We start from the raw sequence: 56,823 nt of genomic DNA, 5'->3' as shown, positions 1-56,823 counted from the left end.
CGTCACAGGTTGGGCGACAGACTTTTGCGTCGACGCGACTGTCCGCTCGACGATTTCCCACGATTACCATGTGGTAGCAGTCAGTGACGCTCATACGCTCAGTGACCGACCTCATCTACCTGCGACGGCCGTCATTGCACATCACAACTGGGTTTGGAGCGGCTTAATTGCCAATAATTCTGTTCGTGTTCTGACAACCGGCGAAATACTTGCCGAGCGAATGTCTGCACCGGTGGTGTGAAGTCGCCTTTGGACCGATTCCGTTGAAAAAGTCGGCAGTAGTTTCGTCGTGAACGTCCGCTGTTCGCGGACGAATTGGCTTGGTGGGGTCACGCGGGCGTTGATGCGGGCATCGGGATCAGCTTGGCCATCTTACGAAGGTTCTGAGCAGTGGCTGCGAGGGTGAACTCGTCACGTGCGCCGTTCGGCCCTCTTAGTCTCAACCGATCCAGCTTGAGAATGCGCTTGAGATGCGCGAACAGCATCTCGATCTTCTTGCGGAGCCGGCGTGAAGTGCGGCCTTCCCATGAGCTTGCGATCTCGCGCGCCATGTCGCGAGCGCCCTCGTAGATCGAGCGTGGTACTTTCCGGGCCGGGGTGTTGGGACAACACCTGCTTTTCAGAGAGCATGCTTGACAATCGTGCTTGCTCGCGCGGTAGAGGATCGTCCTATCGTCGTTCACCGGCCTCCCTGTGGTGGTGAGGGTTTTGCCATCGGGGCAGCGATAGACGTCCGCAGCATAGTCGTAGGTGAAGGCCTCGCGCGAGAAAGTCCCGTCGGTGCGGGCCGACTTGTCGAAGACGGTCACGTGCGGCTCGATCCCGTGCTGGTAGACCAACCACCCGAGCATCTCAGCGGAGCCATAGGCACTGTCGCCGAGAAGCCGGCTTGGATAAAGATCGAACCTTTCGAGTGAACGCTCAATCATGCGCTTGGCGGCCAACACTTCTGCTTGGCGGATCGCCGTGGTCGCCTCGACATCGACGATGATCGCATTCTCGACATCGACCAGATAGTTCGTCGAGTAGGCGAAGAAGGCTTGGCCGCCGTGCGCTCCCGTCCAGCGTGCCGCTGGGTCGGAGGGCGACACAAACTTGGGCGTGACCTCCGTCGCGGCGCCGAACGCGACATCATCAAGAACAGCAAGATATTCATCGATCGCTCGGCTGGCAGCCTCCGGTGGAAGCCCCTTGTCGCCTTCGATGCCCTTCTGCCGATTGGCATCCGCCTTGATCAGGCTCGCGTCGACCGCGAATCCTTCGCCGCCGACCAGGCGCTCCCGGATGCACCGGCGCAAGACGGCCTCGAACACGCGGCGGAAGAGATCGCTCTCACGGAAGCGGCCGTGCCTGTTCTTCGAGAACGTCGAGTGATCAGGGACAGTCCCGTCCAGACCCAGACGGCAAAACCAGCGGTATGCCAGATTGAGGTGGACTTCGTCACAGAGCCGCCGTTCCGATCGGATGCCGAAGCAATAGCCGATCAGGAGCATCCTGATCATCAGCTCCGGATCGATCGAGGGCCGCCCGATGTTGCTGTAGAACGGTGCCAACTCCCGTCGCAGGTCCTCCAGGTCGACGAACCTATCGATCGACCGCAGGAGGTGGTCGGCTGGGATGTGCCTTTCTAGCGAGAACTCATAGAACAACGCAGCCTGTTCGACTTGCCGATGCCCCATCATGATCTTCAGTCCTGCCAACTAGACAGACTGAATCATCGATATCTCTGCGTCGCAACTGCCGACTTTTTCAACGGAATCGACCCCAAACGGACATTGACCAATCCTAACAACTCTCTCCCCACGGGTGTGCTCTTTAGTCGCGTTACAGGAACAGCGGAAGGTCCTATGGTGACCGTGACATGATCCACGTCCTCGACATCGATCCGCGCATTGCGCGGCGTTGCTTGCACGCCGGACGGCTCCAAACAGGAGCTTAGCCGGACGGTAGTTGGTGCCGTCCGGATTACCCCCTTCGTTCATCAAACGGACTTGGTGTGTGGCTCTCCCGCGAGGAGGAGCCCAAACAAGGAGGCATGTCGTGAACAACCGCTTTTTCCCGAACGTCACTCTTCCGGCGTCCGACCTTCGCCGCTTGGAACAGCTCGCGCGGGCGGGCGCAGATCAAGGCGACGTGGACGCACGTTTTCTGTTGAGCGAGATCAACCGTGCGGAAGTAGTCCCTGATCGCGCAGCCAGACTGGACTGCATCGTCACCATGGGTTCGTGGGTGACGTTCTGGATCACCTGGGGCTTCCCCCGTGAGACAAGGCAACTGGTGTACCCCGAAGACTACACGTCCGAGAGCACTCAAATCCCCGTGATGTCGTCGTTGGGCGCAGCGTTGGTCGGGCTGAGGGTCGGAAGCGAAATCCCCTTCTTCACCGCTGGGCGCACCAACGTCGTCAAGGTCGAACGTGTCAGCCGAGGTGGTCCGAACGATGTTGTCGGGGTTCTGTTTCGCAATCCGGAGGTCAAGGGCAAGAAGCTCTTTGATGACGGTGATCCGGGACCAACAGCCGCTTAGGAAAGGAGAGAAGGTAATGAGCAAGACCAATCGCAAAGGCAAACCTGAAATCGTGTTGCCACCCATCACTGTGATAGAGGATGAGGCGCGGCGTCTCAACGCTCTGGCCAGTTCGAGCGCGGTGCTCTTCCCGCGCGTGGCCCATTTCCTTGCACAGGAGATAGAGCGTGCAAGCGTGGTGGCGAACAATTCCGATCTCCGCGGCGTAGTCCGCATGGGCTCGCGGGTCCGGTATTGCGATGACAAGACGGGTGAGGTCCGGGACGTGGTATTGGTTTATCCACACGAAGCGGACATAACGCTAAAGCGCGTCTCGGTTCTTACGCCGGTGGGAGCTGCGTTGATCGGCCTCTCGGTTGGCCAAACCATTGAGTTTCAAACCCCGGGCCACAACAAGCGGTCGTTGACGGTGCTAGGCGTGTCCAACTGAAGGAGGCGTTGACGTGCGCGACGTTTCAACCAGACAGGCCGCCTTAACAGTCATCGGTATCACCATCGTTTTGGCTGCCGTGTTCTATCTTGCGACCTTCTTCAAGGCTTGAAGGTCCAACCTCTGGGGGGCGGCCCCTCTCGGCCTATGATCGAGCTGGGGCACCCCCAACCGCGGGGTACTGCGACACGATTGCGTCGATGACGCACCTGTTGTGTCGGCGCTGCTCAGCCACGCGGATCGGATTATCGAGATGAACCAGCGCGACCTCCCCATCGCAGTCCGCGATGTGTGCTGACCATTCGCCGACGAGGTCGATCAAATGGTGGTTCTCGCTGCACTGCATGAGTCCGGTTGTGGCCGATTCCGTTGAAAAACTCGGCAGTAGTTTCGTCGTGAACGTCCGCTGTTCGCGGACGAATTTGGTTTGGTGGGGTTCACGCGGGCGTCGGTGGGGACATCGGGATCAGCTTGGCCATCTTACGAAGATTTTGAGCAGCTGCAGCGAGGGTGAACTCGTCACGTGCGCCGTTCGGTCCTCTCAGTCGCAGCCTATCCAGCTTGAGAATTCGCTTGAGATGCGCGAATAGCATCTCGATCTTCTTGCGGAGCCGGCGTGAAGTGCGGCCTTCCCATGAGTTCGCGATCTCGCGTGCCATGTCGCGTGCGCCCTCGTAGATCGAGCGCGGCACTCTTCGTGCCGGGGTGTTGGGGCAACACCTGCTTCTTAGAGAGCAAGCTTGACAATCGTGCTTGCTCGCACGGTAGAGGACCGTCGTATCGTTGTTCACCAGCGTCCCCGTAGTGGTGAGGGTTTTGCCAGCGGGGCAGCGATAGATGTCCCCAGTATGGTCATAGGTGAAGGCCTCACGCGAGAATGTCCCGTCGGTGCGGGCCGACTTGTCGAAGACGGTCACGTGTGGCTCGATCCCGTGCTCGTAGACCAACCACCCGAGCATCTCAGCGGAGCCATAGGCGCTGTCGCCGAGAAGCCGGCTTGGATAAAGATCGAACCTTTCGAGTGAACGCTCGATCATGCGCTTGGCGGCCAACACTTCCGCCTGGCGGATCGCTGTGGTTGCCTCGGCATCGACGATGATCGCGTTCTCGACGTCGACCAGATAGTTCGTCGAGTAGGCGAAGAAGGCTTGGCCGCCGTGCGCTCCCGTCCAGCGCGCCGCCGGGTCAGAGGGCGACACAAACTTGGGCGTAACCTCGGTCGCGGCACCGAACGCGACATCATCAAGAACGGCCAGATACTCGTCGATCGCTCGGCCCGCAGCCTCTGGTGGAAGCCCCTTGTCGCCTTCGATCCCCTTCTGCCGATTGGCATCCGCCTTGATCAGGCTCGCATCGACTGCGAACCCTTCGCCGCCGACCAGGCGCTCCCGGATGCAGCGGCGCAAGACGGTCTCGAACACGCGACGGAAGAGATCGCTCTCACGGAAACGGCCGTGCCTGTTCTTCGAGAACGTCGAGTGATCGGGAACAACTCCATCCAGACCCAGTCGGCAAAACCAGCGGTATGCCAGATTGAGGTGGACTTCATTACAGAGCCGCCGTTCCGATCGTATGCCGAAGCAATAGCCGACCAGGAGCATCCTGATCATCAGCTCCGGATCGATCGAGGGCCGCCCGATGTTGCTGTAGAACGGTGCCAATTCCCGTCGCAGGTCCTCGAGGTCGACGAACCTATCGATCGACCGCAGGAGATGGTCGGCTGGGATGTGCCTTTCTAGCGAGAACTCATAGAACAACGCAGCCTGTTCGACTTGTCGATGCCCCATCATGACCTTCAGTCCTGCCAACTAGACAGACTGAATCATCGATATCTCTGCGTCGCAACTGCCGACTTTTTCAACGGAATCGGTCAAAATGCGAAACACTCGACCCGAGCAATTCGCGGCCGCTGACCTCCCCAGAGCGGACCTCAAAGCCGAGGGCACGCTACTTCGCAAATGGGCCAACAGCCGACTTACCTTGCTCTCAGCAATGGGCTTATTTCGCTAGCGTCTGTGATGCCGAGCATCCGTCCAAGTTCCAACGCGCGGGGCAAGACCCAAAACGGAGAGTCTGGATCGAAAGGCGCCGACTCGCCCGTCAAATTGTAGAGTGTCTTGGCGCAAATCTCTTCGAAGGCATATTGAGCCAGAGCCAGCTGATCGTCGCGTTTTCCTGCCGCGAGAGTCTTCTTCCTGATCTCGGTAAATAGGGCGTGCGCCTGCTTGCGGCGGGACTTATCGTTCGCCAACGCGATCAGCTTTCGGAGTGTTTCCTTGTCCTCGCACCGCCCCTCAAAGAGCGTAAGCGGTGCTAATATGGCCGCGATTATGTCCCCATTCATGCAGAGACCTTAGCGCACTTCAAAGATGGCTCAAATGGGTCAAAAGCCACCTTCCGTCCCGCCGTGGGTCACTTCCGGCCCCGGGTGCGGATATCGGCCGCGCCGGTCGAAAGGTCCGGGTGGGCCCAATAGGCGACATTGTGCGAACCCCACCTGATCCCAAGAACGTGCTTTTCGACACTAGCGATTGGAACTGGAAACCTTGTGAAGTTCGCGCGTTTAGCGAACCGGAGCAGGCGGTGGAGGAGAAGCATGCGAAAAGCAATTCTCGCGTTGACCGTAGTTGCCGGAAGCGCAATTACCTTCCAAGCAACGGCCCAACAGGCCGCACCCAGTCCGCAAACCAAGGAGGAGATGCACCGTGATGTAGACAAAGGGCTCAAGTCTGAGCAGCCCAACGAGCAGATGCAGCGTGATGCGGACAAAGGGATCAAGACCCGCAACTCCGGACAGTCCGGATACGTCGCCGACCAAGAAAAGCCGGGCGCTTCTGCGCATCCTCCGGGCCAACCGGGAAGTGAGCAGACCACCGGTTCGGGTAGCCAGACCGGCACTCCGAAATAGAACGCTTGGCGATGCGCCTTGCGTCGGTGGCGCGCACAGAGTGGCCGCCGCACACTTCGCGTTCCGGTCTGTTTAAGCCTGTCAAACCTAGCCGCCGACCAAATGCCCGTTCCGGGTTAAAACGGTCTTGCAGCTCTTCGATTGCCCGCTTCCGGTTGAGCCCCAACCACCGCCGAGGCTGACCGGGAGGTCCGAGATGGGTCAAAATGCGAAACACTCGACCTGAGCAATTCCGGTCCGCTGACCACCCCAGAGCAGACCTCAAAGCGAAGGCGCAGCACTTCGCAAATGGGCCACTGCCGGACTCATGCATTGCAACAAATTGCGGCGTGTTCGATCAGTCATCGGGCACAAGCCGCGCCGGGCTCATTCGGGCAGTCTCACTTTTCGAAGGCCCTCAATCGCAACTTCGAGTGTGATTGCCCGCCACGAGCGATGAACGCAGATATCGGCTGTTGTCGCTCGAAAGCGCAATTCTACTGAACCGCGCCGCCAAGAGCGTCGCGCCGGTCGAGCAGGCTGCAAGATTCGCCTTGCAGACGTCAGGGCCAAGGGACCGAATCCTTGACGGGCGGCTCCGGGTCCGATGCGGCCGGTCAGCGCTTCCTGGTTACCCAGGCCATGAACGCACCGGTCGCATCCGCCCCGATGGCAATGCGCCCGAAATCGGGTACGTCGAACGGCTGCCGGACGATCCTGCCGCTATTTCTCTCGATCTCGGCAACGCGCCGGTCGACGTCGTCGACTTCGAGATAGCTCAGCCAGTGCGGCGGATCGCCATCGGGAACTATTCCGCGCATTCAAGGATGCCGGCCACCGGCTTGCCCTCCGCCTTGGCGATCCAGTAGGTGCGGTCCCGGTCCGGCATCGGCATGCCCTCGAACGCCCAGCCGACGGTCGCGGCATAGAACGCCTTGGCCGCCTCGACATCCTGCGTGTAGAGCTCATTCCAGACGAAGATTCCGTGAGTCATGGCGTCCTCCGTGGCATTGGGCTTGACCAGCGCCGCCGGCGAAACCCGATCCGGAGCCAACTCGGCAGCGCGCATCCAGAGGACGAACGAAACCTCGCAAGCCCGACAGCGGGCGTCAAATGTTGCCCTTCGCCCAGACTCCATCTCATCGCGCAGGCGAGCACGGCAATAGGCGCCACGTCAGCTCAGGGTCAAGATGCGAAACGCTCGACCGGAGCAATTCCGGTCCGCTGACCACCTCAGAGCGGACCTTAAAGCGGCGGCTCGCCACTTCGCCGATCGGGAAGGTCGAAACGAAACTATCGCTGTACGGTTCTATTAAGCCGCCGCATGCAAAAAGCGGTACGCTATGAGCTGCGGGCTATGACAAACGGCTGGCTTAGATGAAGTATGCACAGAGGGTAGTACTCCACGCACCGCCTTGGGATTCATCGAAACTTACGGCCTTCGTTGAACACTGCATCCAAGGCGGAGTTGTATTGGTCTGCGTTACTGGACCAGACTGCCGCAGAGTGGAGGATGTTATTGATGAGTTGGTTGTCGGTATCGGTGATGATCCGAGCCGATTCATAAACACGACTTCGCATCCAGGCGCGTCGATTGACGAAGTGAGATCGTTTGCGGAAGCTTGGACTGTGAACGTCGATACAACTCTGCCGGTACAGGTAGTCACGCTGTAGCGGCTCTGTGGCCGCAACCATCTCGATGCTATCGATACATGTCTGCTTCGGGTCCAAAAGCTGCCCTCCGGCCCCGGCCACTTTCGTTGGCTTCATTGCGCTCAGCTGGCGAGTGCTTGTTTGAGATCGTCGATGAGATCCTCTGTCTTCTCCAAACCGATGTTCAGCCGTACCAGACGTGCTCCATAGGATCTCGCATTCGAGCCGTTTGCCGGGTAGGCCATGACCAGACTGGTCGTTCCGCCCCAACTATACCCAATACGAAAGAGCCGAAGCGCATCAACGAAGCGGGCAACGCGCGTCGCATTCCATTCTTCTGCGAACACGATCGAGAACACGCTCGCGGAGCCGGTAAACTGGCTTGCCCATATCTCGTGACCCGGGCAGTCTGGAAAAGCCGGATGCAGAACCCGGGCGACTTCCGGCTGTTCCTTCAGCCATCGGGCGATAACCAGGGTGGAGCGCTCGAGGGCGTCAAGGCGGACGGCCAGCGTTTCGAGACCGCGCAACGCTAAGGCGCAGTCGTCGGGGGAAACCGCAAGCCCGAGCAGCCTGTGCACGGGACCTACCCGTTCGTAAGCTGCCGCGTCCCGGACCGAGACCGCGCCGAGCAGCAGGTCGCTATGGCCGCCGACATACCTGGTGAGCGCCTGGACCGACACGTCCACTCCGGCGGCGAAGGCATCGAACAGGATGCCGGCGGCGTAAGTGTTGTCGAGCGCGACGGGCACGCCGCGGGCATGAGCGGCTGCGACGATGGCCGGCACGTCCTGGACCTCCATCGTGATGGAGCCCGGGCTCTCGCACCAGACAAGACGGGTCTCGGGCCGGATCAGGCGCGCCAGGTCGCCGCCGATCATCGGTGGATATGTTTCGACGGAGATGCCCAAGCCTTCAAGAAGCCCAGGGCCTAACTCCTTGTTCGGCCCGTAGGCGCTCTCGGGCACGAGAACATGCGATCCAGCGGTGCAGAACGCGAGATAGACAAGGACGAGGGCCGCCTGTCCGCCCGGGACAACAAAACTATGCTGGGCGCCTTCGATATCCGCGATCCGAGCGCCGAGTTCGAGCACAGTCGGCGTTCCATAGAGGCCGTAGGTGTATCGTCCAGATCGCCAGTCGTCCTGCGCGTCCGCCAGGCGCTCGAACACCACTGTCGACCCGCGGTGAACGGCAGGCACCAATGAGACAAAACCGCCCGGCGCCTCGACGTCTGGCTGGATAAGGCGCGTGCGCCAGTCTCGTCTGTTCCGTGATCGCCCGCGATTTTCCATCGGCTCCCCTTGGTCGAGACTATCTCGGCGTCATCCTGAGGGCCGCATCAGATCAGGTATCGGCTGGCCATATATGGGGTATCGGCTAGCACACATTGCGGTGGAGCAGGTCGACATCAGAACTGATAGTGCAAGCTCGGAACGGCACCGATGTTCGAAGCGCGGTACGAGGCCGCACGCCGCTCTCCCAGTTTAAAGATATGGCCCGCAAGCCACTTGCTTCAAGTCCCCGGACACACTGTAGAACCGGCCCCTGTCGATTTCCGAGGTGGCAATGACGGTACAAGGACATGAAGTGATCATCGCCGGCGCCGGGCCGACCGGGATGATGCTGGCCGGTGAGTTGGCCCTGGCGGGTTTGGATGTTGCGATCATCGAACGTCGGCGCAATCAGGATGTCGAGGGCTCCCGAGCCAGCGGCCTGCACCCGCGCGCCATAGAGATTTTGGACCAGCGAGGCATCGCGGACAGGTTCCTTGCGCAAGGGAAGAAGCACTACGCTGTCGCGATCGCCGGCATGATCGTCGATGCCAGCGACCGTTCGACCCGCCACAATTACACGCTCGGTATTTGGCAGGAGAAGATCGAGCGCGGGCTCGCCGACTGGATCTCCGAGCTTGCCGTCACGCTCTACCGCGGATGCGAACTGGCGACCTTCGTCGATAGCGGAGAATACGTCGAGATCAACATGACGGACGGGCGGACGCTCCGCTGCAGCTACCTGGTTGGCTGCGATGGTGGACGCAGCCGCGTGCGCAAGACGGCGGGCATCCGATTTCCCGGATCCGAACCCCAGACAAGTTATCTGATTTTCGAAGCCGCCATGGCCGACGATCCTCCCCTTGGTATCAGATATGGCGAGCGCGGCCTGTATGCCCTTGGACGGTTCGACGACGGCCCCCGGGTGCGCGGTGTCGCAACAGAAACGCGACTGGAGCGGGGGGAAAGCCCTAATGAGGACGACCTCAAGGTTGCGCTCGCGGCTGGCTACGGATCGGATCTGGGTGTCAATGAGGTTACGTGGGTGTCGCGGTTCACCGATGCGGCGCGGCAGGCAGCGGTCTATCGAAAGGGACGCATCCTGCTGGCAGGCGATGCCGCACATGTCCATTCGCCTGTCGGAGGGCAGGGCTTGAATGTTGGCATGCAGGACGCCGTCAATCTCGGGTGGAAGCTGGCGCAGGTCGTAAAGGGGATATCATCCGAGGCCCTCCTCGCCACCTATCACGAGGAGCGACACCCGATCGGAGCGGCGCTGCTCGAGCAGACGCTGGCGCTTACCGCACTGAACCGTGGCGATGATCGCACGACCGCGCTCCGTGGGCTTGTAGCCAAGCTCATGCAGATGGATGAACCAAGGAAATGGCACACCGCGACCATGTCGGGCCTGGACGTCCGATATGGTGAAGAGGGGACCCATCCTCTGCTTGGTCGCCGCATGCCCGATTTGGACATCAGCACCGGCGAGGGGCCCACTCGCATATTCGAGCTCCTGCACGAAGCGCGACCGGTGCTGGTCAACTTCGGGACGCCAGGCTCGCTCTCAGTTGATCGATGGGGCCGCCACGTCCGGCTGGTCGATGCGCGTTTTGAGGGTGTGTGCGAACTGCCGGTGATCGGCGCGGTACCATCCCCGCCCGCCGTGCTCATCCGTCCTGACGGGCATGTCGCGTGGGTCGGAGACGGAACTGATACTGGTTTGATAGACGCGCTAGGAACGTGGTGTGGAGACTAGAGGCAAGCCGGACTAGCTCCGAACGAACTCAGTCAGGAGATAAAAATACTGGGGAACGCAAGGGGTAGCAATTCGCCTTCCCGCCAAGGATCTGGATCGGGCGCGGGCATTTTATTCCGAGAAACTCGGCCTCGATCCGGTCGAACGGCGCGAAGGTGGACTGCGCTACGTGTGCCCAAAGGGCGAGTTCGCAATATACGTCTCGGCCGGAGCGCGATCCGGCGCCGCCCCTATTGACGCGATCGACCGATATCCGACTCCAACAAGCTTAAGATACGCTGGGACTTCCGTATTGCCCGGCGCCGCAATAGTCTCTTGCGCCATCACATTCTCCATACAGCGCGGATAGGCATCGAGCGTCGCCTAGTCCATTACAGCCTTCTCGTCTGCAGTCCACGATGACTACAATGGGTCACAAGCGGCCTATCGGTCCTCGGATTGCAGACTGCCGGTGATGCCCGAGAGCGGACATCCTCAGCGTCCGCGGGGAAGGTCAGGAACGAGCCACAAACGGACGTGATCTCTTTCATTTTTCTTTACCAGCTTTCGACTGTGACACTGTGCATATCGTAACTGTTCGGCATTCTAGGGCTAGAGAACGGCGTCATTCGAGAAGAGGGAGGCCCCGCTGTGGCTGCCTCGATGCTTCATATCGTGTTCAATCCGTCCGCGGCGGCTAGCCTGCGCGATGCACTACAACAGGCAGGCCGCGACGAACGTGTGATCAGCCTATTCGACTGCCTCAGCTTCGGTCCGATCAACCCGCCTGATCCCGAGGTGCGCTGGAAGTGGGTGGAAGAGGAACTGGGCTATTCAGGCTGGGAAAAGGTCGTCGGCGAAGCAACCTCCTTTTGGCACGAGGCGCTTTCAATCAGCAATCGAAGGATCGCGTGGCTGTCGCGGCGGTCCGCCCAAGAGTATGCTGGTTTCCTCGAATGGTTGTGGCGGCTTGGTGAAGAACCAATCGAGGTTGTCGATCTCACCGATGTCGTGGTCGCGGGAAGCAGGAATGGGTCGACCAAGCCACACTTGGCCATTAGCCTCGGATTGTTGCCTCCACACGAAATTCTCGAAAACGACCTGCTCGACCGCATTGAAATACTCACGTCGGCCTTACACGCTCAGTATCGAGAGTTGTGGGGACGCCTTAGAGCCGAAGATGCGCCATTGCGTATCCTCAGTGAAGGTGAACTTGTATCCGCGCCGCTTTCATTTTTTGATCCGCTCCTGTTGTCGTGCGCGACACTCGAATGGCAAAAGGCCGCGAGGGTTATCGGAGGAGCTCTCCTGGAGAGCTCGACCGCGTCGCTGCTACAAATCGGCGATTTGGTCCTGTTGACCTGCCCCTGAGAATTTCCTCCAGGAGGAGTTAGAGTCCGGCCTGACGAGGACGGACAGATGAAGCGAGCACGGTTCACGGAAGAGCAGATCATCGCGGTGCTGAAGGAGCACGAGGCCGGCGCCAAGACGGCCGATCTGGCTCGGAAGCATGGGATCTCGGAAGCGACGTTTTACAACTGGAAGGCTAAATACGGCGGCATGGACGTCTCCGAGGCCAAGCGGCTGAAGGCGCTGGAGGAGGAGAACACGAAGCTGAAGAAGCTTCTGGCCGAGCAGATGCTTGATGCGGCGGCGCTCCGTGAGTTGTTGTCAAAAAAATGGTAGGGCCCGCCGCCAAGCGCGCCGGCGTCGCGCACCTGAAGGCCAAGATGGGCCTGTCGGAACGGCGGGCCTGTTCGATCGTGGGAGCGGACCGGACGATGATCCGCTACTGCTCTTGCCGGCCACCGGATACTGAGCTTCGTGCCCGGCTGCGTGAGCTTGCCAATGAACGCCGCCGGTTCGGCTATCGGCGACTGTTCATTTTGCTGCGGCGGGAAGGCGAGCCATCGGGGATCAACCGTGTCCACCGGCTCTATCGGGAAGAAGGGCTCGCCGTGCGTAAGCGTCGGACCCGTCGCAAGGCAGTTGGCGTCCGGGTGCCGATCCTTCTGGAAACGAGGCCGAACGCGCGCTGGTCCCTGGACTTCGTCTACGACCAGTTCGCCAACGGTCGGCGCTTCCGTGTCCTCAACATTGTCGACGACGTCACCAAGGAATGCCTGGGTGCGATCCCGGACACGTCGATCTCCGGACGGCGGGTGGCCCGGGAATTGACGGCGATCATCGCGCGGCGTGGCAAGCCGGGCTCGATTGTTTCCGACAACGGCACCGAGTTCACCTGCAACGCCATGCTGGCCTGGTGCAAAGAAACCAGCATCGACTGGCACTTCATTGCGCCGGGTAAGCCGATCCAGAACGCCTTCGTCGAGAGCTTCAACGGACGCATGCGCGATGAGTTCTTGAACGAGACGCTGTTCTTCGACCTCAATGATGCCAGGACCAAGATCGCGGCATGGATCGCCGACTACAATGGCGATCGCCCGCACTCGTCGCTGAGATACCTCACGCCGGCGGCCTACGCCGCCACATTCACCGCAACGGACGATCGGCTGCGCAATCCCGGCCAGCTCCGCCGATCGCCCGTTGCTCCACCCGCGCCAATCGGCGTACAAAACCCTGAGACTCTAACTGCTACTGGATGAAAGTTCGGTGGCAGGTCACTGTGCGCGCGTGCCCGCGCGCTCGCCGGCGCTGGCGATCTGGATTCTCGGGGAGACCTGTTTGACATTCACAATAGTGAACTGCGGTTGCCGAACACCCAGCTTCACCCTGGCAGCTGAGGCGGGCTGACGTCTGCGGTGGGTCAAAGGCGACCTTGGGGTCCGCCCGTAGCCAGCTTCCGGATGATCCCAAGAGCGGACATCCTCGGCGCGCGGAGGGTCCGGAACGGGCCAACAGCGAACGTTGTCATCGACATCGTCAGCTGCCCGGCGAGGGTCAGGTCATTGTAGGATAGCCGAAATGCGATGAGCGACCGGGTACGGCGAGGTCACGGCATCACCCGTGTGCATTTCCAAAAAGGGATACCTCGATGAGCGAATTTCGGGCTGCGTTGCCAAATTGTGATCTCGACGGAATCCGGCGCATTCCTAAGAGCGATCTCCACAATCATTCTTTCTCGGGGGTAATCGCGCCCTCGTTTCTAAATGGGCGGGCAAAGACATCGCCCCGCTCGACCGCCGATTGATCTCCATGTCTGAGATGCACGAATGGGTGCAGGCCCGGTTCGGTGCGCTGTTTGAGGGCGCAGATGGACGGCTGAAGGCATTTGAGGCGACACTCGTCCAGGCCAAGCTCGACGGGGTCACGCGTCTGGAGACTGGAGAAACTCCGTGGGCCATCACCCTGCACAACGGCTCGGCGTTGGCCCTGACGGATGCGCTGAGAGGTGTGCACAACCGCGTGGCGCCCGACGTCGAATGGATACCCCAGCTCGATCTCGCGAGAGAGGTGTCTGCCGATGTTCAAGCTCGCCGACTAGCGCCGTTTCTCGAGCTGGGATTCTGGCGTTCAATTGATATATCCGGCGACGAACTTGCCCAACCGACATCAGTCTTCAAACCGCTATTTCGAGCGGCCAAACAAGCAGGTCTCAGATTGAAAGCTCATGTTGGCGAATGGGGCGACGCCGAGTCGGTTCAGCGCGCCGTTGAGGAGCTGGAGCTCGACGAGGTGCAACACGGTATCGCAGCAGCTCAATCACCATCGGTGATGAGGTTTTTGGCGGACAATAGAGTTCAGCTCAACATCTGCCCGACTTCCAATGTGCTCCTCGGACGGGTCTCATCCCTCTTGGGGCATCCGATCCGCAAATTCTACGATGCCGGGATCAAGGTTACGATCAACACCGACGACGTATTGGTGTTCGGCCAAAGCGTCTCCGATGAGTTCCTCAATCTATATAGGGTGGGTCTTTTCAGCACGGCAGAACTCGATCAGATCAGGCAGAATGGCTTGACACCATCGGCGTGTCAGCGGACATCGAAATCATCAGAAGTGCCAAGGTCATAGTCGGCTATGGGGCACAAGCGGCCCTTACACTCCTCAAATATGATTTCCGGTGTGGCCCGGTAAGCGGACGTCCTCAGCCCCCGGCTGGGCGGTCCGGAGCGAGCCAATCCGGACGAATTATTGAGCTCCGGCGCGGAGACGGGTTGGCCAACCGACGCGGACCAAGGTTTCATCTGGATCAGATATGGCGAATTCGTACATCCCCCACGGCTTGTCTTCGGGTGATTGCTGAAATTCGCGCGCCGCAGCGTCAACACTCTCAAGGTAAAGATAAAGCCCAAAAGGGTTTCTGCCCCGTGTTAGCCATCCCTCGACCGCGTCCGTCAGATGTAGATATCCGCCCTTCGAGTTCGACAGCATGCGATAGGTGTCGGGTTCTCCCGGAGCGGGCCGTTGGCTTTCCGGCCGCGCGAACCCTAATCGATTGTAGAACCGCTCCGACGCATCAAGGTCATTACATGGCAGGATCGCGATCAAAGATCCGGAAGGACTCATTCGTGCACCCCGAGTTAATGCAACAATTCTCGTCTACTCTTCTCAAGGTCCGAAATTTGTCACCTTCAAGGTGGGAGTTCGAATTGGGGCTGCCAGATGACCGCTCCGGGTCTTGGGCGTGTAAAAACGGCCTTATGGGTGTCCGTCCTGACCACGAGCACGCGGGCGTTTCTCAGGCTACGATCGCCGCGATCAGCGGCTTGATCCCCATGATGTTCATGACCCGCGTCAGATTGTAGGCCAGGACAGAGAGCGCCATTTCGGCGGCTACTTTCGGAAGCGTTTTGGTTAGGAAGTGCGTCGCCCCCATGCGGGCCTTCATCGTGCCGAACGGATGCTCGACTGTCTCTCGGCGCAGGCGCATGGCTTGTGGATTCGCATCGAGGCGCTGCTGCACAGCTTCGAGCAGATGCTCATGCTCCCATCGCGGAATCCGCCGCTCTGGCCCCGTCGTGCACTGGGATTTGAGTGAACAATTCTGGCAGGCAGTGGTCCAATAGCGCCTAATCCGCTTACCGTCTTCTTCGCCCGTAAAGCGATATGGCAGTTGCTCTCCAGCTGGACAGCGATAGGCGTCCGCCTCTGGTAGATAGACAAAGTCCTGCTTGCCGAAGCGGCCATCTGATTTGGCTCCCGACGTCTGCGGCTTGGGCAGAGTTACCATGATGCCGGCCTCGTGGCAGGCGAGGATCTCGGGGCTGTTGAAGTAACCGCGATCGGCAACGGCGGTGAGCGCATCGGCCTTTAGAACAGCCTTCGCCTGCTTGGCCATGCTGGCAAGTTGCGCCCGATCCGAGCCGCTGTTCGTCACCTCGTGCGCCACAATCAGATGATGCTCGGTATCGACGGCGACCTGCACGTTGTAGCCGACAACGCCGGAGCCACGGCCGCTCGTCGCCATCGAGCGGCTGTCAGGATCGGTCAGCGAGATTTGCTGGTCGGGCGAAGCAAGCATTCGTGTCTCGTAGACAGCGAGCTTGCCCATTTCCTCCTTCAGCTTTGTCAGCTTCTCGCTAAGTCTCGTCACCTTCGTCGCCAGCGCCTCCGTCGGCTCCTGCCGGTCCGCCGTATCAAGTTGGCTTAGATAACGCGCGACACTCTCCTCCAGCTGATCACGGCGTCGTTGCACCTTCGCCCGCGTGAAGTTCTTGTCCCGGTTGTTCACGGCCTTGAACTTGCTGCCATCAATGGCAACACTCGCCGTTGCGAGAAGACCCATCTCACGACAGAGTTCGACAAAGCGCGCACAGACCCTGCGAAGCGCCAGGCCATTGTCCTTGCGGAAATCCGCGATCGTCTTGTGATCAGGAGCGAGTCGACCCAGCAGCCACATGACCTCAACATTACGTCCGGCTTCCCGTTCGAGCCGACGGCTCGACTGCACTCGGTTCAGGTAGCCGTAAATGTACAGCTTCAGGAGAACCGAGGGGTGATACGAGGGCCGTCCCGTTGCCGCTGCCCCGTCGAACCCAATCTCGGCCAGATCGAGTGCGTCGACAAACACGTCGATCACGCGAACGGGGTTACTCTCGTCAATGAAATCATCGAGGCATTCGGGCAATAGCATCCATTGCCCACGATCCGCCTCTTCAACGAAGCGCTTCATCGACTCCCCCAAGAATCACAGGAGAATCTTAACAGAAGCACAGCGTTTTCACACAGCCAGGGTCAAAAGCGGCGCTTCGCTTCCATGAATGCTTGCTTCCAGTTGAACGCGAGCAGCCGACATCGGCCGGGCCAACCGAACGGTCCGAGATGGGCCAACAGGTGAGATAGGAGGATGACGAGCAGCGCAGTGCCGAAGATCGCAACACCAAGGCAGATACGTGCATTGGATTGAAATGAGGCTGATCGATCATGGCACGTCTCTGGCGGCAGCGCGATTGGTCTCTCAGAGGGGACCTTTCGGCTCCCTAACCGCAAATCGAAATCGTGTCCCCGCGCTCAATCGCAGTCCTGCCCCACCTTTGCTGGGACGGTGCTTGCTGGGCCTCACCGGCCGTCATTTTCTTCGAATGTTCAGTGGGCGCGGGACGGGTCTGCTCGACAGTGCCTGCCGTTCGATCCGGTGCTTGCGAGGAGGGTGCGGGCTCGATCTTCTTATTGCTCGGCAGCGGTAGGCTCGTTCTGCATCTGGCGCTGCGCGTCTTGCGACGACGTTGCGATATTCTCCGAGGCTTTGTTCATCGAAGATGTCGGCGGATGCTGCTTGGAATAGCTTGCTGCGGAACCGGTGGTTTGTCCAGTATAGCCCGGTACGTTCCCTGATCCCGCATCGCGGCTCGCCATATTGCAGGGACCAGCATACACGGAGCTGGCGCTGAAGGCTAACGCCGCGCCGAAGATCATAAGCCTGTTAGCAATCATAGTCGTTCTCCTTTGAATTAGAACGCTAAACGAATTGAACAAGACTTCTGGTCCGGTGTTTCGGAGCAAGGCAACAGCGCGTTTGGCGTCGCAGACCTGATGTCCGCAGCGGGTCCAAATGCGAACTCAACCTGAGGAATTCCGGTTCGCTAACCTCGCCGGAGCGGACCTTTGAGCCGCGAGTCGCCACGGGGCCGGAAGGCGACATTGCTGGTCGAGCGTGATAATGAAGGGGCGTTACTCGGTGCTCAAATAGCCTTTGCGCAATTCTACGATGTTCTCCCGGTTCGCATCTCTCCTCAGGTGGCCGGCGGGACCGATAGCGGACCATCGTCCGATTTGCCCCGACAATCGAACAGGCCCGCCGTTCCGAAAGGCCCAGCTGGGCCTGCAGGTGCGCCGCCGCGGCGCGCTTGGCGGCAGGCCCTACCATCTTTGAGAGCAGCTCCCGCAGCGCGGCTACATCGAGCATCTGTTCGGCCAGCAGCTTCTTCAGTTTGGCGTTCTCGTCCTCAAGCGGCTTGAGCCGCTTGGCTTCGGACACGTCCATGCCGCCGAACTTGGCCTTCCGCTTGTAGAATGTCGCGTCCGAGATCCGATGCTTGCGGGCCAGATCAGCCGTCTTCGCGCCGGCCTCATGCTCCTTCAGCACCGCAATGATCTGCTCTTCCGTAAACCGCTTCCGCTTCATCTGTCCGTCCTTCGTCAGGGCGGACTCTAAATCGTTCTGGAGGAAATTCGTAGGGGCAGGGCAGTGGCGCGATCTTCGCGACTACCCTGAACGGCAGTAGGAGTGGTCTATGCCAGCTCCTCGATCAGTCTCGCTCGTACTCCCGGTAGCGAAGCTTGACCGTGACGCCAGACATTCCAGTCCGCTGATCCATGCCGCGGAGGACACGGCCGAGCCGGGAGCCGAGTTGGGCCGCGCTCCGGTGTTCGCTTGCTGTGGCTGCTGCAGAGCCTGTCGGCGCTGATGCCTGCGGGACCAGGGAGTGCGCTTGACCAAGCCCAACCGATACCGCCGCGTGAGAACGTCGGCTGGAGATCATGCGCATGTGATCGCGGCTTCGGCTCAGCTCGAATCCCAGCGCCTTGGCCTCGGCTTGCCAATGGTTGATGAGCTCGCCGAGCTTTGCATCTCGCTTCGGGCGGCGCGTGCGCAAAGTTGCAAGCTCCATTTCCTTTGGTGTGCTGTAGCCGTGGACCTGTGCTGCCTTCTCGATAGCTTGGCGCCGCTTGGAGAAGGCGCGCTCAACATGGCGAGGAATGGCCGCAACCCGGAGCGTATTCTTCTGCCGCTCGAGCCGAATGCCGTGTCCTTCCAGCTCCGCGGCAAGGTTTTGGCGGTAGGTCGCGCCCGCCCGCTTCTGAGCCTTGTAGAGCTCGCGGCTCACGATCGCGCCCCAACTCCCGTCACGCCGTGGGGCGAGGTTGAAGATGAAACTGTGAGTGTGCAGCTGCGGATCGCACTCGCGGCTGGTGTGGTGATCGAACTGCGCCATCAGTAGCCCCGCGGTTTGCTCCCGCGCAGCTCCCGCACGGCCACGCCTGGCCCAGCCGACGGTTGCTTCCAAATAAGCGGTCGCCGCCAGCACCGCCGATCGATGCGCCTGCGCGATCATCGGACGCTCAGTAGCCTCGGAGAGTGCCCAGAGCACCGAGACCGATTTGGGTGCGCTGAAGGTCATATCCCAGCCGGCCGAGTGCTCGCGGCCACGCCCGCCGAGTTGTGCCAGCCGCTCACCGGTTTTCGGATCGATCCCGCCCAACGCAGCATCGAAATCTGCCCGGGTGACCGGCCCCTCAAGGCTCAGCCGCGCGGCCCCTTTCCCGGCCCAGCGGCCGGGCGGCTCCCCCTCAGGGCTATAGTAATCGTCGCGCTGCAGATGGCCATAGTAGCGCGAGGCTGAGGCGGCATTGCCGCGGGCTGAGATCGAGGCCACCATTGCTCACCCCCGCCGCTTGAGGATTTGCGCCGCCGTGTCCTTCGTGAGGCGGGCAGGTGGTGGCGATGGATTTGGCTTGGCTTTTCCAACCGCGGTTTCGGAAAGCCTCTTCTTCCCGCAGAGAGGGCGGGTCCAATCGGCCGGCACGACCGGCTCCCGCAGGTTCGGCATGCTGAGATAGGGCAGCTCCAGTTCGTAGACGTCTTCGCCAAGGCCAATGAGGAGGACCCGAACGTCGTCCTTAGTGGGCCCGAGACGGGAGCCAAGCTCGGACGCAGTGATGACGCGGCGCATCTCGCGTTGAATGCTTTCGGTGATGCTGGTCTTGCTGCCGGCGTGGGTGGAGCTCTTCACGCGTCGTTCGACCTCCTGCTCGCCGATCAGCCGGCTGATATCCTCGGCCGCTTCGCTGGCGTTGATGCGCGTAATGATCTTGGTGCCGGTCATGCCGAACCAGGACTTGGCCTGGTCCTGACCATAGACGGAGCGGATCTGGGCCGTGTCCTGCGCCCCGATCACGACGGCCAAACCCTTTGATCGCCCGAGCTCGAGGAAAGTTGGAAACAGCTTGATCGGCGGCAGCTGCGGAAATTCGTCGAGGAACAGCCAGACCCGCCGCTCGCGGCTTTCGGTCAGAGTCGGGCTTCCGACAGCCGAGGCGAGCAGGCCCAGCATGCTGCCGATCCAGATCCGCGACAGCTCGGGATAGCCGGGGTCATGCTGCAGGATCAGCGGGCGATAGCGCGTCGGATGATGCAGCCAGTTGCGGATCGAGAAGCGCCGCGCCGATGAATCAGACCAGGCCTCCGCCAGGACCGAGACGATCCGCATGTGGGTCTGGAAGGTGGTCAGGATGCTGAGCGTGGTCTTGCTCTCGGGCTGGTCGAGCAGCCGCAACGCATTCGGATTGTGCTTCCTCGCGAAGGCCGCAAGCTTGTCCACATCGGCGGTCACCGTCCGCTCCAGATCGCCCCAGCTCCAGTCCTTGCCCTTGGTCGCCTGCAGATGGACCAGGCAGGCCACGAAGATCTCCTGCGCCGCCTGCGACCACATCGGATCGGAGCTTGGCGGAATGAAGCGGGCGGCGAGCTCACGGGCGTCCTGCTTGATGCTGCAGTCGGCGGCCACATCCCAGACCAGCGATCTCCTGTCATGGGGCGCGACGAGGAGGGGGGCTCCATCCGCGGCAAGCCCACCCATCATGTCGCCCTTCGTGTCGAGCACCAGGAGGCCATCGCCGCGGGCGAGTGCTTCATTGATCAGGCGCAGCATGGTCTGGGTCTTGCCGCCGCCGACGCTGCCTACGATCAGGAAATGCCGTGCCTCCCGCTCGCGCCCAAGCGGGACCGACGGTAACAACGCAACGCCCTTGCCATGGACATGGCACTCTGCGGCCGCGGCCCGGGCGAACGCCCTCAGGCCTTGGTGGCCTGCCTGTAGCCGTGCGCCGCGAAGGATCTGGAGCGAAACGGAATCCGGTCGAAGAGCGAGCGCAAAGCAGAACAGCGCAAGCAATCCCACGAGACTGGCGCCGATCACGCTCCAGAACCGAAACTCAAAGCCAGTCAGCGACTGATATTGCGACAGCCGGTCCCGGCATGATTGCCAGTGTGCATCGCCGTAGTGATCACCTAACCAGGCCAGCCCGCGCGCTTTGATACAGGTTTTGATTTCTGCCGGCTTGAACGGAACGCTCCTGCCGTCGGTCATCGTGGCGCTTGGTGGCCAGACCTCGAAGCCGAGATAGGAAGCCCCGGCCATGGCCGCAAAGCAGGCCACAGCCGCCAGGAAGCTGATGATTCGCAATTGCCGGGTCATGCGGCCCTCCCGGAACTCTCGTCCGTAAGGGCCTTCAACAGCGCCTCGAACATCGCAAGCAGGTCGCGCGCCGCCTTGTCGATGGACTGCATCTGTGTGTGCGTCTCCTGGCCTTGCTGTTCGAGGGCAACGAGCCGCCTCTCGATCCCCATCAACCGATCCGCCAGAGCCTTGCTGTCGCCGCCAGCAAGCCCTGTACGGATCAGGTCCCGGGCCACGCCGGTGATGCTTGCGGAAAGCGTGTACGCACGCGCGTGAAGCTGCTCGATCTCGCCACTGGTCAAGCGGATCGAAACTGGTCTTGTCCTGCCACTCATCAAAAGCCCCAACAGAATTGCCGAGGAGATCGATCACTAGATCAAAAGGAACATCTCGCTCAGGATGCAGCCGCTCTTGCCGCTCGGCGCTTGGGCATCGTTCGGACGAATCGCCGGACGCACTGACCGTCAGATAACGCGACCCGCGACCAGCTGACTCGGATATCCCCCTGGGCCGGATGTCGATCGAGCAATGTGGTCCTTTTGTATACTTGCACTGCTGATCGTAGAATCGGCGGGCAAATAGAAAGCACGGCCGAAATCGGATGGTGTTCACAGAAGTATGCAGCAAGAATCTCGAAAGCCGCCGCGGCCGGCGTCTAGCGAGGCCTTATTCATAAGCTCGCCGCGAGCGGCGTTGGTCAAAACGCAATCGGCCGTATCCTTGTTCAAGCACGCAGATCGCCAGTCCAGGAGGGATCATCCGCTTACGCAAGTGGCTGCTGATCGCCTGCATAGCGGAACCCGATTTCGTCGAGCGCCGCGCATGAAAGCGAGTGCACACTCAAAATCCTGACCGACGGACGCGCAGCGTCGGGACAGGGCGCTACATGCTGGTTCGGCTAACGGCAACGATGAGAGGGTCGGGTAGCGCGCTTTACTTGTCGCCCTCCCGCAGATTGCGGTCCTTGAGCCGCAGTTTCGACCAGCATCCGATGAAGGCTGAATGAGAAGTGGCCGCCATTCCCAAGCACGACGATCTTCGTCATCGGCAAAATGGCCAGCGTTTCGGCTCACCGTTGATCGTTCTGAAGGAAGGAGGGACCCAACAGCGTGATGCTAAGTCCACCAGCAACCGCAGTCTGAATAGCTATCAAGGAGGGCATAGCGGACTAATGCTCCGAGGTGAGATGCTGACTCCAATTGGCCGTTTGCGGAATTGCCCAACAGCTGCCGAGATCGATTGGACAGCGCTAGAGCGTGCGTTTCCGAGTCGTTAATTGTTGGTAAATTACTGGAAAAATTTGGCGCGCCGCTGATTTTGCGACTCAGGCTATGTCTAAGGCCGTTCACGAGAGGCCAAGTCGAATGTCAGCCCCTGATGTCCGTTCTGCCGAACGAGGCTTCGTTGCATATGTCGTCATTGCCGGCGCGACGCTCGCGAGCATGACAGCCCTGCTTGTCTCGGCACTGCCCAGTTTGTTTCAGAGCTGCGACTGAAGGATGCAGGAGGCGAGGCGATCCTTTGCTTGTCTTATCCGTAGACTTCAGTCTGAACGCTAACGCACCAAACCCACGCAACGTCCCCTTGTTTGAGATCTGGTCCGATATGCAAAAGTCATCCCGAGATCTGCCGACAACTGGCTATGCCATCCTTGTGGATGGCTGTGTGAAGACTGAATTCGCCACGAAAGACGGCGTTGAGAGCGGAGCACGAGATTTAAAGCGGCGCTTTCCAATGCTGAAGATAACGATCTACGACGCTCAGGCAAAGGCCGATCAAGAGCCGGGCGCTTTCTGACGCATCGGTCCGGATGTGACGCGGCTCATATCGTGTGCGGCGCACGAATTTTTGCGGTTTGATCTGACCAGTCCACACCGACATATCATCGATAGCAGAGCATGTGATGTTTCGAAGGCCCAATACCAAATCCCGCGCAAGTGATATCGGCCTGGTACCGCAATGGTACGAGTCCGATGGCGAAGCCAGCAAAAAGATTCAAGCCGGTATCGCCAGGCTGAAACGTGTGCCGCGGGAACAACTCGCGGAGGCGGTGTTCCTGCTCTCGATGGCTGCAAAACGGCATCGTGAAGGGATACAGCAGTCGATCAAGGAAAGCGCGGGAGCCGAATTCGATCTTGGTTCTATGCCAAGCGGAGACCTTGCCAATTATCTTGCCGAGCACGCGGTCTCGGCATTGCGCTCTCATGAGGCGAATGCGCCGACGCTTTTGGATCTCTTGTTTGAACGCTCTCCCGAGGCGCGCTTCGCTGTCGACCAGAGAGATGCGGTTGCAATGCTGGCCGCGATTGTCCGGGAACAGCGGATCGAGGGCATTTTGGAAGGTCTCAGGCTCTCTGGGTTACTGAATGAGCCCTCGAAAGGTCGGCATGCCATGTTTGGTTCCTAATGCTCTGAAGAATAACAGAATTATACTGTCTGCAGTTTTGGTGTAGTCCTCCTCTTCGCAGGAAGCTGGTCCGGAAGGTGTTGTCGCCTTCGCCGTTGACCACGAATACACCGTGAGGGTGGGTGGTTCTGTTGAAGTCTCCCGTTGGTTTTTCCGGTTACGTCCTTCGTGGACGGTCGGGAGTTCAAGAGCCTGGCAGATCGAGGCAGGTGCACAACCGAGAGCCGGCCGAGCGCCCCTGCGGCAGACGGCTGTATACTCGCGCGCCCACGCAGCGGGATTATTCACGACGACAAAGTGGCATGTTCGTAGAATCTTCTAATCAACATGTGCGGAGAACAATGCCACCGCTGCCAAGCCACCCGAGCGCGCGATTGTCCCGTAAGCTCGTTCTCGGCTCTCGGGTGATGCATTGGCACGCACCTCTCGCAGGTGCTCGGCGAACTTTTCTTTTTCTACGCTAGTCTGCGAACTCCCCCTGCTGTTTGTTGCGCGAATCCAGCCCGTGGATTTGTGATCATCCGCATCCGAGGGCGTTGGAGCCCTCATCTTCTGCGGGGCATTGGTGACAGCCGTTTCGTTTCATTCGGAGAGCGCTTTGCGAGGGGCGCGCATGCTCCGTACCGCGATGGGGCCTGCCATTGCAAGCTTCTTGGAAGATCCGTCTGTCGTCGAAGTGCTGCTCAATCCGGACGGCCGGCTATGGATTGATCGGCTGTCGAATGGCTTGGTGGACACCGGCGAAGCCCTAGCCGCGTCGGACGGCGAGCGGATCATCCGGCTGGTCGCTCACCATGTCAGCGCCGAGGTCCATCCCGGTGCGCCGCGCGTTTCAGCCGAACTACCAGAGACCGGCGAACGCTTCGAGGGTCTGCTGCCGCCGGTTGTTGCTGCGCCGGCGTTCGCAATCCGCAAGCCGGCCGTCGCCGTGTTCACTCTGGAGGATTACGTCACTGCGGGAATCATGGCGCCGGACCAGGCCAGCGCATTGCGCAAAGCGGTGACCATACGCAAGAACATCCTGGTCGCAGGCGGTACTTCAACCGGCAAGACCACGCTGACGAACGCACTGCTTGCGGAAGTCGCCAAGACCACCGATCGCGTCGTTCTCATCGAAGACACGCGCGAGCTTCAGTGCAAGGCGCGCAACCTCGTCGCGCTGCGTACCAAGGACGGTGTGGTGTCGCTTTCCGATCTTGTCCGCTCCTCGCTCCGCCTGCGGCCCGATCGCATCCCGATCGGTGAGGTTCGCGGCCCTGAAGCGCTAGACCTGCTCAAGGCCTGGGGCACAGGTCACGCCGGTGGCATCGGGACCATCCACGCCGGCACCGCGCTTGGCGCCCTGCGCCGGCTTGAGCAGCTCATCCAGGAGGCTGTGATAACGGTCCCTCGTGCGCTGATCGCCGAGACCATCAATGTGATCGCCGTGCTTGCCGGCCGCGGTGCCGAGCGCCGGCTCACCGAGCTCGCCTTTGTGCAGGGACTTGGAGCTTCCGCCGATTACAGCCTTTCAGCATTGGGAGATCAGTCATGAGCGCGCCACTGTCTCTCGGAAGAGGCATTGCTGCGAGTGCAGTACTCGCGGCTTCGTGCCTGAGCAGTATTCCGGCCTTTGCAGCCGGCTCCAACATGCCGTGGGAACAGCCGCTCAACCAGATCCTGCAATCGGTCGAAGGCCCGGTCGCCAAGATCGTCGCGGTCATCATCATCATCGTCACCGGGCTGTCGCTCGCATTCGGCGAAACGTCAGGTGGCTTCCGGCGGCTGATTCAGATCGTGTTCGGTCTGTCCATCGCCTTTGCCGCCTCGAGCTTCTTCCTCTCGTTCTTCTCGTTCGGCGGTGGAGTGATGATCTGATGGATGAACCCGTTCCAGGTTTTGTTGCGCCGGTGCATCGCTCCCTCGCAGAGCCGATCCTGATGGGTGGTGCACCGCGCTCCGTCGCCATCATCAACGGCACATTAGCCGCAGCGCTTGGCCTCGGGCTGCGGCTTTGGCTGGCCGGCCTTCTGCTCTGGTTCATCGGTCACACGGTCGCCGTCTGGGCTGCCAAGCGCGATCCCGATTTCGTCGCGGTCGTACGCCGGCACATTCGCTTTCCCGCTCACCTGAGTAGGTGAATTGCCATGATGAATCTCGCCGAATACCGCCAGTCGAATACCTGTCTTGCCGATTTCCTGCCCTGGGCTGCGCTCGTCGATGAGGGGATCGTCCTCAACAAGGATGGCTCGTTTCAGCGGACTGCTAGGTTTCGGGGACCGGATCTCGACAGCGCGGTGCCTGCTGAGCTCGTTGCCGTCGCCGGTCGTCTGAACAATGCCCTGCGCCGCCTCGGTTCGGGGTGGGCGGTTTTCGTTGAAGCGCAGCGCCACTCCGCGGGCGCTTATCCTCCGGACACGTTTCCGGATATCGCATCCGCGCTGGTCGATGCCGAGCGCAGGGCGCAGTTCGAGGACGCCGGCGCGCACTATGAATCGAGCTATTATTTGACCTTCCTTTATCTGACTCCGGAGGAGACCGCCGCCATGGCGGAGCGGCTCTTGTACGAGGGCAGCCATCGCACAATTGGCGCGGATGCGCGCGAGGTGCTCAGCGGCTTTATCGATCGCACAAATCGCGTCCTGCAGCTCACTGAAGGCTTCATGCCGGAATGCAGCTGGCTGGATGATGAGGCAACGCTGACCTACCTGCACTCCACCATTTCGACCAGGCGGCATCGCGTCAGGGTGCCCGAGATCCCGATGTATCTCGACGCACTGCTGGCTGATCAGCCGCTGACCGGCGGGTTGGAGCCGATGCTGGGCGATGCGCATCTGCGGGTCCTGACGATAGTGGGTTTTCCGACAGCGACCACGCCCGGAATTCTTGACGACCTCAATCGCCTCGCCTTCCCGTATCGCTGGTCGACCCGGGCGATCATGCTCGACAAGACGGACGCCACAAGGCTCCTGACCAAGATCCGCCGCCAGTGGTTCGCGAAGCGCAAGTCCATTGCCGCCATCCTGAAGGAGGTCATGACAAACGAGACCGCGAACCTTGTGGACACCGATGCTCACAACAAGGCGATCGATGCGGATGCAGCGCTCCAGGAGCTGGGCTCGGATCAGATCGGCCAGGCCTTTGTCACGGCGACAGTCTCGGTCTGGGACAGGGATCCGCGCGCCGCCGACGAAAAGTTGCGGCTGGTCGAGAAGGTGATCCAGGGCCGAGATTTCACCTGCATGATCGAGACGGTCAACGCCATCGAGGCTTGGCTCGGGAGCCTGCCCGGACACGGCTATGCCAATGTTCGCCAGCCGCCGCTCTCGACACTGAACCTCGCCCACATGATCCCGCTTTCAGCGGTGTGGGCCGGAGAGGCAAGGGACTATCATCTCAAGGCGCCGCCACTGTTCTTTGCCAGGACGGAAGGATCGACCCCGTTCCGGTTTTCTCTGCATATCGGGGACGTCGGACACACGCTGATCGTCGGGCCGACCGGCGCCGGCAAATCGGTGCTCCTGGCGCTAATGGCGCTACAATTCCGCCGCTATCCCAAGGCGCAGATCTTTGCCTTCGATTTCGGCGGATCGATCCGTGCTGCTGCAATGGCCATGGCCGGCGACTGGCATGATCTCGGCGGTGCGGTCTCTGGCGAAGCCGCCGAGTTCATCGCCCTACAGCCGCTCGCGCGCATTGATGGGGTTGCGGAGCGGGGGTGGGCAGCCGAATGGATCGCATCGATCTTGGCGCGCGAGCGGATCGAAGTCACGCCCGAGACCAAGGACCACGTCTGGTCGGCGCTGACCTCGCTGGCATCAGCCCCTCCCGGGGAGCGGACCCTCACCGGCCTCTCGGTTCTCCTGCAATCCAATGTCCTGAAACGAGCGCTCCAGCCTTATTGCCTGGGTGGTCCATATGATCGGCTGCTGGACGGAGAACAAGAGAGGCTGGGGGAGTCCTCGATCCAGGTGTTCGAAACCGATGGATTGATCGGGACTTCTGTCGCGCCGGCTGTTCTCTCCTACCTGTTTCATCGGATCGAGGATCGTTTTGACGGTCGACCAACACTGCTTGTCATTGATGAGGGCTGGCTTGCGCTCGACGACGCCGATTTTGCCGGCAAGCTCCGCGAGTGGCTGAAGACGCTGCGCAAGAAGAACGCGTCCGTCGTCTTCGCCACCCAATCGCTGGCTGATATCGATGGCTCCGTCATCGCCCCGGCCATTATCGAGAGCTGTCCGACCCGAATTCTGCTGCCCAACGACCGCGCGATCGAGCCGCAGATCACGGCGATTTACCGCCGCTTTGGGCTGAACGATCGGCAGATCGAGATCCTCGCCCATGCAGCGCCCAAGCGAGACTACTACTGCCATTCGCGCCGCGGCAATCGGCTGTTCGAACTGGGCCTCGGTGAGGTCGCGCTTGCCTTTACGGCCGCTTCCTCAAAAGCTGACCAGGCTCTGATCGAGCGGGTATTGGCCGAAGGTGGCCGCGAGACGTTTGTGACCGGATGGCTCAAGGCCCGCGGCATTGGCTGGGCCTGTGATCTCATTCCGCAGCTCGCCAGGGAAATCGCCAAGCAAGGAGGCAGTTCATGAGTCGTCTGCTTCCCCACATGGCAGCGAGTTTGATTGCCATCGCCATCCTCCAAGCGCCTGGGCCAGCGAGCGCGCAGTCGATCGTCTTCGATCCCAACAACTACGCGCAAAACGTGCTGACGGCGGCCCGCGAGCTGCAGCAGATCAACAACCAGATCACATCGCTGCAAAACCAGGCACAGATGTTGATCAATCAGGCAAAGAATCTGACCAGCCTGCCTTATTCGTCGTTGCTGCAGATCGAGCAATCGAGCCTGCGAACACAGCAGCTGCTCGGGCAGGCGCAGCGCATCGCCTATGACGTGACACAGATCGATCGCGCGTTCTCGATGGCCTATGCGCCGGCGTCGGCCGACACGTCGGATCAGATCCTCGTCACGGGCGCACGAACACGCTGGCAGAACGCGGTTGCTAGCCTGCAGGACGCGATGCGCGTGCAGGCCAGCGTGGTTGGCAGTCTGGATACCCATCGGACCCAGATGTCGGCATTGGTCACGGCAAGCCAGGGTGCGACCGGGGCGCTGCAGGTGACCCAGGCCGGCAACCAGCTGCTCGCGCTTCAGTCGCAGCAGCTTGCCGACCTGACTGCCGCCGTCGCCGCTCAGGGGCGCGCGCAAAACCTGGAAGCCGCGCAACGAGCGGCGGCCCAGGACCAGGGCAGGGAGCAGCTCCGGCGCTTCCTGACGCAAGGCCAAGGCTATCAACCGACAACCGTGCGGATGTTTCATCAATGAGCGACGCCAGGAGATTCAAAGTGCTGTGTCTGTGTGCGACAGCCTGTGTTGCGGCACTTGTGGTCACCAGCTGCGAGATCCGCCTGCGCGGCGATGACCGCCAGGTCGGCTCTCCAACCTCGCTCGCTCAGCACTTTGAACCGATGGCAGCAAAACTCGAGCAATGCCGCACGGTCAAGTACGAGCAGAAAGACGCTCTTCTCGCATGCCAGGAGCTCTGGGCAGAGAAGCGCCGTCGGTTCTTGGAGCAGATGCGGGGGCCTTCGCTCAGTCCGGGAGACGGGACACCAAGCGCCGGTTCACCTCCCGTGCCGCGCAAGGACGAGAGCCGCTTGCCTTCGGACTATGCCGCGATTCCGGCAGAAGGTGAGTAAGCGATGGGCAGTACCTCTGTCATCGACCAGTTCCTGGAGAATTTCACACGCTATATCGATTCCGGGTTTGGACTGCTCGGAGGAGAAGTCGGATATCTCGCCACCACGCTGGCTGCGATCGACATCACGCTAGCAGGGCTGTTCTGGTCCTTTGGGGCTGACGATGACATCATCGCCCGTCTCGTCAAGAAGACGCTGTTTGTCGGCGTCTTTGCCTACCTGATCGGCAATTGGAACAGTCTTGCCCGGATCGTCTTCGAGAGCTTTGCCGGGCTCGGCCTCAAGGCGTCTGGGTCAACCCTGTCATCGGCCGATTTCCTTCGTCCGGGACGTATCGCTCAGGTCGGCCTGGATGCGGGACGCCCAATTCTCGCGTCGATCTCGGATCTCATGGGCTACGTCAGCTTCTTTGAAAATTTTGTCCAGATCGCGGTTCTGCTGTTTGCGTGGACTGTGGTGCTCTTGGCCTTCTTCATTCTTGCCATCCAGCTGTTCGTCACCCTGATCGAGTTCAAGCTGACGACGCTTGCCGGATTTGTGCTGATCCCGTTCGGCTTGTTCGGAAAGACCGCCTTTGCCGCCGAACGCGTGCTCGGCAACGTCATCGCCTCAGGCATCAAGGTTCTGGTCCTTGCCGTGATCGTCGGCATTGGCTCGACACTCTTTTCCCAATTCACCGGCGGCTTTGGCGGTAATCCGCCGACGATCGAGAACGCGATGGCGCTGGTGCTCGGCGCGCTCTCCTTGTTGGGCCTTGGCATCTTCGGACCTGGTATCGCCAATGGGATCGTCTCCGGCGGCCCGCAGCTTGGCGCCGGCTCAGCCGTGGGCACAACCCTGGCAGCCGGTGGGATCGTTGCGGCCGGAGCCGGGCTGGCAGCTGGCGGCGCCGCATTGGTGGGCGGTGCGGCCGCCGGTAGCGCAAGGGGAGTGAGGGCACTCGCGAGCGGCGTATCCAGCGCGTTGAGAGCAGGCGGACTTTCCGGCGCTGTGGATCAGGAAGGCGCTGCTGGGGCGAGTCCCTTGCGCTCGCTCGCCGAACGCATGGGCGTTGGCGATGGCCGCGCCGGTGACGTCGACAACGTCTCCTCCGCATCCGACAACCCGCCCGCATGGGCCCGCCGCATGAAGCGGGCGAACGTGATCAGTCGCGGCGCTTCGGCCGCTACGCAAGCGGTCCGCTCGGGCGATCACGCCGGGGGCGGGGGATCTGTCGATCTGTCGCAAGAGAATCCCTGATGCTCGCCAACTCAGATGTCGTTCTCAGCCACCGCCTTGAGGTCAGACCATGTTTAGACGATCGGCCGTTCATTACGGCCGCACGCCACAGCCGGTCACTCCCTATCAACGCGCAGCTCAGGTCTGGGACGACCGCATTGGCTCGGCGCGCGTGCAGGCCCGGAATTGGCGACTGATGGCCTTTGGTTGTCTCTTCCTGTCCACGGGCTTTGCCGCAGCCCTGGTCTGGCAGTCCGCACAAGGAACCGTAACGCCATGGGTGGTGGAGATTGATCAATTCGGCGAGGCAAGGACGGTCGCTCCCGCAAATTCCGGCTATCAACCTACCGATCCGCAGATCGCTTTTCACCTCGCCCGGTTCATCGAGGACGTGCGAGGCGTGCCAATGGATGCGATCGTTCTGCGCCAGGATTGGCTTCGGGCTTACGACTTCACCACGGACCGCGGCGCCGCAGCGCTCAACGATTACGCCCGCAACAACAATCCATTCGAGAAGCTCGGCAAGACGCAGGTCGCAGTCGAAATCTCAACGGTCATTCGGGCTTCGCCCGAGAGTTTTCGCCTGGCCTGGATCGAACGTCGCTACGAAAACGGCCAGCTCGCCGCGACCGAGCGGTGGAGTGCGATCCTCACAGTTGTTACGCAGATGCCGCGACATTGATCGGCTGCGCAAGAATCCGCTCGGCATCTACGTCAACGCGATCAACTGGTCGAAGGAGCTTTCTTAGCAATGCCGCCGGATTTCATCGTTGCGTGGCAAGGAAATCGGCCAAGCTTGGCGTTGGCTCTTCTGATCTGCGCGTCCGCTCTCGGCGGCTGCGCCGCGTTCAAGCCTCCAGAGATCAGCTATGACACCAAACTTCCGCCGCCACCAGATCTGCCGTCGCCAGGTGATGACGATCGCCGCCCGCAGCATATTCCGCCGGCCTGGGAGCCGGCGCGGGGCGGCAGGAGCGCGGAAGCCAAGGAACCGGTCGAGCGGATCGAAAGCGCAAATGATGCCGCGCGTGTGCAGCCTCGCAAGGCGGGTTATTTCAATGCGATGCAGGTGTTTTCCTATAGTCCGGGCGCGCTCTACCAGATCTATGCCGCGCCGGGCCAGATCACGGACATTGCGCTGGAGATGGGCGAACAGCTGATCGGCTCTGGTCCGGTCGCCGCCGGCGATACGGTGCGCTGGGTCGTCGGCGATACCGAGAGCGGCAGCGGCGATACGCGACGTGTGCATATCATGGTCAAGCCGACACGGCCGGCGATCGAGACCAATCTCGTCATCAACACCGATCGGCGCACTTACCTGATCGAGCTGCGCTCGCGCGAACAGCCCTACATGCCGTCAGTCGCGTGGTTCTATCCCGAGGATCGGGCTGCGCGCGGACGAGGAGTAGCGCCAAGGCCTCTCATTCCGGATCAAGCGCTGCGTCACTATCGCTATGTCATCGATGGGGACACTCCGCCGTGGCGTCCCGTGGGCGCCTATGACGACGGCCGGAAGGTCTACATCGAATTCTCTGCTGGTATCAGTCAAGGCGAGATGCCACCACTGTTCGTGATCGGACCTGATGGCAAGACCGAGCTCGTCAACTACCGCGTTTACGGCAATGTGCTGATCGTCGATCGCCTGTTCGCAGCCGCCGAACTGAGGCTGGGCGGAGAGAACCAGCAGAAGGTACGGATCATCCGGAGCGACGGGAGGTCCATGTGACCGGCACGGAGCGGGCGAATGACGATCGCGAGCATGCTTCGAGCGCCTTCCACCGCGAAAAGACCGCCGAACCGCTCCGGCTGCATCCGAACCGGCTGCAAATCGTGCGGCTCTCGCGGAAAGTGCTTGCGGGCGGCACCGCGCTCGCCCTTGCGATGGTCTGCGGCGCGGTGCTGTGGGCTCTGCAGGACACGTCCAAGCGTCTACCGGTTCAGGAACAGTCGTACTCGACCGACCATCACGAGGTTGCCGATGAACTCGCGAGCCTACCTAAAGATTATGCTGGAATCCCCCGCGACGTCCCGCGCCTCGGGCCGCCTCTGCCGGGCGATCTCGGCCCCACGGTTGCGGCACAGGGCTCATCGCAGCCCACTTCGCTCGCCATCGATGCCGAACAGCAGCGCGCAAATCAGGAAACAGAGGCAGCCCGCACCAGCAAGGTGTTTGCCAATGCGAATGTGCGTCCCTTGGCCGCGGCTGCGACAGCCGCGAGTGAGACAGCCGCAAGCGGGGCGGGGTACTCCGATGAGACATTCGCTCAAAATGGGCAGGACCGAAAAGCAGCCTTCGTCAATGCACCCGCCGATCGGCGGAGAACGAGCCCTGATCGCCTGGCAAGGCCTGCATCGCCATTCGTTGTCCAGGCCGGAACAGTCATTCCCGCGGCCTTGATCACGGGAATTCAGTCTGATCTGCCAGGGCAGATCACAGCGCAAGTGACAGAAAACGTGTACGACACGCCAACCGGCCGAGCCCTGCTGATCCCGCAGGGCGCGCGATTGATCGGAACGTACGACAGCCAGGTCGCATTCGGACAATCCCGCGTGCTGCTCGTCTGGACCCGGCTCATCATGCCGAACGGACGCTCGATCGTGTTGGAGCGCCAGCTTGGGGTGGATGCTGCCGGATATTCCGGACTCGAGGACGAGATTGACAATCATTGGAAAGAGCTTGTCGGAGCAGCTGCGCTCTCGACGCTCCTGTCCATGGGAACTGAGGTGAATTCAGGGGCAGACACGACCAATACCAACGGCGCCATCCTGCAGGCGCTACGTCGTGGAGCGGGCGATTCCCTCAGTCAGACCGGGCAACAGGTGGTTCGACGCAATCTCAATATCCAGCCGACGTTGACCATCCGTCCGGGATTCCCGGTGCGGGTCATGGTCAGTCGTGATCTGATACTCGAGCCCTTCAGGGGATAGGAGGATGGGTAAGCTCAAGCTCGGCGCAATTGCAGACGATAAGCCTGCGAAGCTCACCCTCGAATTGCCAGCCAGTGTCCACCAGGACCTCGTTGCGTATGCGGAGATCCTCGCCCGGGAGACCGGGCAGCCGATCAAGGACCCCGCCAGGCTCATCGCACCGATGTTGGCTCGGTTCATGGCGACTGATCGAGGTTTCTTGAGGGCCCGCCGTGCGCGTCAGCTCGCCAGACGAGGCGATGGGTAGCGCTCCGAGAGTATCTTGAGGAATACCCTCAAGGCCGGATTCCTGTTCTCGGATCGCCAATAGGCCGAATAGTCGAACCGGCTGGGGCCGCTGCCACCCCGTCGGTGCGCGAACTCGCCCGGAAAGGTTTTGATGCGGTCTATTCGGAGCTCAATCTCGACAGTCCCGAAGTCGTCGAGGTGCCGCGCGTTCTGGCCAATACCTGTCAACTCATTACCGGTATCGACAACGAGCAGTGGCGCATCCAGGGCATCCCGGAGGATCTCGCCGAGCAGCAGAAGCAGGGCGAAAGGTTCTTTGGCAGCCGCGGCATCAACATGTTCGCGACCTGCACGCCTTACCAGGTTGGCAACGTGCCGGTAAAAGGCGGACACTGCGCATGGATGGAATCGTCAGCGGTGGTCTACTGCAACGCCGTGCTGGGTGCGCGCACCAATACCGAAGGCAAGGAGAGCACCGGTGCGGCGGCGCTGACTGGACGTATTCCGTACTGGGGCTATCACATTCCCGACTATCGCCGCGGCACTCATCTCGTGGATATCGCAATCGATGTCGATGACATCATGGATTGGGGGCTGCTCGGTTATCATCTTGGCGGGGTCATCGATGACGAGATTCCGGTGCTGACCGGGCGCTGTCGTCAACCCAGTCTGATCAAGCTCAAGCATTTCGGCGCAGCCGCCGCGTCGTCCGGCGGCATCGAAATGTATCATATTCCCGACGTGACGCCGGAAGCGCGGTCGGTCGAGGAAGCCTTCGGTGGCAACCGCGTTCGCGGGACCGTGCGCTATGGTGAAGCCGAACGTGTTGCCTTTGAAAACCTGAACTGTGCCACCGATCGCGACGTCGATTTTGTAATGCTCGGCTGTCCGCATAACTCGATCGATCAGGTCTGGTTGATCGCGTCGCTGCTGGAAGGGCGAAAGATCAGTCCTAACACCCAGCTCTGGGTGCACACCCCGCGCGCGCTGCGTGAGGTCGCCGATCGCAACGGGTACACGAAGATGATCTCCGAGGCTGGTGGTTTCGTCATGAGCGACACCTGCCCGGCGATTTCGCGGCAGATGCCGCAGGGCACCAAGGTGGTCGCAACCGACTCGGCCAAGCAAGCGCATTATCTGCCGGCGATAACCGGCGTGCAGGCATGGTTTGGCTCGGTCAAGGATTGCGTCGAGGCCGCGATTACGGGCCGCTGGAGCGGAGGTCTGCGATGAGCACGGATGCGATCGATGCGGTCGCTCCGCAAACCAAGATCGTGCTGCGCGGGCGCAAGGTGGTCGGCGGCTGCGCGGAGGGTGAGGCGATCGTCACGCGTGATACGATTTCAGGATGGGGCGGCATCAACGAGCGAGAGGGCACCATCATTGAGCGGCGCCACGAACTGCGCGGTCAGAGCTTCAAGGACAAGATCCTGGTCTTTCCCGGCGCCAAGGGCTCCTCGGGCTGGTCGGCCTATTTTCATATGGCACGTCTCAACGGTGCTGCGCCGCGCGCGATGATCTTCAACAAGATGACGACTAAGATCGCGCTCGGCGCAGTCGTCACTCACGCACCTGCCATGACCGAACTGGAGCAGGATCCGCTCACCATCATCGAGACCGGTGACTGGGTGAAGGTCGACGCCGACAATGGCATTGTCGAGATTACCAAACGGACGAAATCGTCTCGCATGTGAGCGGAGGATCGTCGCAATGCCCTGTCAATTGGGCTTGGCCGCGGCGGCCGCACTGCCTTGCGCTCATTCAGCCGAGAAACTTTTCCCAGGGATGCACGCCGATTCTTGTCTCGAACTGCCGATCGAGCTTATCGAGAAGTTGTCGCAGCATCGCGGTTTCCGCCTCGTCGAACTCGCCAGTCAACTCTTGCTCAAGGCGCATCGTAAACGTCTCAACGTCTTTGTAGACCCTGCGGCCCTCCGCCGTGAGGCTGAGGCTTGCACGGCGCCTATCCTTTTTGTCGACGTCGCGTCGGATCAGCTTGCGGCGCACCAACAGCTCGATGGCGCGGGTGACCTTGAAGGCGTCAGTCGATGTCAGTGCTGCCAGCTCCTTCGCCGTCAATGGCTGATAACGCGCGATGACAGCAAGACACCGCCACGCCGGCATGGTCAGGTCGTGGCGGGCCACATACATCTGTGCAACGTAGTTGCCCACGCGCGTGGCGATACGACTGAACCGATAGCCAATCCAATGCTCGAGCGGAATGACAGGGGCTTTGCTCTTCATGGGCTGGCTGCATTCCTTTGTCTTCGTGGAGGTTTGTCGCGGGAACTATAACAACGCCCTGTCTGCGTCTCAATGAGCGCCACGTCTGCGAGGCGGCGATGTCGTTGACGTGGATCAAAATAATTGCATAATGCAATTAATTTGAAATCGTGCAGTGCACGCAAGAAAATCCGGAGGAATGCATGTCCAAGGCGACGGATGGCCATGATTTGACGCGCGTCGGGCCGGGCACGGTCATGGGCGAGATGATGCGGCAGTACTGGATTCCGGCCGCGCTTTCCTCAGAACTGAAAGCCGATGGCGACCCGATGCGGCTGATGCTGCTTGGCGAGCCTTTGATTGCGTTCCGTGACAGTTCGGGCCGGGTCGGTGTGCTCGACCACCAATGTCCGCACCGCTGCGCCTCGTTGTTCCTTGGCCGAAACGAGGATAACGGAATCCGCTGCGTCTATCATGGCTGGAAGTTTGACGTCGATGGCCGCTGCCTGGAGATGCCGAATGTGCCTCCGCCGCAGGATTTCAAGGAGAAGGTGCGCGCCAAGAGCTACCGCGTGAGGGAGCAGGCCGGGCTGATCTGGGTCTACATGGGCTCACGGGCGGAAGCGCCGGCGCTGCCGAAACATGAAGCCTTGTTTGTCCCCGAGCAGGACCTGACCATCACCATGCTGCAGCGCGAAGCCAACTGGCTGCAGGGACTTGAGGGGGATATCGACACCTCGCATTTCGGTTTCCTCCATGCCGGACATATCAAGGCCGAGGATTTCGAGGAGGGGCATCCGGCTCGCCATACCGTCGCCAACCGCGCCCCGGAATACAAGATCGCCGACACCGAATGGGGCACGATGTATGGGGCCTACCGGCCCGACGCAGGCGGCAGAATGCACTGGCGGATGGCGCACTTCTCGCTGCCGTTCTGGACTCAGACGCCGAACGCCGATTTCGCCGATCACGTCGTGGCGAAGGCATGGGTGCCCATGGACGACACGCATACGATGCTGATCTCGATCTATGGCGGCCGAGCCAAGGGAGCCACCTATTCGTCCTCGAAGCTGAAGTCGGGCGGGGGAATTGGCGGTGCCGATCCGCTGGAATATCTGCCCAACAGCACGGATTGGTTCGGGCGCTGGCGGCCGGTGCAGAACGCGGGCAACGACTGGCAGATCGACCGCGAGGCGATGCGCAGCAACCGCATCTATTCCGGCATCCGCAACATCGTCATGCAAGATCAGGCGGTGACCGAGAGCATGGGGCCGATCGTCGATCACACCAAGGAGCATCTGGCTCCAAGCGATATCATGATCTCGCGCACGCGCCGTCGGCTGCTCAATGTGGCACGCGCCTTCGCCGAGAATGGCACCGTGCCGCCGGGCGTCGACGACTCTGAAGTGTTCTGGAAAGCGCGGGCGGGTTCATTCTATGCGGATGCGAAGGTCGACTGGCTGGACGCATATCAGGAGCAATTGAAAGCGGCTATTCGCTGGCCGGCACCCGGTCAGCAGGCGGCGGAGTAGGACGATGTCATTGGGCGATCGGGCGCCACTCCCGTTGATTACCCGGCGCGCGGCTCTGCTCGGCATCGCAGGTGCCTCCGCCATGCTCTCGTTGCCGCAATCGGCCCGCGCAGAGGATGAGTGGGGCAAGCTGGTTGACGCCGCGAAGAAGGAGGGCCATGTGGTGCTGTACAGCGCCTTTGTCGGCCTTGCTGTGCATCAACAGCTCAAGAAGGATTTTGAGGCGAACTACGGCATTACAGTAGACATTCTCGAGGCCCGCGCCAGCGAGGTGCGCGAGCGCATCCGTATCGAGCAGGCCGCAGGCCGCTTTGTCGCCGACGTATCGGAGAACGGACGGACCACCACCACCTTGCAGATCGCGCAGGACCACGTGTTCGATCCGTATGGCTCCCTTCCGAGTCTTGATCATCTGAAGCCGGAGTTCAAGAACGACGAGATTCGCCTGCCGGTGTTCGCGATCATCTATGGCATTCTTGTCAATACGAGGCTCGTCAAGCCCGAAGCCGAGCCCAAGAGCTGGCTCGACCTTGCTGATCCGCGCTGGAAAGGCAAAATCCTAAGCGACGACTTCCGCGCCCTCGGCGGTGGCGGGGTCCTGTTCTATGTTCTGCACGAGCATTTCGGCCGTGAATTTCTCGAAAAGCTCGCAAAGCAGGAGATCCGATTCAGCCGCGAAATTCCGGCCAATGAGCGCCGGATCGCTCGCGGTGAACTTCCGATCTATCTGCCTGATAGCCTGACCTCGATGCCGGAACTGAAGGGGCTGCCGGTCAAGCTCCTCGCGCCGAGCGAAGGCATGCCCTATGTCGGCTACGATCTCGCGCTGCTCAAGAACGCGCCCCATCCCAATGCCGCCAGACTGCTGATGGAGTACTATCTCGGCCAGAAGATGCAGCAGAGCTTCGCCAATCTCGGTCTGCTTCCGGTCACGACGGACAGGCTATCCGAAGTCAATCCTTCGATGGCCGAGCTGGAAAGGAGCAAGCTGCTTGGCACCACAGACGCCGCGCGGATGGACAAGATGCTGGCCGTCGCGCGGGAGATGTTTCCGTAAAGATTTCGCACTCGTGCTCGATGAACGCTGGAAGGCCGAGGTGGACAGCCCATGACAGGAAACGCAGCCAAGACCGAGCGCCGCAAGCGATATGCGGGCGCGATCGATTGCGATCTGCACCCCGCCGTTCCCGGGATGAATGTTCTCTTGCCCTATCTCGACGATTACTGGCGCGAGATGGTTGCTGTGCGGGCTCTCGACCGGCTTAACCTCAGCCTCACCAGCTATCCGCAGAATGCGCCCTTGTGCTGTCGCCCCGATTGGACACTTGGTGAAGGAAAGAAGCCAGGCTCTTCGCTCGAGGCCATGCAGGACCACGTGCTCGATCGTTATGAGGCGCGATACGGCATCCTCAACTGCCTGTATGGTGCTCAGGTCCTCCACAGCGAGGACATGGCCGCCGCCTTTTGCCGCGCGACAAATGACTGGATCCGCGACGAGTGGCTGAGCCGCGACCCGCGGCTTCGCGCCTCGATCGTCATCCCCGCGCATAACGCCGAGCTTGCGGTTGCGGAGATCGAGCGCAGGGCCGACGATCACCGCTTTGTGCGGGTCATGATGCTGGTCTCAGGCGAACTCACGCTCGGTCGCCGTCAGCATTGGCCTATCTACCGCCTTGCAGAACGGCTGGGACTTCCGATCGGCGTCCACGCGGGGAGCGCCTATCGTTATGCGCCGACATCGGTGGGATGGCCGTCGCATTACGTTGAGGACTACATCGCGCAGTCCGCCGCATTCGAAAACCAGCTGCAAAGCATGATCGCCGAAGGCGTGTTCGCCAAATTTCCTGATCTGAAAGTGGTTGCCATTGAATCGGGCCTGACCTGGCTTAGCGGGTTTATCTGGCGCGCCGACAAGACCTGGAAGGGGGTGCGCGCAGAGGTCCCATGGGTGACGCGCGCACCTTCGGAGATCATTCGTGATCACGTTCGCTTCACGGTGCAGCCCATTGATGCTGCCGATGAACGTGAGGCGATCGCTCGCCTTGTCGACCACGTGAAGTCCGACAACCTATTCCTGTTTTCGACCGACTATCCCCATTGGCAGTTCGACGAGGACGCGGCGCTGCCTCAGGATCTTCCGGACGGTCTGTTTCGCAAGATCCTGAACGAAAATGCGCTTGCCACCTATCCACGTTTAGCAAAGGCCCATCAGACCACGGAGATTGCGCGATGACCATCATGGACGTGGAACGAAGCCAATCAGCCAAATACAAGCTCCACGTCATCGACTGCGACATTCATCCGGCGATGACCTCGTGGAAGGAGATTCATCCCTATCTGGAAAAGCGGTGGATCGAGCATCTGGCGGTCTATGGCAGCCATCTGCGCCACGCCTTCTCTGAGGCGCTGTCGCACCCGCGGATGTCGCCGGATGCCGCCCGCGTAGATGCCTATCCGGAGGAGGGCGGGCCGCCCGGATCGAGCCTGGACTTGTTGCGGAAGCAGCATCTCGATCCCAACGGGGTCGAGATCGGGATGCTGATTCCGCTGCGCTGGAATCCGGGCAGCCAGCGCAACCTGGATCTCGGCGTCGCGTTGACGCGGGCGATGAACACGTGGCAGGTCGAGCGCTGGATCAGGCAGGAGCCGCGCTTGCGCGCGTCGGTTCTCATCGCGCAGGAGGACACCGAAGGCGCCGTCGCGGAGATTGATGCGCGCGGGGGCGATCAGAACTTCACCCAGATCCTGCTCCTGCCGCGGACCGACGAGCCGATCGGACGGCGCCGATACTGGCCAATCTTTGAAGCCGCCGTTCGCAACAACCTGCCGATTACGATCCATGTCGGGGGGACAGGCGGCCATCCCTCCACGGCGGGAGGCTGGGCGTCCTACTACATGGAAGAGCATCATATGGTCGTGCAGGCCATGCAGGGTGTGCTGGCGAGCCTGGTGTTCGAAGGTGTGTTCGAGCGTTTCCCCAAGCTACGCATCGTCATCATGGAGGGAGGCCTTGGCTGGATCCCCTCGTTCAACGCGCGAATGGACAAGCATTGGAACAGGCTGCGCAGTGAAGTGCCTCAGGTGAAGCGGCCGCCGTCCGAGTATATCCGCGAGCAGGTGTGGTTCACGACCCAGCCGATGGAGGAGCCGGGAAGCTCGGCGGCCCTGATCGATCTCTTTGACCGGATTGGCTGGGATCGGCTGCTCTTTGCGACTGACTATCCGCATTGGGATTTCGATGACCCGCGCACCGCGTTCAAGGCAAACCTGACCGAAGCACAGCGCCATCAGCTGCTCTATGGCAATGCTCGGACCTTCTACGGGTTTAGCGAATGACACGGCATGTCGTTGCCACCGTCGACCAGATTCCGCCGGGGCAGCGGCTCCTCGTCAACCTGGGCGGCCGGGAAATCGGCATCTTCAATATCGCGGGCGAGTACTTTGCGATCGGAAATCGCTGTCCTCACAACGGTGCGTCCTTGTGCAAGGGACGCATCGTCGGTCTCGTGGAGGCCAGTGAACCAGGCGCGTATCAGGTCAGCCGGCGTGGCGAGTTTGTGCGGTGTCCATGGCACGGCTGGGAGTTCGATCTGCGGACCGGCAAGTCGCGCTGCGAGCCCGACCGGACCAAGGTGCGAAGCTATGACCTGAAGGTCGAGCCGGGCGGCGCGCTTACCGATGACACGCTGAGGGCCGAGACCTTTCCGGTGTCGGTCGAGCAGCAATATGTCGTGGTTGAGATCTAACGATGCGCGGCCTGGAAAGAAGAAAAGGGGAGGAGGGATGATGATGAACATGCTCCGGGTCGCAATTGCCGCCTGCCTGGTAAGCCTTTCTGTTCCGGCGTTGGCCCAGGACGACTGGCAGAGTGTCGTTGACGCCGCGAAGAAAGAGGGCAAGCTCGTCGTCTACGACATGGCGCTTGGCGCGCCCTATTTCGTTGCTGTCCTGAAGTCGTTCGAGACCAAATATGGAATTCCCGTCGAAAGCCTCGATCTGCGGGCCAGCGAGCTGGCGGAGCGGATCCGGACGGAGCAGTCCGCGGGCCGCTATCTCGGCGACGTGGAGATCATCACCACGACCATGATCGAGGAGCAGCGCCAGACCGGCGATTTCATCGAGAAGCTGCCGCAGATTCCGAACGCCGCCAATCTCCGCCCGCCATTTCGCGCTGACGAGTACAACGTTCCTGCCTACGTTCAGCCGATGGGCATCCTGATCAACACGAAATTGGTGAAGGATCAGGATGTTCCGACAAGCTGGAACGATCTGACCGATCCAAAATGGAAAGGAAAGATCTTGTCCGACGACATGCGGCCGCTCGGCAGCGGCAATACCATGTTCGCAATCCTGGAGCACCAGATGGAGGCGGGCTTCAACGAGAAACTGGCGGATCAGAAACCGGTGTTCAGCCGGGACATGCGCAATGATGCCCGTCGTGTCGCGCGGGGTGAATACCCGATATACGTGCCGCAGATCTTCGCCTTTACCTCGGACCTCAAGGGGCTTCCCCTTAAGGTCGTTATCCCCAAGGAGGGCGCTCCCTACGCGGAAATGGATCTGGCGGTTTTGAAGAACGCGCCACACCCGAACGCCGCGCGGCTGTTCATCCAGCATTTTCTGTCGCCGGAATCGCAGCTCATCTATGCGAACGCATGGATGCCGCCCGTGATCGCCGGAGTTGCCGAACGCGCAAATCCCGACGCTCAGCCCTTCGCCAGCGCCAAGTTGATCGGTCCGGCGACGCTGTCGGAGCGGCCATCAATGATGGCTTTGGCCAAGAAGCTCTATCCATAGAGTTCCGGCATATGGCGATCTCGGCGGACGAGCGTGTCGGGGAGGCGGGCAGGGCATCACGCGGCAGCCTGATCCCGAGGCCCCGGTGGGTACAGTCAAATTGGACGAGCCGGACGGCGGCCCTGGTTGTGCTCGGTACAATCCTCGCCTTTCTGTCTGTCTATCCGCTCTCGATGCTGCTCTACGGGAGTCTCCATTCGACGCCGCCCGGCATGGCCGGGACCTTCAACCTGAACGGCTACGGCGAGGTCCTCACTTCACAGAGCCTGATCACACTCGCAAATACCATCGGCATATCGCTCGCGAAGACGATCCCGTCGATCGTGCTTGCGGTGCTCCTGGCCTGGATCCTGGCGCGCACCGACACGCCGTTTCGCGGCGCACTTGAAGTGTTGGTCACGTTGCCCTTCTTCATCCCGCCGATCCTGACGGCGATGGCCTGGGGCATGCTGGGCAATCCTCAGGTCGGGCTTCTCAATCAGCTCTATCAGTGGATAACGGGATCGAGCGGCTCACCGATCAATGTCTACTCGTATGGAGGCGTGGTCTGGCACATGATGCAGTATTCAGTGCCATTCCTGTTTCTTCTGATCGTCGACGCGTTCCGCGCGATGGATCCGAGCCTCGAGGAGGCGGCACGGATGTGCGGCGCATCGCGCTGGCGCACGTTCCGCTCGGTGACGCTCCAGCTGATGCTGCCAGTCTTGACCAGCGGGGTGATCTTGAGCTTCATCCGCGGGATTGAGAATTTCGAGTCGCCGCTGTTCTTCGGAACGCCGGCTGGCATTCACGTTATCACGACTGAGATCTACGATTCGATCAACCAGCGTTCACCCCCGCAGTACCAATACGCAACCGCGGCCAGTTTCGTCATCATGGCGTTGATGTTTCTGATCGTGCTGCTGCAATGGCGCCTGCTGCGCGGGCGCAGCTTTGTGACCGTCAGCGGAAAGGGCTATTCTCCTGGCCTCATCAAGCTGGGCAGGTGGCGCTGGGCCACTTTCGGATTCTGCATCCTGTTCTTCATCGTGACCGTCGTGCTGCCCGTGAGCCAGCTCCTGATCGGATCGTTCTTCAAATTCTTCGGCTTCTATGAGTGGGAGATGCTCACGCTCGACCATTACCGCGAAGTATTTGGGAGTAGCGAGTTCTGGCGCGGATTCGCAAACACAATGCTGCTCGGCCTGATCGGGGCCACTCTGACGATGGTGCTCGGCGGCGCCGTGGCCTACGTGTCGGTTCGCACCAAATGGCGTGGCCGCTCGCTGATCGATGCCATGGCCTGGCTGCCGTGGATGATGCCGGGAATTGTGCTTGGCGTCGGGTTCCTCTGGGGCTTTGCTCTGCTGCCACACGCGATCCCGATCTATGGCACGATATGGGCGCTGCTGCTGGCCTATCTGTCTCTTGGCACGCCTCTCTCCGTGCGCGTGATGTCGAGCGCCTACGCGCAGCTTTCTTACGATCTGGAAGAATGCTCGCGCGTGCACGGCGCGAACTGGCTGCAAACCATGTGGCGCATCATGCTCGCGCTGGCTTGGCCGTCTTTTGCGGTGGGCTGGGTCCTTGTCTTTTTTGGAATCATGCGTGAGCTCAGCGCGTCCGTGCTGCTTTATTCGGTCGGATCGGAGGTCCTGTCGGTCGTGCTTCTGAAGCTCTGGGCCAATGGCAATGCGGAGCAGGTCAGTGTCATCGGACTTCTGATGATGCTCTTGGTCATCCTGTTCCGATGGCTGCAGCTGAAGCTGCTGAAACGCGCCGTGACATAGGAAAGCCCGTGATGTCCAACGTCGTTCTCGAAAGCGTCAGCCGCAATTTTGGCGATTTCGTCGCGGTCAGCAGCCTTGATCTCCGGGTCAACGAGGGTGAGTTCGTGACGCTGCTAGGTCCTTCCGGCTGCGGCAAGACGACGACCCTGCGGATGGTCGCGGGCCTCGAGCAGAACACCAGCGGGCGCATCAGCATCGGCAACGAAATCGTAAGCGATGCCGCACGCGGCATTTTCGTGCCGTCCGAGCGCCGCCGTCTCGGCATGGTCTTCCAGTCCTACGCGATCTGGCCGCACATGACGGTCTTCGAGAACGTCGCCTATCCTTTGCGGGTTCGCCGGCGTCCCAATGCCGAGATAAAGGAGGCTGTTGCCAAAACGCTGCACCTTGTCGAGATGGAGGGATTTGCGCAAAGACCGGCTCCGGCCTTGTCAGGCGGGCAGCAGCAACGCGTCGCGATCGCGCGGGCGCTCGTCTTTGAACCGAAAGTTCTCCTGCTCGACGAGCCCCTCAGCAACCTGGATGCAAAGCTGCGTCTGCAGATGGGTGACGAGTTCAGGGCGATCCAAAAGCGGCTCGGTATGACCACGCTCTACGTGACCCACGATCAGTCCGAAGCAATGTCCCTCTCAGACCGCGTCGTCGTGATGGACCGCGGCCGTATCCAACAGATTGGTGCGCCGGAAGATATTTATCGATTTCCTGCCAACCGCACCGTCGCAGCGTTCTTCGGAACGCCGAATTTGTTGGATGCTCAGGTCACCGCCTGCTCGCGGATTGACGGCCAGCGGGTCCGTCTCGAGGTCGTGGGACGAGGCTGGAGCGGTCCCTGTGAAGCCGCAAACGAGGTACGGCTCGGGCAATCCGTCACGGTCATGGTCCGCCCCGAAGACGCGCGTATTGCCTCGATTGACATGGCAGCTGACGAGCAGGGATTGAGGTGGTCCGGAAGAGTTGCCCATACGACGTTCCGCGGTGCGACCCGTTCGGTTGTTGTCGAGACCAACACTGGCCAATTCAATATTGATGCGTCCGCCTGTAACAAATACGTCATTGGTGACGATGTGAGCGTCTTCGTCCCGCAGCAGGCAGCCTGGGCCGTTCCAGCCCCAGTGGCTAATGAGGCAGAGGGGCATGTGAGGCGCGGAAGGGCGTCCGCTGCCATGCCCGCCGGAGCCGCCGATGCTCGCAGCCGCAATACCTCCTCGTAGCTCCAGACCTCGACCATCGTGAGCACCGGGCGGAAAATACTCGGCCGGGCACCTGCTACGTGTAGGCACCAGCACAGACCTGTGCGCAGGGTGACGGCTGCCGATCGATAAGAGCATTGTGTAGCGTGGGACTGCTTTCGCGCTGTCTCAGCGGGCGGCCAGCGCTTATGGTGGAGGCAGAACGCCGAAGGCTGTGAAGTAGCGAGTACAACAGGCTGCGCCTGCACGTGCAGTAGTCTGGGTCTGTGGTCGCGATCGTCGTTCTTGAGAATGGCTGTACTCCCGTCTTGAACCGCCGGTTTGGTCAGGATGGATTTGCATTCTTCGATCCGCCCGCTGCGATTACCCGACGCACATAAGGTCCGGACAAGGGCCAAGCTGGACAAGCTTGTATCATCATCAATACGACTCTGATCCGAGAGGCCGTATATTGCTTCCACCAAAGTGCAAAGTTGAGATCGCCGTTACACGTGAGCCGCCCGCTTGCTGATGCACGGCCACTACCAGATTAGGTAGCTCCACAGCCGCCTCCTCCTGTGACTATGATCCCATTGCAAGCTTGCGCTGCTCATTGAGCTCGAACGGCTCTGGACCATGGGAGCAGCGGCAATGGGGAATTGGAGCATGCGGCGGCAGATTGCATCATTCGACGAGGTCCCACCGTGCTCTCGAGATGTCGCAACGTCCGACAGAACGGCTCAGAGAACTAGTCCGAACGGAGCGATTGCTTTAGCGCGGCCTGATCCGGCGCAGTCATCGGGCACGCAAGCCGGCAGAAATCGCCGCGCGGCAGCAGCGATGGGTGCCGTGCGCAGCAAATCGCTCATCCTGCTGGCAGGTGAGACGGGCTTCATCGGCTTGCTCAAATATATAGTCGAAGACAATGGCTACAGCTGCATCTTGGCTGACGACCTCTCTGGGGCGCCGGCTTTAGCCGCAGCCGAGCGCCCGGATTTGATCGCCTTGGACGCCAACCAGCTAGATGGCCAGGCGGAGGCCGTGTGTGATCGAATCTATCAAGATCCCATCACGCGGCCTATTCCGGTTCTGATCATGACCGCGACTCTGGTGCGTTCGACCGAGCGCGCGCCGCCCATCGAGCCTGCAAGTGTCATCCTGAAGCCCTTCTTGCCTGAGGCGTTCCTAGACAGAATTCACGGCCTGCTGCGCCAGACGTCTGCGCCGGCGAGCACGAATGTGCTTCGGTTCGCGGACATCATCATGGAACTCGAGGCTCACCGCGTCTACCGAGGACGACGCTCCGTCAGTCTTGCGCCCATCGAGTATCGCATTCTGCAGCAGCTGCTCCAGCATCCGCGGAAGGTTCTCTCTCGTGGCCGCATCTTGGCGACTGTTCGGGACGAGGCAAACGCAGCTTTGCGATCAGTCGACGTTCACATCAGTCGAATTCGAAAGGCCTTATGCGGTCAAGGCGAGCCGAACCACATTCGTACAGTCCGTGGCATTGGCTATTTGGTTGATGCCGGACCCGATAATGCAGGAACACGCGCCGTTCGATCCCATTCCGCCCGCGCAGGCGGCTGAGCTCCTGGCGGGCAATCGCGCTGCAGCATAAGTGGCATTTCGTCAAGCCAGCGGTACGACCTGGAGCGCAAAACATTTCGCATCTCCTTCTAGAACCGGTGAGGTCACCGCCATGGACCAGTTGATCTTGGAACGGACCGATCGCTTAGCTGCCCCGAGCAGTTGGCGAGCAATGTTGGATCTCTACCGTCTGATGTGTCGCATCAGAGCCTTCGAGATCGCTGCGGAGAAGGCGGCAGCGGAAGGACACATCCGGGGCATGATCCATAGCGCGGTCGGTCAAGAAGCCGTAGCCGCCGGCGTGTGTGGCAATCTCAGGCGCGAGGATGTCATTACGAGCACGCACCGCAATCATCACCACGCGCTCGCGAAGGGCGTTAACCCGACGGCGATGATGGCCGAGTTGTTTGGGCGGGAGATAGGCGTCTGTAAGGGGAAGGGCGGCTCGATGCATATTGCCGATTTTGCTGTCGGCATGATCGGAGCGAATGGCGTCGTCGCGGCCAGCATTTCGATCGCTGCTGGCGCAGCACAGGCGCTGCGCATGAAAGGTTCGGATGCGATTTCGGTTGCGTTTTTCGGTGACGGCGGCATGAACCGCGGACAATGCCTCGAAGCGTTCAACTATGTCGCGGTCAATCGGCTTCCCGTACTGCTGGTGTGTGAGGACAATGGGTGGGCTGCTACCACCCGAACATCATCGGTGAGTGCGGGACCCGGGATGGTGTCCCGCGCGCGGGCTCTGGGAATCGAGGCCGAGTCGGTCGACGGAAACGACATCGAGGCCGTCGATCAAAGGACGCGGGTTCTGGTCGACTTGGTGCGCTCCGGCTCAGGTCCGCGGCTGCTCCACTGCCTCACGTATCGGCTTCGCGGTCATACCTGCGCGGACCAGGCGACTTACCGCCCGAAGTCGGAAGTCGAAACGCGCTGGCGCGATGATCCGATCGAACGGTGTCGCGAACTGCTAAGCCGGCGAGGTACGCCCCCTCATGAAATCGAGCTGATACGAGCAGAGGAGGAGGATCTCATTGCTGTGGCCGTCGCCCAATCGCTTGCGGCTGCCTGGCCAGACGCGGGTGAAGCCTATCTGGACGTTCAAACGGCTGGAGCGGCGTCATGACGGGTACAACAATGACGGTGGTCGAGGCCGCACGCTCGACGCTCCAGACAGAAATGCGCCGGAATGCCGACATCTGGGTCTTGGGGGAGGACGTGCGCCACGGAGGCGTGTTCGGCCAGTACAGAGGCCTGGTCGACGAGTTCGGTCCTGAGCGCATTGTCGATACGCCGATTGCCGAGGCGGCGATGGTCGGAGCTGCCGTCGGCGCTGCTCTCATGGGAACGCGCCCTGTCGTTGAGACGCGGTTTTCTGATTTCGCGCTGTCCGCTGTGGATGAGATCGTCAACCAGGCCGCCAAGATCCGGTACATGTTCGGAGGCCAGGGCAAGGCGCCACTGGTGGTTCGGATGCCCTCAGGCCTGCGCCGCGGTTCGGCAGCACAGCATTCCCAAAGTCTTGAAGCCTGGTTCGCCCACGTGCCTGGGTTGGTCGTGACCGCTCCTGCCACGCCAACTGATGCTACGGGTCTGCTTCTGACCGCGCTTCGTGGTGAGGATCCGGTGATGCATCTCGAGGCCAAGGAGCTCTGGAATTTTTCCGGTGACGTACCGGAAGAGGTCGTGCCCATTCCATTTGGTATTGGCAAGGTGGTGCGATCCGGGACCGATTTGACAATTGTCTCGTGGGGCGTCGCGCTCCATGAGGCGATACGCGCCGCCCAGGAGCTGGAAGATCGCTGCGGGGTGTCAGCCGAGATCATCGATCTGCGAACATTGTGGCCGTGGGACGAGCAACTCGTTCTGTGGTCAGTGGCGCGCACCCGCCGCTTGGTCGTCGTACACGAAAGTGTGCGAGACGTGGGGCTGGGCGCCGAGATTGCGGCGACCGTGGCCGAGAAGTTGCATGAGACACTGCGATCGCCGGTCCGCCGCGTTGCTTCGCCGCGCATACCGGTCGGCTACTCGCCGCCTCTTGAGGATGTTTATCGCGTCCAGGCGCACAAGATCATCCAAACGGTTGCGTCAATGGTCGCAATCGATCCGGCGAGCTCGCCTCAGGTGCCGGGCAGGCTTGCTCCAACTGATCGATATTGACGCGCTGAGCCGTAGCTCTGGCGGGATGCCGTATCGGGCGGCTTGGACCTTACACACTGTTCGGACAAATGGCGCTCCATCCGTGGAGCGCCGCGGGGCGGGCTGGTTCACCCGTTCAGCCGGCGCATGCTGCGTCGATTGATTAAAAGGAAGACGGCGATGGATCTTGAAGAGTGGGAGCGCGTTCGCGCGCAGCAAACACATATTCCAGTTGGCCATAACCAGGCGATCGGGTTGACACCGATAGCCAGCACGGAAGCAAGTTTGGACGAACGAAATTCACTGGCGGGGACAACAGCCTTGATCACCGGAGCAACCGCCGGAATCGGTGCCGCCTGCGCCCGTCGCTTCGCTTCTCATGGCGCTCGTCTCGTCCTGGTCGGAAGACGTGCACATCGTCTCGGACCCTTGCAGCATGAACTCGGCAAGCTCGTTCCGGTCCACACGATCGAGCTCGACATCCGAGATCGCAGCGCAGTGCAACAAAGGATCGCCGATCTTCCGGCCGAGTTCGCCAGACTCGACGTGCTCGTCAACAATGCCGGCGTAGCGCTTGGACTCGATCCGGCCCAGTGTGGTGACCTGGATGATTGGATGACCACGGTCGAGACCAACATTATGGGGCTGCTATATTGCACCCATGCGGTTCTTCCCGGCATGGTCAGCCGCAAGAAGGGTCACATCATCAACATGGGATCCGTGGCCGGCTCGTATCCTTATCCCGGCGGCAATGTCTATTGTGGGACAAAGGCCTTCATCCATCAGTTTTCCCTGGCATTGCGCGCCGATCTGCTCGGTACAAAGGTCCGTGTGACGTGCATCGAGCCGGGCAAGGTGCAGTCAGAGCTGGCGCATGTGCGCTTTAAGGGAGACGCAGCGAAGGCCGCAGCGGTCTACGCGGACACAGACCCGATGATCCCGGATGATATCGCCGAGGTCATTCACTGGTGCGTGACGCGGCCTGCGCATACCAACATCAACAGCATCGAGTTGATGCCGGTCGATCAGGCCTTCAATCCACTTGCCGTTCATCGCGTGCGGAAGTAGGCCGCAGTTCGGCTGTCTTGCGCATAGCCAGACGGCCTGCACTTGCGTGCAACGATCGCAATCAGCACTCGCAGCCATACACCGATCAATCCCGATGCCGATCGGCTCGGCGGTAGACCTTGGGAGGTCGAAGTGAGAGCGCTCGCCTGGCTCGGACGGCATGCGACGGAAGCGCTGGTCGCTGGCGTCATCATTGGTCTGATATTGCCGCACCTTGCTGCTGTGCTTCAGGGGTGGCTTTCACCATTGGTGTTCGTTTTTACCGCGGCTGCGTTTCTCAAGGCCGACATCCAACAGGTTGCGCTTGCGGTCTGGCGCCGGCCGCTGCTCCCGGCGCTGTTGCTTGTATGGCTGCTCGTGGCGGTGCCGCTGGCTGCCGCAGGGATCATTCATTGCCTCCATGTACCAGTGCAGTTGGCCCAGGCCTTGATTGTTTGGGCGGCATCGCCTTCGATGACAGCGGCCATCGTATTCGCGGCGTTGCTTGGTCTCGATGTCGCCTTGGCGACCAGCTTGGCCACGCTCAGCATCATCGCAGTGCCGCTGACGGGTCCCTACCTGATCAATTGGCTTGCGGGTGTTGCCGCCGGGATGGACGTGTTGGCAATGATCGGCCGCATCGGAGCTTTCATTGGCACGGCGCTTGCCGCGGCCTGGGTGGTGCGCCGTCTGGCGGGCCAGATCGTGCTCGAAAAGAAAGCGAATGAGCTCAACGGAGCCATCATCATCCTTCTGGTTCTGTTTGGCGTTTCTCTCATGGGTGGCGTAAGGGACCGGCTCATGAGCGATCCCGGTCACATCATCGAGTATGTGGCGGCTGCCTTCATAGCCAATCTTCTTGTCCAGATCGCCAGCAGCATTCTGTTCGTCTGGGCTGGCTCATGGCGCAGCGCAACCGCAGCACTGGTCTCCGGCAACCGCAACATGTCCGTGCTCTGCGCCAACTTGGGCGCTGCCTCGACGCCGGACATCATGTTGTTTTTTGCGACCAGCCACGTTCCAATCTATGTGCTGCCTTGGATGTTGCGAAAGGCTTACGACTGGGCTGGCCGCAGTTGCGGTGCAGAACCACGCCACGGGCTGCTCCGCTCCTAGCAGAATTTGTGCAGTGAAGGCGTCGAAAGGACCGCCGACCATGGATAACAGGATGACACAGCAGTCCGCGACACGACGATGGATCAACCGGCCGCAAGGCTCGAATTGGGGAGACTTCGGCGAGGATGACCAGATTGGCCGGCTCAATCTCCTCACGCCAGAAAAAGTTCGGCAAGCGGTTGCCGAGGTCCAGACGGGCCGCGTGTTCTGCCTCAGCCTTCCGCTTGATTTCCCGGGCGGAAGCGCCCTTGCGCCGCACCGATTCCCGCCGCAGCTCCGTCCCACGGAACGGCACGGCCAGAGCTTCTTCAACTATCCGTTCAGCCGCGAGGGCCACGACTGTCGTGACGCTGGCTGCGACGATGCCGTTCTCCTCTGTACGCAATATTCGACTCAGTGGGACAGCCTCGCTCATATCGGGCAGATGTTTGATGCCGACGGCGACGGCGTGGCAGAATTGGTCTACTACAACGGATATCGCGCAGGAATCGAGGTACGGGCGCCGTCAGAGCGCACAGATGGTCAGCCAATGGCGATCGGCATCGAGAACATGGCTGCCACCGGGGTGCAGGGGCGGGGAGTCATGGTCGATCTGGAGCACCATTTCGGCAGATCGCGCAGGCACGTTGGATATGACGACCTGATGCGGGTCATGGATACGGATGGCGTGGTGTTTGAGCACGGGGACATATTGTGCCTCCACACCGGCTTTTCGGCCATGTTACTCGAGATGCAGCGACAACCCGATGCCGAGATTTTGCACAATGCGTGCGCTGCGCTCGACGGGACGGACGAACGTCTCCTTCAGTGGATCACCGATAGCGGGGTCGTGGCAATTGCCGCCGACAACTATGCGGTTGAAGCTATTCCATCGCGGAAAGTGACAGGGGCGCGGTCGTTCGTCCCGCTCCATGGGCATTGCTTGTTCAAGCTCGGCGTCCATCTCGGGGAGATGTGGCACTTCGCCGAGCTGAATGCCTGGCTCAAACAGCACCGGCGCCAGCGCTTTCTGCTCACAGCGCCCCCTCTGCGCCTGCCCGGGGCGGTTGGCTCGCCGGTGACCCCAGTCGCAACGGTGTGACAACTCGCACGGTCAGAACGACGGCGGCACCCGACCAGGAGTTTTAAGGGGCGCGCTTGACAGCCTCCTTGCCGTTCTGCAATTCTTTCGCATAACGGAAACAAGTGTTCCGCATGATGGTACGCTTGCTGGTTTGGGAGGAGCCGATGGGGGTTCAGCCTCGGTCCGATGCGACGGTTTCACGCGAGCTCGGTGCAACTTCTTCTCGGGGGCGGGTCCAGGGCAAGGTCGCGCTCGTCTTCGGTGCCGGCTCGTCCGGCCCTGGTTGGGGAAATGGAAAAGCGGCGGCTGTGCTTTATGCCCGTGAGGGGGCCACTGTTGCTGCGGTCGACCTTCACCTCGCGGCGGCAAGAGAGACCCACGACCTCATTCGCGAGGAGGGCGGGCGAAGCCTCGCTCTCGCAGCGGACGTGACATCAGCCGATGCGGTGGCAAGCGTTGTCCGGCAGGTGATCGATGCATTCGGCGCCATCGACATCCTGCACAACAATGTGGGCATCACGTCCATGGGGGACGTGATCGCAGCCAGCGAGGAGAGCTGGCGTCAGGTCATCGATACCAACCTTACGAGCGCGTTTCTCACGTGCAAGCACGTGCTGCCCACCATGCTCGCACAGGGGCGCGGCGCGATCGTCAATGTGTCATCGCTCGCGTCCATTCAGGTCAATAGCTACCCGTACATCTCCTATTATGCGGCCAAGGCGGGATTGAATCAGTTCACCCGGGCCATGGCAGTGCAGTATGCGGCTCGCGGTGTTCGCGCCAACGCAATTTTGCCCGGAGTCATAGACACGCCTCTTATTCGTACGCAGATCGTAGGTCGCTACGAGGATACTGAGGCCATGATGAAGGCGCGTCACGCCGCAAGCCCGATGGGCCGTATGGGCGACGCGTGGGATGTCGCCCGCGCAGCACTCTTCCTTGCTTCCGATGATGCTGCCTACATTACCGGCGTCTGCCTTCCGGTTGATGGGGGCAAGAGCTGCGTTGGCCGCTGACCTTCGGGGTTAATGACCGCTCGCATCGCTTATCCTGCGGCCTCTTCGCGCATCGAAAGAGAAGGCACCTTTGTGCTCGCGGCTGTCGTGGTCAACAAGCGATTAGCCAGGTGCTTACGCCAATTGGCTGAGCTCCAGGACGAGTGAACCTTGCCCGTTCCGCAGCGACATGGCGAGCGCAGGACAAAGCAGACTTCTTTGCAACCTGGAGCGAAGCATACCGGCAGCCCGATTGGTCAGATCCGTCCGATGAGCGCAGGTCGCACAAAGACTTGCAGCGCCATTGGTCTCTCGACGCACGATTGCCCGGCAGCGCGCCGTGGCGCGTCCCGGTATCATGCGGTCGGTCTTGAGAAGCGACATTGAATTCTGGATCAGACCTTTCGTCTCGCTTGGCGTACGCCCGCGCGGTCTTGCACCGATGCGGCTGCAGGCGTTTCAGTTCGTTGGCCCGCCTCCATCGTGCCGGCACGAAGCAGCGCTGCCAATTCGGCGGCCTCCTGCTGGAGGAGGGCTGCAACCTCGGCAATGCGATCTCCACGCAGGCGTTCTGCGATAGCCGCGACGCTGAGCGCGGCGATGGGCCGTTTTTTCATATCAAGGACGGGGACGCCGACGGCGTTCATGCCCTGAACGACCCGCCCGTCGTTGAACGAAAATCCGTAGCGGCGGGTCTCCGCGATCATCGCCGATAATTCGCCGGGCCCAAAGCCTGGGTACTCGGCAAGCCAGCGCTGGTTGCCCGCTATGATTCTGTCGATATCGGCATCGGGAAGGAAAGCAAGCAGGGCGAGGCTGCCTGAGCCCACCCCGAGCGGGCGTCGATTTCCGACATCAAGTGAGAGCGTGCGAATGGGGAAGGAGCCTACTTCTCGTCCGACGCAAACAGCGGCCAGTCCATCCTGCACGGAGGCGAAAGCCGTGTCGGCCGTGATGCTCGCTATTCGTTCCAGAAGCGGGCTCGCGAGCGCCGCAACGCGCCCATGGCGCGCCGTTCCCGACAACAGCTCGAGGCCGACCCCGAGACGATAGCGACGTGATGCAGCATCCTGGGTCACATAGCCAACATCGCTCAACGCCCCGAGCAGACGGTGGACGGTGCCCTTGCCCAATCCGGTACGGCGCGCAAGGTCGCTCAACATCGTGCCTTGATCACCGTCGCGCGCAAGCGCTGTCAGCAGCCGAGCCGCCCGATCGATGGTTTTGACTGCGGCGCCCTCCGCCGACTTCTCAGTCTCTTCGGCTACGTTGATCTGTTCCATCCTGCCCATTCCGCTCGGCAACCTTTCGCTCCGATATCACCAATCGGCCGATGCCGGAGTCCTGTTTGACAACGACGCAGCGGCCCTGTAGTTGTTTCATATAACAGAAACAAACGTTCCGCTAGATGGAACGGTCGCGAGGAAGCCAAAAAGGGGAGGTTTGGTGGCGATGGCAGCTCTCATCCCGAGCCATGCGGTCGGGTTGCGCCGTGCACGAGCGCGCCGATGCGGTACCCACGCTGCGCGTCCTCCTGGGTCAGCGCGCAGTTGTCCGCGCTACGGCGGACCAGGCTCAAGTCCTAAAGCTTCAGATTAAAAAACAGTCGGCTCTATGCCTTCGGATCGGGAGAGGACGCCATGTACAAGCTTAACCGCCGAGGTTTTCTCGCTGCAGCGGGCCTCGGAACAATTGCCTGCCCTTTCATAGGAGTGCGCTCGGCCAGCGCAGCACAGTACTCACTGAAATACGCGGGCGATGTCAGTGCCGATCACCCGCTCACGCGCAACATTGCGGCGGCTGCGGAGAAGATACGCGCGCGAACTGACGGTCGCGTCGAGATCCTGATCTTTCCGAACAGTCAGCTCGGTTCGGAGATGGACATGCTGACGCAGCTGCGAGCTGGTGCGATTGACTTATACACGATCTCTGGTCTGGTGCTGTCGTCCCTCGTTCCTGTCGCAGCCATCAACGGAATCGGCTTCGCGTTTCCCGACTACGCGGATGTCTGGAAAGCGATGGACGGGGCGCTTGGCGGGCACGTCCGCTCCGCGATCGACAAATTCGACGTAATAACTCTCGATCGCATCTGGAACGGTGGTTACCGGCAGATCACCTCGAGCGCCAAGCCAATCCGGACTCCTGCCGACCTCGAGGGCTTCAAGATTCGCGTCCCCGTCAGCCCGCTCTGGACGTCGATGTTCAAGGCCCTCGGAGCCGCACCGACCAGCATCAATTGGGGAGAAGTCTACACCTCTCTTCAGACCAAGGTGGTGGATGGCCAGGAGACGCCCCTGGTGAGCATCGAGAGTGCCAAGCTCTACGAAGTACAGAAATATTGTTCGCTGTCCAACCATATGTGGGACGGCTTTTGGCTTCTTGCGAACAAGCGCACGCTGGCGGGACTGCCAGAGGACATCCGCAACATCCTCGTTCAAGTCCTGAATGAGCAAGCACTGGAGCAGCGCGCCGAGGTCGAGCGGCTCAATCTGCAGCTAAAGGATACGCTTGCGGGCCGCGGCCTCATCTTCAACGAGACACAGCCTGAACCCTTCCAGCAGACCTTGCGCGTCAAAGGATTCTACGACGAGTGGAAACGCCGCTTCGGTGAAGAGGCCTGGACGTTGCTTGAAACCAGCACCGGAAGGAAGCTCTCATGATCCACATGGAGCATGCGATCGACATCGGATCGCGCAAGCCAAGCAACACTGGCATCGTAGCGTGGTCCCGCGATATCGAACAGGTACTGGGCCGCGTTGTTGAACTGGTCACGGCGACTTTGGTCGCCATCGAGATCGTGATCCTGTTCGTAGGCATTGTCGCGCGCTACGCGTTCCGCACCCCACTTCTGTGGTCGGACGAGGTCGCCTCAATCCTGTTCGCCTGGCTTGCCCTGCTTGGCTCAGCCTTGGCTTTTCGCCGCGGCGAGCACATGCGCATGACGGCGATCACGGACAGGCTGGTACCGGCGGCGAGGGACCATTTGGAGACGATCTGCACCTCGCTCTCTGTCGCATTCCTTGTTCTGATTCTGCCGGCATCGGTCGATCTGGTCTATGAGCAGCATCTCATGCTGACACCGGCGCTTGAAATTCCAAGCTCCTGGCGCGCCGCCGCGCTGCCGACCGGAGTAGGGCTGATGGCTCTGTTCGGCGCGATGCGGCTCTTGCAAGCGGCAGATCTGCGGCGAGCCGCGGTCGCCGTTCTGACCGTGATGCTGGCGATTGTGGTGATCGGCAGCCTTGCACCTTTCTTTGCCGGCCTCGGCTACCTCAATCTTCTCATCTTCTTTGTCGGATTCGTCGTTGCGATGGTATTCGCAGGGGTTCCGATTGCGTTCGCGTTCGGCCTTGCCACCTTCGCATACGTCTCTGTTGCAACTCACGCTCCGATGTTGGTGGTGGTCGGCCGCATCAACGAGGGGATGGGGCATCTCATTCTGCTGTCGGTGCCCTTGTTCATCTTCCTTGGCATGCTGATCGAGATGACAGGGATGGCACGCGCCATGGTGCAGTTCCTGGCGAGTCTGCTCGGACACGTCAGGGGAGGGCTCTCCTATGTCCTGATCGGCGCGATGTATCTGGTGTCCGGCATCTCGGGTGCAAAAGCCGCCGATATGGCCGCTGTCGCCCCTGTGCTGTTCCCCGAGATGCGTGAGCGCGGCGCGAGAGCGGGCGACCTCGTGGCGCTTCTGGCCGCCACCGGGGCCCAGACCGAAACTGTGCCGCCGAGCCTCGTGCTCATCACACTCGGCTCGGTCAGCGGCGTCTCGATTGCCGCCTTGTTCACAGGCGGCTTGCTGCCGGCTCTGGTGCTAGCGATCATGTTGTGC

54 protein-coding genes and 2 pseudogenes (2 of these 56 cut by a window edge) are annotated in these 56,823 nt (G+C 60.9%); 41 read left to right on the top strand and 15 right to left on the bottom strand.

Annotated elements, in window-relative coordinates; all coding sequences use genetic code 11:
- Positions 1 to 241 carry the end of an isochorismatase family protein gene (locus tag P6U24_RS23160; RefSeq protein WP_407154809.1) on the top strand. The gene continues 311 nt to the left of window position 1, outside the view, so 241 of the gene's 552 nt are visible here — the last part of the coding sequence; the start codon falls outside the window, past its left edge; the stop codon is at positions 239 to 241.
- Between the two features lie 88 nt (positions 242 to 329).
- Here the strand turns inward: P6U24_RS23160 and P6U24_RS23155 are convergent, their stop codons facing one another.
- A complete protein-coding gene (locus tag P6U24_RS23155) occupies positions 330 to 1,682 on the bottom strand; it encodes a transposase (RefSeq protein ID WP_407154808.1) in 1,353 nt (450 codons plus the stop codon).
- Between the two features lie 358 nt (positions 1,683 to 2,040).
- Here P6U24_RS23155 and P6U24_RS23150 point away from each other — a divergent pair, with 358 nt between their 5' ends.
- Positions 2,041 to 2,526: a GreA/GreB family elongation factor gene (locus P6U24_RS23150; RefSeq protein WP_407154807.1), complete on the top strand. Its 486-nt coding sequence runs from the start codon at positions 2,041 to 2,043 to the stop codon at positions 2,524 to 2,526.
- Positions 2,527 to 2,542: 16 nt separating this feature from the next.
- A complete protein-coding gene (rnk, locus tag P6U24_RS23145) occupies positions 2,543 to 2,956 on the top strand; it encodes a nucleoside diphosphate kinase regulator (RefSeq protein ID WP_407154806.1) in 414 nt (137 codons plus the stop codon).
- Between the two features lie 437 nt (positions 2,957 to 3,393).
- Here the strand turns inward: rnk and P6U24_RS23140 are convergent, their stop codons facing one another.
- Positions 3,394 to 4,746 carry a transposase gene (locus tag P6U24_RS23140; protein ID WP_407154805.1) on the bottom strand — a complete coding sequence of 451 codons (1,353 nt, stop codon included), beginning with the start codon at positions 4,744 to 4,746 and terminating at the stop codon, positions 3,394 to 3,396.
- Between the two features lie 806 nt (positions 4,747 to 5,552).
- On the opposite strand from P6U24_RS23140, the gene P6U24_RS23135 reads away from it, so the two are divergent.
- Entirely contained in the window at positions 5,553 to 5,864 is a 312-nt protein-coding gene (locus tag P6U24_RS23135; protein ID WP_407154804.1) for a hypothetical protein, read from the top strand.
- Positions 5,865 to 6,460: 596 nt separating this feature from the next.
- Here the strand turns inward: P6U24_RS23135 and P6U24_RS23130 are convergent.
- From P6U24_RS23130 to P6U24_RS23115, 4 genes are all read right to left on the bottom strand, one after another.
- Positions 6,461 to 6,664 (bottom strand): hypothetical protein, encoded by a 204-nt coding sequence (locus P6U24_RS23130; protein WP_407154803.1) that lies wholly within the window; start codon positions 6,662 to 6,664, stop codon positions 6,461 to 6,463.
- A complete protein-coding gene (locus P6U24_RS23125; RefSeq protein ID WP_407154802.1) occupies positions 6,652 to 6,837 on the bottom strand; it encodes a hypothetical protein in 186 nt (61 codons plus the stop codon). The genes P6U24_RS23130 and P6U24_RS23125 overlap by 13 nt, the downstream gene beginning before the upstream one ends.
- A gap of 428 nt (positions 6,838 to 7,265) precedes the next feature.
- On the bottom strand, positions 7,266 to 7,613 hold the full coding sequence (locus P6U24_RS23120) for a hypothetical protein (protein WP_407154801.1): 348 nt from the start codon (positions 7,611 to 7,613) through the stop codon (positions 7,266 to 7,268).
- Between the two features lie 5 nt (positions 7,614 to 7,618).
- Complete coding sequence (locus P6U24_RS23115) at positions 7,619 to 8,791, bottom strand: cystathionine beta-lyase (RefSeq protein WP_407154800.1); 1,173 nt, start codon at positions 8,789 to 8,791, stop codon at positions 7,619 to 7,621.
- Between the two features lie 274 nt (positions 8,792 to 9,065).
- On the opposite strand from P6U24_RS23115, the gene P6U24_RS23110 reads away from it, so the two are divergent.
- The 5 genes from P6U24_RS23110 to P6U24_RS23090 all read left to right on the top strand — a co-directional run bounded on the left by P6U24_RS23110 (position 9,066) and on the right by P6U24_RS23090 (position 14,480).
- Positions 9,066 to 10,526 (top strand): FAD-dependent monooxygenase, encoded by a 1,461-nt coding sequence (locus P6U24_RS23110; RefSeq protein ID WP_407154799.1) that lies wholly within the window; start codon positions 9,066 to 9,068, stop codon positions 10,524 to 10,526.
- 70 nt (positions 10,527 to 10,596) lie between these two features.
- Positions 10,597 to 10,875, top strand: coding sequence for a VOC family protein (locus P6U24_RS23105; RefSeq protein ID WP_407160559.1), 279 nt, complete (start codon positions 10,597 to 10,599; stop codon positions 10,873 to 10,875).
- Positions 10,876 to 11,156: 281 nt separating this feature from the next.
- Positions 11,157 to 11,876: a DUF3658 domain-containing protein gene (locus P6U24_RS23100; protein WP_407154798.1), complete on the top strand. Its 720-nt coding sequence runs from the start codon at positions 11,157 to 11,159 to the stop codon at positions 11,874 to 11,876.
- A gap of 48 nt (positions 11,877 to 11,924) precedes the next feature.
- Positions 11,925 to 13,111 (top strand): IS3 family transposase gene (locus P6U24_RS23095; protein ID WP_407154797.1). Its coding sequence is split into 2 segments (ribosomal slippage): positions 11,925 to 12,177 and positions 12,177 to 13,111, totalling 1,188 coding nucleotides; the frame shifts between segments, so codons are not numbered across the junction.
- A 550-nt stretch (positions 13,112 to 13,661) separates the two neighbouring features.
- Positions 13,662 to 14,480, top strand: a complete 819-nt coding sequence (locus P6U24_RS23090; RefSeq protein ID WP_407154796.1) for a hypothetical protein — start codon at positions 13,662 to 13,664, stop codon at positions 14,478 to 14,480.
- A gap of 117 nt (positions 14,481 to 14,597) precedes the next feature.
- On the opposite strand, the gene P6U24_RS23085 is transcribed toward P6U24_RS23090, so the two are convergent.
- The 7 genes and pseudogenes from P6U24_RS23085 to P6U24_RS23055 form a co-directional block, all read right to left on the bottom strand.
- Entirely contained in the window at positions 14,598 to 14,975 is a 378-nt protein-coding gene (locus P6U24_RS23085) for a VOC family protein (protein WP_407154795.1), read from the bottom strand.
- A 172-nt stretch (positions 14,976 to 15,147) separates the two neighbouring features.
- Positions 15,148 to 16,581, bottom strand: coding sequence for an IS1182 family transposase (locus P6U24_RS23080; protein WP_407154794.1), 1,434 nt, complete (start codon positions 16,579 to 16,581; stop codon positions 15,148 to 15,150).
- Positions 16,582 to 17,075: 494 nt separating this feature from the next.
- Positions 17,076 to 17,342, bottom strand: coding sequence for a hypothetical protein (locus tag P6U24_RS23075; RefSeq protein WP_407154793.1), 267 nt, complete (start codon positions 17,340 to 17,342; stop codon positions 17,076 to 17,078).
- A gap of 298 nt (positions 17,343 to 17,640) precedes the next feature.
- Positions 17,641 to 18,033, bottom strand: a pseudogene (locus P6U24_RS23070) (transposase); the annotation flags it as partial.
- A gap of 124 nt (positions 18,034 to 18,157) precedes the next feature.
- Positions 18,158 to 19,288, bottom strand: a complete 1,131-nt coding sequence (gene mobF / locus P6U24_RS23065) for a MobF family relaxase (protein WP_407154792.1) — start codon at positions 19,286 to 19,288, stop codon at positions 18,158 to 18,160.
- Positions 19,289 to 19,291: 3 nt separating this feature from the next.
- Positions 19,292 to 21,106, bottom strand: coding sequence for a type IV secretion system DNA-binding domain-containing protein (locus P6U24_RS23060; RefSeq protein ID WP_407154791.1), 1,815 nt, complete (start codon positions 21,104 to 21,106; stop codon positions 19,292 to 19,294).
- The gene (locus P6U24_RS23055; protein ID WP_407154790.1) at positions 21,103 to 21,390 is read right to left on the bottom strand and encodes a hypothetical protein; all 288 of its coding nucleotides are present in this window, start codon (positions 21,388 to 21,390) and stop codon (positions 21,103 to 21,105) included. Before P6U24_RS23055 ends, P6U24_RS23060 begins: the two co-directional genes overlap by 4 nt.
- A gap of 1,282 nt (positions 21,391 to 22,672) precedes the next feature.
- Between P6U24_RS23055 and P6U24_RS23050 the strand changes: the two genes are divergently transcribed.
- The 15 genes and pseudogenes from P6U24_RS23050 to P6U24_RS22980 all read left to right on the top strand — a co-directional run bounded on the left by P6U24_RS23050 (position 22,673) and on the right by P6U24_RS22980 (position 35,251).
- Positions 22,673 to 22,885, top strand: coding sequence for a hypothetical protein (locus P6U24_RS23050; RefSeq protein WP_407154789.1), 213 nt, complete (start codon positions 22,673 to 22,675; stop codon positions 22,883 to 22,885).
- A 106-nt stretch (positions 22,886 to 22,991) separates the two neighbouring features.
- Positions 22,992 to 23,495 (top strand): hypothetical protein, encoded by a 504-nt coding sequence (locus P6U24_RS23045; protein ID WP_407154788.1) that lies wholly within the window; start codon positions 22,992 to 22,994, stop codon positions 23,493 to 23,495.
- Between the two features lie 613 nt (positions 23,496 to 24,108).
- On the top strand, positions 24,109 to 25,029 hold the full coding sequence (trbB, locus tag P6U24_RS23040; protein ID WP_407154787.1) for a P-type conjugative transfer ATPase TrbB: 921 nt from the start codon (positions 24,109 to 24,111) through the stop codon (positions 25,027 to 25,029).
- Positions 25,026 to 25,352, top strand: coding sequence for a TrbC/VirB2 family protein (locus P6U24_RS23035; protein WP_407154786.1), 327 nt, complete (start codon positions 25,026 to 25,028; stop codon positions 25,350 to 25,352). The genes trbB and P6U24_RS23035 overlap by 4 nt, the downstream gene beginning before the upstream one ends.
- Entirely contained in the window at positions 25,352 to 25,615 is a 264-nt protein-coding gene (locus tag P6U24_RS23030) for a VirB3 family type IV secretion system protein (RefSeq protein WP_407154785.1), read from the top strand. Before P6U24_RS23035 ends, P6U24_RS23030 begins: the two co-directional genes overlap by 1 nt.
- A gap of 6 nt (positions 25,616 to 25,621) precedes the next feature.
- A complete protein-coding gene (trbE, locus tag P6U24_RS23025; protein WP_407154784.1) occupies positions 25,622 to 28,075 on the top strand; it encodes a conjugal transfer protein TrbE in 2,454 nt (817 codons plus the stop codon).
- A complete protein-coding gene (trbJ, locus tag P6U24_RS23020; protein WP_407154783.1) occupies positions 28,072 to 28,809 on the top strand; it encodes a P-type conjugative transfer protein TrbJ in 738 nt (245 codons plus the stop codon). The genes trbE and trbJ overlap by 4 nt, the downstream gene beginning before the upstream one ends.
- Positions 28,806 to 29,183: a putative entry exclusion protein TrbK-alt gene (gene trbK-alt, locus P6U24_RS23015; RefSeq protein ID WP_407154782.1), complete on the top strand. Its 378-nt coding sequence runs from the start codon at positions 28,806 to 28,808 to the stop codon at positions 29,181 to 29,183. The genes trbJ and trbK-alt overlap by 4 nt, the downstream gene beginning before the upstream one ends.
- A gap of 3 nt (positions 29,184 to 29,186) precedes the next feature.
- On the top strand, positions 29,187 to 30,422 hold the full coding sequence (gene trbL, locus P6U24_RS23010; protein WP_407154781.1) for a P-type conjugative transfer protein TrbL: 1,236 nt from the start codon (positions 29,187 to 29,189) through the stop codon (positions 30,420 to 30,422).
- Between the two features lie 49 nt (positions 30,423 to 30,471).
- A pseudogene (gene trbF, locus P6U24_RS23005) lies at positions 30,472 to 31,150 on the top strand (conjugal transfer protein TrbF).
- A 2-nt stretch (positions 31,151 to 31,152) separates the two neighbouring features.
- Positions 31,153 to 32,127, top strand: coding sequence for a P-type conjugative transfer protein TrbG (trbG, locus tag P6U24_RS23000; RefSeq protein WP_407154780.1), 975 nt, complete (start codon positions 31,153 to 31,155; stop codon positions 32,125 to 32,127).
- Positions 32,124 to 33,329, top strand: a complete 1,206-nt coding sequence (locus P6U24_RS22995) for a TrbI/VirB10 family protein (RefSeq protein WP_407154779.1) — start codon at positions 32,124 to 32,126, stop codon at positions 33,327 to 33,329. Before trbG ends, P6U24_RS22995 begins: the two co-directional genes overlap by 4 nt.
- Positions 33,330 to 33,333: 4 nt before the next feature.
- On the top strand, positions 33,334 to 33,576 hold the full coding sequence (locus tag P6U24_RS22990) for a DUF2274 domain-containing protein (RefSeq protein WP_407154778.1): 243 nt from the start codon (positions 33,334 to 33,336) through the stop codon (positions 33,574 to 33,576).
- A gap of 104 nt (positions 33,577 to 33,680) precedes the next feature.
- Positions 33,681 to 34,790, top strand: coding sequence for an aconitase X (locus tag P6U24_RS22985; protein WP_407154777.1), 1,110 nt, complete (start codon positions 33,681 to 33,683; stop codon positions 34,788 to 34,790).
- Complete coding sequence (locus P6U24_RS22980; RefSeq protein WP_407154776.1) at positions 34,787 to 35,251, top strand: aconitase X swivel domain-containing protein; 465 nt, start codon at positions 34,787 to 34,789, stop codon at positions 35,249 to 35,251. Before P6U24_RS22985 ends, P6U24_RS22980 begins: the two co-directional genes overlap by 4 nt.
- 67 nt (positions 35,252 to 35,318) lie before the next feature.
- On the opposite strand, the gene P6U24_RS22975 is transcribed toward P6U24_RS22980, so the two are convergent.
- Positions 35,319 to 35,801: a MarR family winged helix-turn-helix transcriptional regulator gene (locus P6U24_RS22975; RefSeq protein WP_407154775.1), complete on the bottom strand. Its 483-nt coding sequence runs from the start codon at positions 35,799 to 35,801 to the stop codon at positions 35,319 to 35,321.
- A 182-nt stretch (positions 35,802 to 35,983) separates the two neighbouring features.
- Between P6U24_RS22975 and P6U24_RS22970 the strand changes: the two genes are divergently transcribed.
- The 15 genes from P6U24_RS22970 (at position 35,984) to P6U24_RS22900 (ending at position 53,012) form a co-directional block, all read left to right on the top strand.
- Positions 35,984 to 37,312, top strand: a complete 1,329-nt coding sequence (locus tag P6U24_RS22970) for a Rieske 2Fe-2S domain-containing protein (RefSeq protein WP_407154774.1) — start codon at positions 35,984 to 35,986, stop codon at positions 37,310 to 37,312.
- Between the two features lie 4 nt (positions 37,313 to 37,316).
- Entirely contained in the window at positions 37,317 to 38,369 is a 1,053-nt protein-coding gene (locus P6U24_RS22965) for an ABC transporter substrate-binding protein (RefSeq protein WP_407154773.1), read from the top strand.
- A 51-nt stretch (positions 38,370 to 38,420) separates the two neighbouring features.
- A complete protein-coding gene (locus tag P6U24_RS22960) occupies positions 38,421 to 39,545 on the top strand; it encodes an amidohydrolase family protein (protein WP_407154772.1) in 1,125 nt (374 codons plus the stop codon).
- Complete coding sequence (locus P6U24_RS22955) at positions 39,542 to 40,648, top strand: amidohydrolase family protein (protein WP_407154771.1); 1,107 nt, start codon at positions 39,542 to 39,544, stop codon at positions 40,646 to 40,648. The genes P6U24_RS22960 and P6U24_RS22955 overlap by 4 nt, the downstream gene beginning before the upstream one ends.
- Complete coding sequence (locus tag P6U24_RS22950; RefSeq protein ID WP_407154770.1) at positions 40,645 to 41,058, top strand: Rieske (2Fe-2S) protein; 414 nt, start codon at positions 40,645 to 40,647, stop codon at positions 41,056 to 41,058. Before P6U24_RS22955 ends, P6U24_RS22950 begins: the two co-directional genes overlap by 4 nt.
- Positions 41,039 to 42,109, top strand: a complete 1,071-nt coding sequence (locus P6U24_RS22945) for an ABC transporter substrate-binding protein (protein WP_407154769.1) — start codon at positions 41,039 to 41,041, stop codon at positions 42,107 to 42,109. Before P6U24_RS22950 ends, P6U24_RS22945 begins: the two co-directional genes overlap by 20 nt.
- Positions 42,110 to 42,120: 11 nt before the next feature.
- Positions 42,121 to 43,878, top strand: coding sequence for an ABC transporter permease (locus P6U24_RS22940; protein ID WP_407160558.1), 1,758 nt, complete (start codon positions 42,121 to 42,123; stop codon positions 43,876 to 43,878).
- A gap of 11 nt (positions 43,879 to 43,889) precedes the next feature.
- Positions 43,890 to 45,089 (top strand): ABC transporter ATP-binding protein, encoded by a 1,200-nt coding sequence (locus P6U24_RS22935; RefSeq protein ID WP_407154768.1) that lies wholly within the window; start codon positions 43,890 to 43,892, stop codon positions 45,087 to 45,089.
- A gap of 798 nt (positions 45,090 to 45,887) precedes the next feature.
- The gene (locus P6U24_RS22930) at positions 45,888 to 46,634 is read left to right on the top strand and encodes a winged helix-turn-helix domain-containing protein (RefSeq protein WP_407154767.1); all 747 of its coding nucleotides are present in this window, start codon (positions 45,888 to 45,890) and stop codon (positions 46,632 to 46,634) included.
- Between the two features lie 112 nt (positions 46,635 to 46,746).
- A complete protein-coding gene (locus P6U24_RS22925; RefSeq protein ID WP_407154766.1) occupies positions 46,747 to 47,757 on the top strand; it encodes a thiamine pyrophosphate-dependent dehydrogenase E1 component subunit alpha in 1,011 nt (336 codons plus the stop codon).
- Positions 47,754 to 48,791: an alpha-ketoacid dehydrogenase subunit beta gene (locus P6U24_RS22920; protein WP_407154765.1), complete on the top strand. Its 1,038-nt coding sequence runs from the start codon at positions 47,754 to 47,756 to the stop codon at positions 48,789 to 48,791. The genes P6U24_RS22925 and P6U24_RS22920 overlap by 4 nt, the downstream gene beginning before the upstream one ends.
- 159 nt (positions 48,792 to 48,950) lie before the next feature.
- Entirely contained in the window at positions 48,951 to 49,838 is an 888-nt protein-coding gene (locus P6U24_RS22915) for an SDR family NAD(P)-dependent oxidoreductase (protein ID WP_407154764.1), read from the top strand.
- 42 nt (positions 49,839 to 49,880) lie between these two features.
- On the top strand, positions 49,881 to 50,933 hold the full coding sequence (locus tag P6U24_RS22910) for a hypothetical protein (RefSeq protein ID WP_407154763.1): 1,053 nt from the start codon (positions 49,881 to 49,883) through the stop codon (positions 50,931 to 50,933).
- A gap of 52 nt (positions 50,934 to 50,985) precedes the next feature.
- Complete coding sequence (locus P6U24_RS22905; protein WP_407154762.1) at positions 50,986 to 52,014, top strand: cyclase family protein; 1,029 nt, start codon at positions 50,986 to 50,988, stop codon at positions 52,012 to 52,014.
- Between the two features lie 113 nt (positions 52,015 to 52,127).
- A complete protein-coding gene (locus P6U24_RS22900; RefSeq protein ID WP_407154761.1) occupies positions 52,128 to 53,012 on the top strand; it encodes an SDR family NAD(P)-dependent oxidoreductase in 885 nt (294 codons plus the stop codon).
- Between the two features lie 374 nt (positions 53,013 to 53,386).
- On the opposite strand, the gene P6U24_RS22895 is transcribed toward P6U24_RS22900, so the two are convergent.
- The gene (locus P6U24_RS22895; RefSeq protein WP_407154760.1) at positions 53,387 to 54,274 is read right to left on the bottom strand and encodes an IclR family transcriptional regulator; all 888 of its coding nucleotides are present in this window, start codon (positions 54,272 to 54,274) and stop codon (positions 53,387 to 53,389) included.
- Positions 54,275 to 54,631: 357 nt separating this feature from the next.
- On the opposite strand from P6U24_RS22895, the gene P6U24_RS22890 reads away from it, so the two are divergent.
- Together P6U24_RS22890 and P6U24_RS22885 are read left to right on the top strand one after the other, a co-directional pair.
- Complete coding sequence (locus P6U24_RS22890) at positions 54,632 to 55,651, top strand: TRAP transporter substrate-binding protein (protein ID WP_407154759.1); 1,020 nt, start codon at positions 54,632 to 54,634, stop codon at positions 55,649 to 55,651.
- A 5-nt stretch (positions 55,652 to 55,656) separates the two neighbouring features.
- On the top strand, positions 55,657 to 56,823 hold the 5' portion of the coding sequence (locus P6U24_RS22885; RefSeq protein ID WP_407160557.1) for a TRAP transporter large permease subunit. It continues 708 nt past the right edge of the window; only the first 1,167 of its 1,875 coding nucleotides appear in the window; its start codon is at positions 55,657 to 55,659; the stop codon falls past the right edge of the window.

Source organism: Bradyrhizobium sp. STM 3557 (assembly GCF_045571465.1).
In the GTDB taxonomy this organism is placed as follows: domain Bacteria; phylum Pseudomonadota; class Alphaproteobacteria; order Rhizobiales; family Xanthobacteraceae; genus Bradyrhizobium.
The sequence above is the reverse complement of the archived record's forward strand: the minus strand, read 5'-3'. Positions and strand labels throughout refer to the sequence as shown.

Excerpts from the sequence above, each read along its gene's own strand:
- P6U24_RS22915 (WP_407154764.1), top strand. The coding sequence starts at position 48,951 with ATGGATCTTGAAGAGTGGGAGCGCGTTCGCGCGCAGCAAACACATATT.
- P6U24_RS22970 (WP_407154774.1), top strand. The coding sequence starts at position 35,984 with ATGTCCAAGGCGACGGATGGCCATGATTTGACGCGCGTCGGGCCGGGC.
- P6U24_RS23140 (WP_407154805.1), bottom strand. The coding sequence starts at position 4,746 with ATGATGGGGCATCGACAAGTCGAACAGGCTGCGTTGTTCTATGAGTTC.
- P6U24_RS23090 (WP_407154796.1), top strand. The coding sequence starts at position 13,662 with ATGTCTGAGATGCACGAATGGGTGCAGGCCCGGTTCGGTGCGCTGTTT.
- P6U24_RS22945 (WP_407154769.1), top strand. The coding sequence starts at position 41,039 with ATGTCGTGGTTGAGATCTAACGATGCGCGGCCTGGAAAGAAGAAAAGG.
- P6U24_RS22930 (WP_407154767.1), top strand. The coding sequence starts at position 45,888 with ATGGGTGCCGTGCGCAGCAAATCGCTCATCCTGCTGGCAGGTGAGACG.
- P6U24_RS22890 (WP_407154759.1), top strand. The coding sequence starts at position 54,632 with ATGTACAAGCTTAACCGCCGAGGTTTTCTCGCTGCAGCGGGCCTCGGA.
- P6U24_RS22895 (WP_407154760.1), bottom strand. The coding sequence starts at position 54,274 with ATGGAACAGATCAACGTAGCCGAAGAGACTGAGAAGTCGGCGGAGGGC.
- trbG (WP_407154780.1), top strand. The coding sequence starts at position 31,153 with ATGCCGCCGGATTTCATCGTTGCGTGGCAAGGAAATCGGCCAAGCTTG.
- P6U24_RS22965 (WP_407154773.1), top strand. The coding sequence starts at position 37,317 with ATGTCATTGGGCGATCGGGCGCCACTCCCGTTGATTACCCGGCGCGCG.
- P6U24_RS22960 (WP_407154772.1), top strand. The coding sequence starts at position 38,421 with ATGACAGGAAACGCAGCCAAGACCGAGCGCCGCAAGCGATATGCGGGC.
- P6U24_RS22925 (WP_407154766.1), top strand. The coding sequence starts at position 46,747 with ATGGACCAGTTGATCTTGGAACGGACCGATCGCTTAGCTGCCCCGAGC.
- P6U24_RS23125 (WP_407154802.1), bottom strand. The coding sequence starts at position 6,837 with ATGACTCACGGAATCTTCGTCTGGAATGAGCTCTACACGCAGGATGTC.
- P6U24_RS23120 (WP_407154801.1), bottom strand. The coding sequence starts at position 7,613 with ATGAAGCCAACGAAAGTGGCCGGGGCCGGAGGGCAGCTTTTGGACCCG.
- trbK-alt (WP_407154782.1), top strand. The coding sequence starts at position 28,806 with ATGAGCGACGCCAGGAGATTCAAAGTGCTGTGTCTGTGTGCGACAGCC.
- trbJ (WP_407154783.1), top strand. The coding sequence starts at position 28,072 with ATGAGTCGTCTGCTTCCCCACATGGCAGCGAGTTTGATTGCCATCGCC.
- trbE (WP_407154784.1), top strand. The coding sequence starts at position 25,622 with ATGATGAATCTCGCCGAATACCGCCAGTCGAATACCTGTCTTGCCGAT.
- P6U24_RS23085 (WP_407154795.1), bottom strand. The coding sequence starts at position 14,975 with ATGAGTCCTTCCGGATCTTTGATCGCGATCCTGCCATGTAATGACCTT.
- P6U24_RS23155 (WP_407154808.1), bottom strand. The coding sequence starts at position 1,682 with ATGATGGGGCATCGGCAAGTCGAACAGGCTGCGTTGTTCTATGAGTTC.
- P6U24_RS23080 (WP_407154794.1), bottom strand. The coding sequence starts at position 16,581 with ATGAAGCGCTTCGTTGAAGAGGCGGATCGTGGGCAATGGATGCTATTG.
- P6U24_RS23115 (WP_407154800.1), bottom strand. The coding sequence starts at position 8,791 with ATGGAAAATCGCGGGCGATCACGGAACAGACGAGACTGGCGCACGCGC.
- P6U24_RS22955 (WP_407154771.1), top strand. The coding sequence starts at position 39,542 with ATGACCATCATGGACGTGGAACGAAGCCAATCAGCCAAATACAAGCTC.
- P6U24_RS23135 (WP_407154804.1), top strand. The coding sequence starts at position 5,553 with ATGCGAAAAGCAATTCTCGCGTTGACCGTAGTTGCCGGAAGCGCAATT.
- P6U24_RS22920 (WP_407154765.1), top strand. The coding sequence starts at position 47,754 with ATGACGGGTACAACAATGACGGTGGTCGAGGCCGCACGCTCGACGCTC.
- P6U24_RS23075 (WP_407154793.1), bottom strand. The coding sequence starts at position 17,342 with ATGATTGCTAACAGGCTTATGATCTTCGGCGCGGCGTTAGCCTTCAGC.
- P6U24_RS22980 (WP_407154776.1), top strand. The coding sequence starts at position 34,787 with ATGAGCACGGATGCGATCGATGCGGTCGCTCCGCAAACCAAGATCGTG.
- trbL (WP_407154781.1), top strand. The coding sequence starts at position 29,187 with ATGGGCAGTACCTCTGTCATCGACCAGTTCCTGGAGAATTTCACACGC.
- P6U24_RS22950 (WP_407154770.1), top strand. The coding sequence starts at position 40,645 with ATGACACGGCATGTCGTTGCCACCGTCGACCAGATTCCGCCGGGGCAG.
- P6U24_RS23110 (WP_407154799.1), top strand. The coding sequence starts at position 9,066 with ATGACGGTACAAGGACATGAAGTGATCATCGCCGGCGCCGGGCCGACC.
- P6U24_RS23045 (WP_407154788.1), top strand. The coding sequence starts at position 22,992 with ATGTTTCGAAGGCCCAATACCAAATCCCGCGCAAGTGATATCGGCCTG.
- P6U24_RS23030 (WP_407154785.1), top strand. The coding sequence starts at position 25,352 with ATGGATGAACCCGTTCCAGGTTTTGTTGCGCCGGTGCATCGCTCCCTC.
- P6U24_RS22940 (WP_407160558.1), top strand. The coding sequence starts at position 42,121 with ATGGCGATCTCGGCGGACGAGCGTGTCGGGGAGGCGGGCAGGGCATCA.
- P6U24_RS22900 (WP_407154761.1), top strand. The coding sequence starts at position 52,128 with ATGATGGTACGCTTGCTGGTTTGGGAGGAGCCGATGGGGGTTCAGCCT.
- rnk (WP_407154806.1), top strand. The coding sequence starts at position 2,543 with ATGAGCAAGACCAATCGCAAAGGCAAACCTGAAATCGTGTTGCCACCC.
- trbB (WP_407154787.1), top strand. The coding sequence starts at position 24,109 with ATGCTCCGTACCGCGATGGGGCCTGCCATTGCAAGCTTCTTGGAAGAT.
- P6U24_RS23035 (WP_407154786.1), top strand. The coding sequence starts at position 25,026 with ATGAGCGCGCCACTGTCTCTCGGAAGAGGCATTGCTGCGAGTGCAGTA.
- P6U24_RS22935 (WP_407154768.1), top strand. The coding sequence starts at position 43,890 with ATGTCCAACGTCGTTCTCGAAAGCGTCAGCCGCAATTTTGGCGATTTC.
- P6U24_RS23130 (WP_407154803.1), bottom strand. The coding sequence starts at position 6,664 with ATGCGCGGAATAGTTCCCGATGGCGATCCGCCGCACTGGCTGAGCTAT.
- P6U24_RS22990 (WP_407154778.1), top strand. The coding sequence starts at position 33,334 with ATGGGTAAGCTCAAGCTCGGCGCAATTGCAGACGATAAGCCTGCGAAG.
- mobF (WP_407154792.1), bottom strand. The coding sequence starts at position 19,288 with ATGGTGGCCTCGATCTCAGCCCGCGGCAATGCCGCCTCAGCCTCGCGC.
- P6U24_RS22975 (WP_407154775.1), bottom strand. The coding sequence starts at position 35,801 with ATGAAGAGCAAAGCCCCTGTCATTCCGCTCGAGCATTGGATTGGCTAT.
- P6U24_RS23060 (WP_407154791.1), bottom strand. The coding sequence starts at position 21,106 with ATGACCCGGCAATTGCGAATCATCAGCTTCCTGGCGGCTGTGGCCTGC.
- P6U24_RS22905 (WP_407154762.1), top strand. The coding sequence starts at position 50,986 with ATGACACAGCAGTCCGCGACACGACGATGGATCAACCGGCCGCAAGGC.